Source organism: Koromonas soli (assembly GCF_059726265.1).
On sequence record NZ_AP040872.1, the window covers coordinates 1,321,200 to 1,378,870 of the forward strand.

At 57.1% G+C, this 57,671-nt stretch carries 50 protein-coding genes and 1 other RNA gene (2 of these 51 cut by a window edge); 19 read left to right on the forward strand and 32 right to left on the reverse strand.

Annotated features, from left to right (window positions below; all coding sequences use genetic code 11):
• Together AC6IY8_RS05730 and AC6IY8_RS05735 are read left to right on the forward strand one after the other, a co-directional pair.
• Positions 1-19, forward strand: partial view of a hypothetical protein gene (locus tag AC6IY8_RS05730; RefSeq protein WP_497777764.1) — the end only. 521 nt of this gene lie to the left of the window's left edge; 19 of the gene's 540 nt are visible here — the last part of the coding sequence; the start codon falls outside the window, past its left edge; it ends in the stop codon at positions 17-19.
• 25 nt (positions 20-44) lie between these two features.
• The gene (locus AC6IY8_RS05735; protein ID WP_497777765.1) at positions 45-608 is read left to right on the forward strand and encodes a tetratricopeptide repeat protein; all 564 of its coding nucleotides are present in this window, start codon (positions 45-47) and stop codon (positions 606-608) included.
• 4 nt (positions 609-612) lie between these two features.
• On the opposite strand, the gene AC6IY8_RS05740 is transcribed toward AC6IY8_RS05735, so the two are convergent.
• Positions 613-1,236: a hypothetical protein gene (locus tag AC6IY8_RS05740; protein ID WP_497777767.1), complete on the reverse strand. Its 624-nt coding sequence runs from the start codon at positions 1,234-1,236 to the stop codon at positions 613-615.
• A gap of 71 nt (positions 1,237-1,307) precedes the next feature.
• Between AC6IY8_RS05740 and AC6IY8_RS05745 the strand changes: the two genes are divergently transcribed.
• Complete coding sequence (locus AC6IY8_RS05745) at positions 1,308-1,841, forward strand: DUF1569 domain-containing protein (RefSeq protein WP_497777768.1); 534 nt, start codon at positions 1,308-1,310, stop codon at positions 1,839-1,841.
• Here the strand turns inward: AC6IY8_RS05745 and AC6IY8_RS05750 are convergent.
• The 4 genes from AC6IY8_RS05750 to AC6IY8_RS05765 all read right to left on the reverse strand — a co-directional run bounded on the left by AC6IY8_RS05750 (position 1,831) and on the right by AC6IY8_RS05765 (position 5,310).
• A complete protein-coding gene (locus tag AC6IY8_RS05750; RefSeq protein ID WP_497777769.1) occupies positions 1,831-2,475 on the reverse strand; it encodes a hypothetical protein in 645 nt (214 codons plus the stop codon). The genes AC6IY8_RS05745 and AC6IY8_RS05750 overlap by 11 nt on opposite strands.
• A 102-nt stretch (positions 2,476-2,577) precedes the next feature.
• Positions 2,578-3,510, reverse strand: a complete 933-nt coding sequence (locus AC6IY8_RS05755; protein WP_497777770.1) for a prepilin peptidase — start codon at positions 3,508-3,510, stop codon at positions 2,578-2,580.
• 101 nt (positions 3,511-3,611) lie between these two features.
• Complete coding sequence (locus AC6IY8_RS05760; RefSeq protein WP_497777771.1) at positions 3,612-4,064, reverse strand: hypothetical protein; 453 nt, start codon at positions 4,062-4,064, stop codon at positions 3,612-3,614.
• 88 nt (positions 4,065-4,152) lie between these two features.
• Positions 4,153-5,310, reverse strand: a complete 1,158-nt coding sequence (locus AC6IY8_RS05765) for a BON domain-containing protein (protein ID WP_497777772.1) — start codon at positions 5,308-5,310, stop codon at positions 4,153-4,155.
• Between the two features lie 226 nt (positions 5,311-5,536).
• Between AC6IY8_RS05765 and AC6IY8_RS05770 the strand changes: the two genes are divergently transcribed.
• Positions 5,537-6,346 carry an ABC transporter ATP-binding protein gene (locus tag AC6IY8_RS05770; protein WP_497777773.1) on the forward strand — a complete coding sequence of 270 codons (810 nt, stop codon included), beginning with the start codon at positions 5,537-5,539 and terminating at the stop codon, positions 6,344-6,346.
• 2 nt (positions 6,347-6,348) lie between these two features.
• Here the strand turns inward: AC6IY8_RS05770 and AC6IY8_RS05775 are convergent, their stop codons facing one another.
• The 7 genes from AC6IY8_RS05775 to AC6IY8_RS05805 are packed head-to-tail and all read right to left on the reverse strand — an operon-like array spanning position 6,349 to position 12,721.
• Positions 6,349-6,990 carry a riboflavin synthase gene (locus AC6IY8_RS05775; protein WP_497777774.1) on the reverse strand — a complete coding sequence of 214 codons (642 nt, stop codon included), beginning with the start codon at positions 6,988-6,990 and terminating at the stop codon, positions 6,349-6,351.
• 13 nt (positions 6,991-7,003) lie between these two features.
• Positions 7,004-8,197 (reverse strand): bifunctional diaminohydroxyphosphoribosylaminopyrimidine deaminase/5-amino-6-(5-phosphoribosylamino)uracil reductase RibD, encoded by a 1,194-nt coding sequence (gene ribD / locus AC6IY8_RS05780; protein WP_497777775.1) that lies wholly within the window; start codon positions 8,195-8,197, stop codon positions 7,004-7,006.
• A 3-nt stretch (positions 8,198-8,200) separates the two neighbouring features.
• Positions 8,201-9,163 (reverse strand): signal recognition particle-docking protein FtsY, encoded by a 963-nt coding sequence (gene ftsY, locus AC6IY8_RS05785; protein ID WP_497777776.1) that lies wholly within the window; start codon positions 9,161-9,163, stop codon positions 8,201-8,203.
• Positions 9,164-9,207: 44 nt separating this feature from the next.
• Positions 9,208-10,239 carry an NAD(P)H-dependent glycerol-3-phosphate dehydrogenase gene (locus tag AC6IY8_RS05790; protein ID WP_497777777.1) on the reverse strand — a complete coding sequence of 344 codons (1,032 nt, stop codon included), beginning with the start codon at positions 10,237-10,239 and terminating at the stop codon, positions 9,208-9,210.
• 5 nt (positions 10,240-10,244) lie between these two features.
• Positions 10,245-10,880 carry a glycerol-3-phosphate 1-O-acyltransferase PlsY gene (gene plsY, locus AC6IY8_RS05795; RefSeq protein WP_497777778.1) on the reverse strand — a complete coding sequence of 212 codons (636 nt, stop codon included), beginning with the start codon at positions 10,878-10,880 and terminating at the stop codon, positions 10,245-10,247.
• 21 nt (positions 10,881-10,901) lie between these two features.
• The gene (thpR, locus tag AC6IY8_RS05800; RefSeq protein ID WP_497777779.1) at positions 10,902-11,474 is read right to left on the reverse strand and encodes an RNA 2',3'-cyclic phosphodiesterase; all 573 of its coding nucleotides are present in this window, start codon (positions 11,472-11,474) and stop codon (positions 10,902-10,904) included.
• 2 nt (positions 11,475-11,476) lie between these two features.
• On the reverse strand, positions 11,477-12,721 hold the full coding sequence (locus tag AC6IY8_RS05805) for a competence/damage-inducible protein A (RefSeq protein ID WP_497777780.1): 1,245 nt from the start codon (positions 12,719-12,721) through the stop codon (positions 11,477-11,479).
• A gap of 338 nt (positions 12,722-13,059) precedes the next feature.
• Between AC6IY8_RS05805 and AC6IY8_RS05810 the strand changes: the two genes are divergently transcribed.
• Genes AC6IY8_RS05810 through cydB form a run of 3 tightly spaced genes read left to right on the forward strand, consistent with a single transcriptional unit; the run spans position 13,060 to position 16,059 of the window.
• Positions 13,060-13,623, forward strand: a complete 564-nt coding sequence (locus AC6IY8_RS05810) for an RrF2 family transcriptional regulator (RefSeq protein ID WP_497777781.1) — start codon at positions 13,060-13,062, stop codon at positions 13,621-13,623.
• A gap of 11 nt (positions 13,624-13,634) precedes the next feature.
• Complete coding sequence (locus AC6IY8_RS05815; RefSeq protein ID WP_497777782.1) at positions 13,635-15,011, forward strand: cytochrome ubiquinol oxidase subunit I; 1,377 nt, start codon at positions 13,635-13,637, stop codon at positions 15,009-15,011.
• Position 15,012: 1 nt separating this feature from the next.
• Positions 15,013-16,059: a cytochrome d ubiquinol oxidase subunit II gene (cydB, locus tag AC6IY8_RS05820; RefSeq protein ID WP_497777784.1), complete on the forward strand. Its 1,047-nt coding sequence runs from the start codon at positions 15,013-15,015 to the stop codon at positions 16,057-16,059.
• A gap of 54 nt (positions 16,060-16,113) precedes the next feature.
• On the opposite strand, the gene AC6IY8_RS05825 is transcribed toward cydB, so the two are convergent.
• Positions 16,114-16,527 carry a response regulator gene (locus AC6IY8_RS05825; RefSeq protein WP_497777786.1) on the reverse strand — a complete coding sequence of 138 codons (414 nt, stop codon included), beginning with the start codon at positions 16,525-16,527 and terminating at the stop codon, positions 16,114-16,116.
• 66 nt (positions 16,528-16,593) lie between these two features.
• Positions 16,594-17,310, reverse strand: coding sequence for an SDR family oxidoreductase (locus AC6IY8_RS05830; protein WP_497777787.1), 717 nt, complete (start codon positions 17,308-17,310; stop codon positions 16,594-16,596).
• A 299-nt stretch (positions 17,311-17,609) separates the two neighbouring features.
• Here AC6IY8_RS05830 and AC6IY8_RS05835 point away from each other — a divergent pair, with 299 nt between their 5' ends.
• On the forward strand, positions 17,610-18,914 hold the full coding sequence (locus AC6IY8_RS05835; protein ID WP_497777788.1) for a hypothetical protein: 1,305 nt from the start codon (positions 17,610-17,612) through the stop codon (positions 18,912-18,914).
• A gap of 127 nt (positions 18,915-19,041) precedes the next feature.
• Here the strand turns inward: AC6IY8_RS05835 and AC6IY8_RS05840 are convergent, their stop codons facing one another.
• The 8 genes from AC6IY8_RS05840 to AC6IY8_RS05875 form a co-directional block, all read right to left on the reverse strand.
• Entirely contained in the window at positions 19,042-19,320 is a 279-nt protein-coding gene (locus tag AC6IY8_RS05840; protein WP_497777789.1) for a helix-turn-helix domain-containing protein, read from the reverse strand.
• A gap of 92 nt (positions 19,321-19,412) precedes the next feature.
• Positions 19,413-19,967 (reverse strand): CvpA family protein, encoded by a 555-nt coding sequence (locus AC6IY8_RS05845; RefSeq protein ID WP_497777791.1) that lies wholly within the window; start codon positions 19,965-19,967, stop codon positions 19,413-19,415.
• Positions 19,968-19,970: 3 nt separating this feature from the next.
• The gene (locus AC6IY8_RS05850) at positions 19,971-20,885 is read right to left on the reverse strand and encodes a phosphoribosylaminoimidazolesuccinocarboxamide synthase (protein ID WP_497777792.1); all 915 of its coding nucleotides are present in this window, start codon (positions 20,883-20,885) and stop codon (positions 19,971-19,973) included.
• 300 nt (positions 20,886-21,185) lie between these two features.
• Complete coding sequence (smc, locus tag AC6IY8_RS05855) at positions 21,186-25,151, reverse strand: chromosome segregation protein SMC (protein WP_497777793.1); 3,966 nt, start codon at positions 25,149-25,151, stop codon at positions 21,186-21,188.
• Between the two features lie 562 nt (positions 25,152-25,713).
• Positions 25,714-27,087: a dipeptidase gene (locus AC6IY8_RS05860; protein ID WP_497777794.1), complete on the reverse strand. Its 1,374-nt coding sequence runs from the start codon at positions 27,085-27,087 to the stop codon at positions 25,714-25,716.
• A gap of 102 nt (positions 27,088-27,189) precedes the next feature.
• A complete protein-coding gene (gene thiO, locus AC6IY8_RS05865; RefSeq protein WP_497777795.1) occupies positions 27,190-28,287 on the reverse strand; it encodes a glycine oxidase ThiO in 1,098 nt (365 codons plus the stop codon).
• Positions 28,288-28,336: 49 nt separating this feature from the next.
• Positions 28,337-29,050: a sortase gene (locus AC6IY8_RS05870; protein WP_497777796.1), complete on the reverse strand. Its 714-nt coding sequence runs from the start codon at positions 29,048-29,050 to the stop codon at positions 28,337-28,339.
• Positions 29,051-29,159: 109 nt separating this feature from the next.
• Positions 29,160-29,786, reverse strand: coding sequence for a hypothetical protein (locus AC6IY8_RS05875; protein ID WP_497777798.1), 627 nt, complete (start codon positions 29,784-29,786; stop codon positions 29,160-29,162).
• A 340-nt stretch (positions 29,787-30,126) separates the two neighbouring features.
• Here AC6IY8_RS05875 and AC6IY8_RS05880 point away from each other — a divergent pair, with 340 nt between their 5' ends.
• Complete coding sequence (locus tag AC6IY8_RS05880; RefSeq protein WP_497777799.1) at positions 30,127-30,936, forward strand: hypothetical protein; 810 nt, start codon at positions 30,127-30,129, stop codon at positions 30,934-30,936.
• Between the two features lie 57 nt (positions 30,937-30,993).
• The gene (locus AC6IY8_RS05885) at positions 30,994-31,512 is read left to right on the forward strand and encodes a DUF421 domain-containing protein (RefSeq protein ID WP_497777801.1); all 519 of its coding nucleotides are present in this window, start codon (positions 30,994-30,996) and stop codon (positions 31,510-31,512) included.
• A gap of 217 nt (positions 31,513-31,729) precedes the next feature.
• Here AC6IY8_RS05885 and AC6IY8_RS05890 read toward each other — a convergent pair whose 3' ends face one another.
• Positions 31,730-33,355: a hybrid sensor histidine kinase/response regulator gene (locus AC6IY8_RS05890; protein WP_497777802.1), complete on the reverse strand. Its 1,626-nt coding sequence runs from the start codon at positions 33,353-33,355 to the stop codon at positions 31,730-31,732.
• A gap of 148 nt (positions 33,356-33,503) precedes the next feature.
• On the opposite strand from AC6IY8_RS05890, the gene AC6IY8_RS05895 reads away from it, so the two are divergent.
• Positions 33,504-33,740 carry a hypothetical protein gene (locus tag AC6IY8_RS05895; RefSeq protein WP_497777803.1) on the forward strand — a complete coding sequence of 79 codons (237 nt, stop codon included), beginning with the start codon at positions 33,504-33,506 and terminating at the stop codon, positions 33,738-33,740.
• A 163-nt stretch (positions 33,741-33,903) separates the two neighbouring features.
• Here AC6IY8_RS05895 and AC6IY8_RS05900 read toward each other — a convergent pair whose 3' ends face one another.
• On the reverse strand, positions 33,904-36,117 hold the full coding sequence (locus tag AC6IY8_RS05900) for a transglutaminase TgpA family protein (protein WP_497777804.1): 2,214 nt from the start codon (positions 36,115-36,117) through the stop codon (positions 33,904-33,906).
• A gap of 99 nt (positions 36,118-36,216) precedes the next feature.
• Here AC6IY8_RS05900 and ffs point away from each other — a divergent pair.
• Positions 36,217-36,314: signal recognition particle sRNA small type (ffs, locus tag AC6IY8_RS05905), an RNA gene on the forward strand.
• 448 nt (positions 36,315-36,762) lie between these two features.
• On the opposite strand, the gene AC6IY8_RS05910 is transcribed toward ffs, so the two are convergent.
• Positions 36,763-38,064, reverse strand: a complete 1,302-nt coding sequence (locus AC6IY8_RS05910) for an acetyl-CoA hydrolase/transferase family protein (protein ID WP_497777805.1) — start codon at positions 38,062-38,064, stop codon at positions 36,763-36,765.
• 245 nt (positions 38,065-38,309) lie between these two features.
• On the opposite strand from AC6IY8_RS05910, the gene AC6IY8_RS05915 reads away from it, so the two are divergent.
• Both AC6IY8_RS05915 and AC6IY8_RS05920 read left to right on the forward strand, forming a co-directional pair.
• The gene (locus AC6IY8_RS05915) at positions 38,310-39,311 is read left to right on the forward strand and encodes a beta-ketoacyl-ACP synthase III (RefSeq protein WP_497777806.1); all 1,002 of its coding nucleotides are present in this window, start codon (positions 38,310-38,312) and stop codon (positions 39,309-39,311) included.
• Positions 39,312-39,491: 180 nt separating this feature from the next.
• A complete protein-coding gene (locus tag AC6IY8_RS05920) occupies positions 39,492-40,769 on the forward strand; it encodes a hypothetical protein (RefSeq protein ID WP_497777807.1) in 1,278 nt (425 codons plus the stop codon).
• Here AC6IY8_RS05920 and AC6IY8_RS05925 read toward each other — a convergent pair.
• The 4 genes from AC6IY8_RS05925 to larC all read right to left on the reverse strand — a co-directional run bounded on the left by AC6IY8_RS05925 (position 40,760) and on the right by larC (position 47,425).
• Complete coding sequence (locus AC6IY8_RS05925) at positions 40,760-41,566, reverse strand: TatD family hydrolase (protein WP_497777808.1); 807 nt, start codon at positions 41,564-41,566, stop codon at positions 40,760-40,762. The genes AC6IY8_RS05920 and AC6IY8_RS05925 overlap by 10 nt on opposite strands.
• A 200-nt stretch (positions 41,567-41,766) precedes the next feature.
• Positions 41,767-43,770, reverse strand: a complete 2,004-nt coding sequence (locus AC6IY8_RS05930) for a glycosyltransferase family 39 protein (protein ID WP_497777809.1) — start codon at positions 43,768-43,770, stop codon at positions 41,767-41,769.
• A 207-nt stretch (positions 43,771-43,977) separates the two neighbouring features.
• Positions 43,978-46,017, reverse strand: a complete 2,040-nt coding sequence (metG, locus tag AC6IY8_RS05935; protein ID WP_497777810.1) for a methionine--tRNA ligase — start codon at positions 46,015-46,017, stop codon at positions 43,978-43,980.
• A 13-nt stretch (positions 46,018-46,030) separates the two neighbouring features.
• Positions 46,031-47,425, reverse strand: coding sequence for a nickel pincer cofactor biosynthesis protein LarC (larC, locus tag AC6IY8_RS05940; protein ID WP_497777812.1), 1,395 nt, complete (start codon positions 47,423-47,425; stop codon positions 46,031-46,033).
• A 356-nt stretch (positions 47,426-47,781) separates the two neighbouring features.
• Between larC and AC6IY8_RS05945 the strand changes: the two genes are divergently transcribed.
• Both AC6IY8_RS05945 and AC6IY8_RS05950 read left to right on the forward strand, forming a co-directional pair.
• A complete protein-coding gene (locus AC6IY8_RS05945) occupies positions 47,782-49,302 on the forward strand; it encodes a two-component system sensor histidine kinase NtrB (RefSeq protein WP_497777813.1) in 1,521 nt (506 codons plus the stop codon).
• Positions 49,303-49,435: 133 nt separating this feature from the next.
• Entirely contained in the window at positions 49,436-51,541 is a 2,106-nt protein-coding gene (locus AC6IY8_RS05950; protein WP_497777814.1) for an arginine--tRNA ligase, read from the forward strand.
• A 227-nt stretch (positions 51,542-51,768) separates the two neighbouring features.
• Here AC6IY8_RS05950 and AC6IY8_RS05955 read toward each other — a convergent pair whose 3' ends face one another.
• Positions 51,769-53,268 carry a leucyl aminopeptidase gene (locus AC6IY8_RS05955; RefSeq protein ID WP_497777816.1) on the reverse strand — a complete coding sequence of 500 codons (1,500 nt, stop codon included), beginning with the start codon at positions 53,266-53,268 and terminating at the stop codon, positions 51,769-51,771.
• 141 nt (positions 53,269-53,409) lie between these two features.
• Entirely contained in the window at positions 53,410-53,937 is a 528-nt protein-coding gene (smpB, locus tag AC6IY8_RS05960) for an SsrA-binding protein SmpB (RefSeq protein ID WP_497777817.1), read from the reverse strand.
• A gap of 218 nt (positions 53,938-54,155) precedes the next feature.
• Here smpB and AC6IY8_RS05965 point away from each other — a divergent pair, with 218 nt between their 5' ends.
• The 3 genes from AC6IY8_RS05965 to AC6IY8_RS05975 are packed head-to-tail and all read left to right on the forward strand — an operon-like array spanning position 54,156 to position 57,415.
• A complete protein-coding gene (locus AC6IY8_RS05965; protein WP_497777818.1) occupies positions 54,156-56,528 on the forward strand; it encodes a secretin GspD/PilQ domain-containing protein in 2,373 nt (790 codons plus the stop codon).
• 8 nt (positions 56,529-56,536) lie between these two features.
• Complete coding sequence (locus AC6IY8_RS05970; protein WP_497777819.1) at positions 56,537-56,989, forward strand: type II secretion system protein; 453 nt, start codon at positions 56,537-56,539, stop codon at positions 56,987-56,989.
• A gap of 15 nt (positions 56,990-57,004) precedes the next feature.
• Positions 57,005-57,415 (forward strand): prepilin-type N-terminal cleavage/methylation domain-containing protein, encoded by a 411-nt coding sequence (locus AC6IY8_RS05975; RefSeq protein ID WP_497777820.1) that lies wholly within the window; start codon positions 57,005-57,007, stop codon positions 57,413-57,415.
• 144 nt (positions 57,416-57,559) lie between these two features.
• On the opposite strand, the gene AC6IY8_RS05980 is transcribed toward AC6IY8_RS05975, so the two are convergent.
• Positions 57,560-57,671: the 3' end of an NADH:flavin oxidoreductase/NADH oxidase gene (locus AC6IY8_RS05980; protein ID WP_497777821.1), read on the reverse strand. The gene runs 956 nt beyond the window's last position; 112 of the gene's 1,068 nt are visible here — the last part of the coding sequence; its start codon lies off the right edge, out of view; it ends in the stop codon at positions 57,560-57,562.

The following is a 57,671-nucleotide window of genomic DNA, read 5'->3' on the forward strand; positions in this document are numbered from 1 at the left end:
TAAATCCGCAAGATCCTGATTCTTTACCGCCGTACAATTGACGTATGAGAACTGGAACTATACTGGTGCTGGCTTTGGCCGGGGCGATGGTGTGCGCCGGAACAGCCGTGTCGCAGCAGGGAGCGCCGGGGCAACTTGATGGCCCAATGACGGAGAATCCGCAGTACAAGCAGAAAACCAAGCCGCAGAAGCTTCCGGAAAACAAAACTCCTCCCCGCAGTGACGATGAAAGCAGCAGCGAACAGACGCGAGTCGATCTTTCACCACCAAAGGAAGACACGCTAGCTCATCCCGGCAGCGGAAATGGCACCGACGACGTAATGGAAATGCACGAGTGGAACCCTATGCGTGCGATGAAGGACGTCGAGGTTGGAGATTATTATTTCAAGTCTGCGAACTATAAGGCTGCCCTGAGCCGATACCGTGATGCGTTGAAATTCAAGCCCCACGACGCGGTCGCCACCTTCAAGCTGGCGCAGACTCTGGAGAAGGTGAGGCAGTACGAGGAAGCGAAAGTTCGCTACGCCGAATACCTGGCGATTCTCAAGGACGGCCCAAGCGCCGGAGAAGCTAAGAAGGCGCTTGAGCGACTCAAAAACCAGCAGTGAGGTCTTATTTCTCTACTCGCACGAACTGGCCGCTAGTCGCATCCACTGCGACGTTCAACTTGGCTTCGTACGCACTCGATCCGTAAACCACGTGCCAGAGCAGTTCGTTTTTCTGAGCATCAAAGTCCAGGGTGTAAAACACGGGAAGGTTGGGATCGGCAGCCGTTAGCTTCTCTCCGCCGTGCTTCTGCGCAACTTTGAAAGCCTCATCCGAATCGATCTTTAGAAACTGCGTGTCGAAGATGTGACTCGTCGTGTTAGCGGGATTGTACGTGTCGTCGGAACCATGGGAAACGCCGCGTTCGGGGGCGTCCGGCCCAGCGAGTCCACTCCAACTGAAAGTCTTGCTCAATTTCTTCGAGGGAGAAGCAAAATCAGCGCGCCACAGCCCACTTTTACCTTCCATGGCCGGCGATCCCTTTGTATAGCGTGACTCCATGCGATAAGGTTTTACGTCTCCAGCTACGGCATGTGCAGCGACATAGAGCTTCTGGAAGGCCTCGCGTCCGGTCAGGAACTCAGCAGGGGCTTCGGTCTTATGAGCTTTGGGCGGAGCACTGTTACAGGCACTGAGCGCGAGGGTGGCGGTGAGCAAAGTACTCCAAAAAAAGGTAAGCTTTCTATTCATTATGGAAGCAGTTCCTGTCAGTTATGAGGAATTGAGCACACCTAATTGATTCGACACCGGGTGATTGTGGAATGGATGCATGGCTGTCACGATTGCGAGCGGAAATCGAGGAAAATACCTCGGGTTTGAGCGAACCTGATTGGTGCCGTGCTCCGGAAGGACGCTGGAACAGCGCGCAAATACTGGAACACTTGGGGCGCAGTTACGGCACGACGGCGAAGATGCTTGAGCTTTCAATGCAGACGAATGGGCCTGCGCAAGTTCGGGCAGCGAGCATGAGGGAAGTCTTCGCTCGAACGATCGTGGTGCGAATTGGTTTCATGCCGCCTGGCAGGAAGTCACCCGCCATAGTTCTGCCCACTGGCGAACCCGGCCCGGTCGCTCTGAGGAGAGCGCTCACCAATTTGGAAAGGATGGACGTTGCGATTTCGGCTGCGGAGAAACAGTGGGGAAGTGATGGCCCGATCGCGATGCATCCGGTTCTCGGCCCCTTAACTGCATTGCAATGGCGAAAATTTCACTACCTGCACGGGCATCATCACATCAAGCAGGTGCGCGCGCGTGCGGGCAGGAAAATCGCCCATGGAGCCGCAGTTAATCAGTAGCGTGCGGAACTCCTGCGTGGCGCGCCTCTTCCTTTGTGTCTTCCAGGTCCTGTGTCAGCTTAGTGATCAGATTGCGTTGTTCTTCGATCTGCTCACTGAACGCGCGCTGTTCCTCTTCGTAACGAACGGCGCTTTGCGATGCACCCGAGGTCCTTTGATACTGGTAGGAATTATCGAGTTGCTGGTTCTGAAGCTTTGAAAGCTGAGCGTGCGCGGTATCGATCTGTTTACGAATGTCTGCGAGTTTGCTCAAGTACTGCTGATTGATTTCTTCGCTGTGCTTCTGACGTTCAGCCTCTTCTTTATCGAGCTTCGATTCCGCTTCGCCTGTCGGTTTCGATTTTCCGCCCGCATCCGCAGTGCCTGGCGCGGCAGTGTTCTCTTTTCCGGTTTCAGTTGCGGCCTTTGCTTTTTCCGATGGCTGATTCTCCGCCCCTGAGTCGGTTGGTTCAGAAGTCGCTTTTGCCGGCTGCTGATTCGTCGCGATGTCTTCGTTCGTGATGACCCGGGGATGACTTGCGTTTCGCGAGCGTTCAGCGCGGGAGGCACGCGCCACGTCGCCCAGAGACTGGCCAAACGCTATTGAGGAAGCAAACATCAGCAGAGCACCAATACATAGCCAATGACGTCTCATACCAATTCCACCTTTGAACGTTGTGCTCTGTATTGTAGCTCCTGCCGCAGACGTCTCGCAGAAGCTTCTGGTCCCTGCTAATTACGGAAGTTCACAACCAGATCATCCATTCATGGAGAACAATGAAAGGTAGCCTCGAATTAGCTGATGGCCGTAGAACCACGCGAGAATCGACATTGTGCAGAGAAACACTCCGAATGGAATCTCAACACAGCGCATTGCGGTCTGCGCCGCCTCCCACGCGCGCGAGGTAGCGCGATCTCCTAGTAGGGAGCGGTATCGGGAAAGCCGTTTGCGGAAGACTGTCAGGAGTACAAAAATCCCATAAAGCCCACCGAGCAGTGACGCCGTGCACATTACAAACAGCGTCAGTATAGGGCCGAGAAATGCGCCTGCCATTGCCATCAGTTTGACATCGCCAAAACCGATTCCCTCGACATTCCGCAGCTTGAGGTAGAGCCACCCAATCGTGTAAAGGACACCAGCACCGATTGCAGCGCCGATGAGTGCATTCAGCAGTGATCGCAATCCGATCTGGAAATCGAACCCGGAGCTGCTATGAAATGGCGCAGGGAAGAGGTAAAACGCCGGACCTGGTACCAGAGAAAAGAAGCTGAAGATAATGGCGATGGCGAAGCCGGGCAGGGTCATTGCGTCCGGCAGAAGGTGAGTCTCGGCATCGGTAAAGGTCAATCCCAGAAAAAGAAAGCAGAGCACACAGCCCTTTAGAGCTGTAATTGAGAAACCGGCCTGAATGAATGTGAGCAGAAACAGCAGGCCGCAAATCAGCTCGACAATGGCATAGCGGGGAGTGATACGCACATGACACTTGCGGCAGCGCCCGCCGAGTATCAACCAACTTACGACGGGGATGTTGTCGTACGCGGCGATGGGAGTTTGGCAACGTGGGCACGCTGATCGTGGCGAGACTACGGACAGGCCGCGTGGGAGTCTATAGATACAAACATTAAGGAAGCTGCCGAATATCAGGCCGAACAGCAGGAATCCGGCTCCCAGGATCCAATCAGGATTCACGCATAAGTCTCGCTTATCAGGTTTAAGCTTGATTATATGGGAGCAGGCTGGGAACTCGGGAGTTACGAAAGAGGGGCGCGTTCCAACCAAACAGGGTCGACTCAAGCAGCGCGAAGCATTCCGGGACGAACGATGCTGCCAGGAAATATTCCTGCATTGGTCGGGACGGGTGGAAACTCGCCGATCCAGTTCAGTTTCGATCGGTTGACGAGCCGAAGCTGCGGGTGTCCGTCACCGTCACGGATCAGGTAGCCCGAGCACTCATCTTTGCGCCGACGCCTCCAGTCGGTGAGGGCTGTTATGGTCTCCGGGCCCAGTTCTTCGCCGGGGAGCAGCAGCAATATCCAGTTGTGAAAAGCGTCCATTGCGTACGCACCAAGGGTCACTCCCGGAATCTGCGTCTTTCCGCGAGCTCGGTATCGCCAGCAGAGGCGCTGAACATCAGGATCGCCGTTGTGAATGACTAGGACGTCCGAGGCGATCCGAGCTGTGCGGAGTGTGGCCGCCAGGTGCTCCGTTTCGAATGCCGGGATGAACACGGTGAACTTAGGCATTGCCAATGAGAAGAGGCGTTGCGGGCCGCAGTTGTACTGAAAAGACAAAGCCCCACTCGTGGCAGAGTGGGGCAGGGTAGATGCAGTGCTATTCCACGCGTGGACGCCCTGCGTTTCGGTCGTTGTGGCCCGATGGTTGCACGGTTACCGGCTGAGCAAGGTGGAATGTCAGCAATGACTCGGGCCCGAGCTTGATTTGCGCAGCTTTGATTGCGGCTTGGGTTACGCCACCGGCACCGGCACCAACCGCTGCACCGATTCCGGCTCCCTTACCGCCTCCGGCAATTGCTCCGATGATCGCGCCGAGTGCGGCTCCGCCACCAACTTTCTCTGCCGTACCCTTGCCACGTCCATCAGTCTGCTTAGACCACTGATTCGAATGAATGGCGTACGTGCGTCCGTTGTAGGCGATCTTTGTGAGCTCAAGTGTCAGCAGTCCCGATCCCTTAAAGCGTCCTGCCGCGTGAACTTCAACAACGTGCCCGAACACATCGGCATCGGACGGAATCACTGTCTTTCCATCGACCTGTACAGGCGAGTTCAACGTCGCACGGAACGTGTCCCCGGGGTTCGACGTTTCGGAGTCCAGCGAATCGATCATACGAATCGCCAGCGCTGTTCCGTCCGGGATTGTGATTTTTGCCGGGGGTGGCGGAGGAACCGGAGCCGCGGGTTGCGGAGGCGGTACGTTCTGGGAATACTGCGGCTGACTATATTGGGCACCATTAGACTGATTCGCCTGTTGCTGCGCCATCATATCGGCCGGTGACCCATAGCCACTCTGTGCCGCTGTTTGGCTGTTATTGCGCTGTCCAACTGCGCTAGGCTTGCGAGCATTCACTCCGCGAGTGGAGGTCGCCGGTTGCGTCGCGGGCGGTTGGCTTGGCGCCGGTTGCGGATTGTTGTCCGCCACCGTCGGCGGTGCTTGCGGAGCCATGTTGTCGGCCGCCTGCACGGAAAGATTGTTGACCACGGTGCGCACGCCATTCACGTTGGCCGCGTCATTGGCGGCTGCGGTGCGCTCGGCCTCGCTGGCGACGGCACCCGAGAGAGTCACTACTCCATTGGCGGCCTGCACGGATATCTGCTTATTCCGAACTGCCTGGTCGGTGCTGATCTTACTTTGAATATCGCTCGCCACCTGGGCGTCGGTGCGCGTTTGAGCCTTGTTGCAGGCGGCAGTGAACAGCAGCCCTACAGCAAGAACGGTAGGAACAAGTAAAGTTCGAATTGAATTCGTCCTCATTCTCAAGTCCTCCTGACTTCCGAGGCTTCCATGAAAGTTGGATGCGATGGGCACGGCGAAGTAGCATAACCTAACTGAATCCCAACGGTTACAAATAATACCAACACGATTCTGGTCAAGAAGTAGCGGGCGAACGAAAGTTATACATTCCGGATCAACATTCGCAATCGAGAACAAGGCGCTGAAGCGGTGAAAAGAATGAGCATCCGGGTTACACTCGGGAAGTATGGCCGAGACCGAATCTGAACGCCCCTACATACTTTTTGACAACGTCAGCAAAGCATTTGGCGAAAAGGTGGTCTTGCGCGACGTGAGTTTCGACGTCAAGGCTGGCGAGACAGTGTGCATCCTGGGTCGAAGCGGTGTGGGAAAGTCTGTCTCTTTGCACCACATCATGGGATTTCTGAAGCCAGACAGCGGCCGTGTCTGGGTTGCAAATGAAGATATTACGGACTATCCCGAAAAAGAACTGGAGCGCATTCGCAAGAAGGTCACCATGGTATTTCAAAATGGTGCCTTGTTCGACTCGTTAACCGTTGGCGAAAATGTTGCGTTTCCATTACGCGAGCGCGGTGATCTGGATGAATCGCAGATTTATCAGATCGTGGACGGTCTGCTCGAAATGGTGAATGTCGGCGAGTATCGCGACCAGCTGCCATCAGGGCTCTCGACGGGCATGAAGCGCTCCGTGGCAATCGCCCGCGCACTGGCGGCACAGCCGGAAGCGATCCTTTACGACGAGCCGACCACGATGGTCGATCCTCTCACGGCTCACTTACTCGGCAGCTTGATTAAGAAATTGAAGTTTCAGCTAAAGCTTACGAGCATCGTCGTAACTCATGACATGGCACTGGCAAACAAAATTGCCGAGCGCATTGTATTTCTGCATGAGGGGCGAGTGATCTTCTTCGGCACGCCAGCCGAGATGGCGCAATCAAAACTGGAAATTGTTCGTGAGTTTCTGGAGCTGGATACGCTCGATCTCGACTACTGGCGGAGCCAGAACGGTCCCGTGGCCCCGCCTCCATCTCATTAACCTCAGAAGCCCTTCGCGACCAGTGTGCCTGTGTCCAGTCCCGTCTTCCGCTCTCGGGCAGTCCACTTCTCAAGGTATTTTGCGACGATATCGGTTTCGATATTCACCGGGTCTCCCTGCTTTAAAGTGGCGAGGTTTGTACACTCGATGGTGTGAGGAATAATGGCTGCCGAGCAGCGGAGTCCATCCAGCTTTGCCACTGTCAGGCTGATGCCCTCGATAGCAATTGACCCTTTGAACACAAGGTACTTCTCGAGTTCAGCCGTCACCTGCACGTGCAGCCAGAATCCATCCGAGTCAGGGATGCGCTCAAGAGCTTCCAACTGGCCCACGCCATCAACATGCCCTTGCACAATGTGTCCGCCAAGACGACCATGTGCGGCAAGCGGCAATTCAAGATTGACGATTGCTCCGGGCTTAATTCGCGAGAAGGACGTGCGCACCCACGTTTCGGGGGCAAGATCCGCTGCGAAGGATATCGGAGTGATGTCGAGCGCCGTGAGGCAGACACCGCTTACGGCGCAGCTGTCTCCCGTGTGCAGCTCTTTTGTGACGTTCTTCGCCTCGATGACAATTCGGCGATTCTCACCGTGCTGATCGATCCTCGAGATGCGTCCTACTTCTTCGACAATTCCAGTGAACATGAATCAGCTCCTGTCAGCCCTGCGGCCGGAGTGGTTGATATGGATCGCGCAGGTAAGCCTCTACTGCGAAGTCTTCTCCGAAGCGCTCTATCTTGATGTTGTTCGAGCGAAGGTCGCAACCTGCCGGCAAGCCTGTTTGTCCCGAGAGCCAGGGCACTGCGCCTACCGGACCAAAGATGCGGGGCGTATAGAAAAGCATTAGCTTGTCCACGAGTCGCGCTCGGAGGCATGCCCAATTTACGGCGGCGCCGCCCTCAACGAGAAGACTCGAGATCTGCTCGGTGCCGAGCATGGTAAATACACGATGCAGATCGGGGCGTCCTTCGTGCGGGGCTTGGTCGCTTGCAGGATCGAGTGTCTCAATCTCTACTTGCTGCACTCGCACGCCCCTCCCTTCAAGTGCGCGGCGTTTGTTTTCCTCCGCAAAGGAGCAGAACACAACGACATCGTCCTGCGCTGTCTCGACTACGCGCGATGTCAAGGGAAGCCGCAACCGTGAATCGAGAATCACACGCAAGAGCGGACGACGACGAGGGAGACCGCTTCGATCCGTCAGCAAGGGGTCATCGGCAATCACCGTCCCCACGCCGACAAGGATCGCGTCGGAGGCATGACGCATCTCGTGCACGCGACGGCGCGAAGCCTCGCCTGTGATGTATGTCGGGTTGTTCGAAGCTCCCACGAGGTGCAATCCGGATTCACGAGGGCCAGCGATTTTTCCGTCGAGCGACATCGCGGCCTTCAACGTCACGAAGGGAAGTCCAGTGCGAATGTATTGCGTGAAGCTTTCATTCAGGCGCTTTGCTTCCGCTTCGAGGATTCCAACCTCAACTTCGATACCAGCATCGCGCAGCTTGGCAAAGCCCTTGCCAGCCACGAGCGGATTCGGATCCTCCATGCAGCAGACCACTCGCGCGACGCCCGCAGCGATAACCGCATCGGCGCAGGGTCCCGTGCGCCCGACGTGCGAACAAGGCTCCAGGTTTAGGTACAGAGTGTTTCCACGGGCGAGCGGCCCGGCTTCTTCAATGGCCAATACCTCGGCATGCTTGCGCTCTGCGTAAATGTGAGTGCCGCTGCCGACTATGCGCCCTCGCTCGTCGACGATGACAGCTCCGACCATGGGATTCGGCGAGGCAAGGCCAAGCCCCCACTGGGCCAATTTCAAAGCCTGCTTTAGGAATAGTTCGTCTGCCGAGATCGCCATTGCTTACGAGAATAGCGAATCGACAAAGTCGACTGCGTTGAAGGGAATCAGGTCTGATTGTTTTTCGCCCACGCCGACATAGCGCACGGGAAGATTCATCTCACGGGAGATGGCGACCACCACGCCGCCCTTTGCTGTTCCGTCAAGCTTGGTGAGCACGATGCCGGTAACGCCCGCCGCTTCCGTAAAGACTTTCGCCTGCTGCAGTCCATTCTGGCCAGTCGTAGCATCCATCACCAGTAGCGTTTCATGCGGAGCGCCCGGTAGCACGCGTTGCGCGGTGCGATACATCTTCTCGAGTTCGGCCATCAGATTTAGCTTGTTGTGCAAGCGACCCGCGGTGTCCACAATAACGTAATCAATCTTGCGCGCCTTGGCGGCCTGTAGCGCGTCGAACAGCACCGCCGAGGGATCGCCTCCCGGACGCGTCTTGATCACCTCTGTTCCTGTACGCTCGCCCCATATCTCCAACTGCTCTATGGCAGCGGCTCGGAACGTATCAGCCGCCGCGAGTAAGACCGTTTTTCCCTGCGCGCGCAGGGAGTTCGCAAGCTTGCCAATGGTTGTAGTTTTCCCGACGCCATTGACTCCTACAACGAGAATGACCTCCGGCGGATCGGCGACTACCTTGGGCTTGCTTTCGGCTGCCGTATTCAGAATCGAGAGCAGTTCCTCCTTCAGCACGCGCTTTAATTCGGCTGCATCGCCAATCTGCTTGCGATTGACCTTCTCACGCATCGCCGTGAGGACTTCGGTGGTTGTAGTTGAGCCAAGGTCGGCTGAAATCAGCGTCGCCTCAAGATCGTCGAGCGTGTCCGCATCGATTTCCTTGCCGAAGCTGATGACATCATCGATGCGCTCGGAGAGATTGTCGCGCGTGCGGGTGACCGCCTGCTTCATGCGCTCAAAGAGCGATGATTTCTTTTCCTCGGGCTCTTGTAGGCTTCCAAATAGCGTCTGAATCATTACGTTCTCAATTATATCGGGCCGTGCAAGACATCCATTTCGCCCTACACCGGGTAAAGCGCGCGCTCCTGCGTCAGGGGACGGTTCATGAGATCGCGAATCGCGTCGCTCGGGTCTTTGCCGTTCTGCAGAATCTCATTCATCTGCTGGATGATGGGCATCTCGACCCCTACGGTGGAAGCCAATCCGACTGCAGCGCGCGTAGTCAGCACGCCCTCTGCAACCATTCCGTGCATTCCAGCGATGATCTCTTCCAGCTTGCGCCCGCGTCCTAACTCAACACCCACGCTGCGGTTGCGCGAAAGTCCGCCAGTACAGGTGAGCACGAGGTCACCCAGTCCCGAGAGTCCAGCCATGGTCTCCGCGCGTCCGCCGCAAGCGACTGTGAGGCGGGTCATTTCTGCCAATCCACGCGTGATGAGCCCGGCCATTGTGTTGTGGCCATATCCGATTCCATCAACCACGCCAGCCGCGATCGCGATTACATTCTTCACCGCTCCGCCGAGTTCCAGTCCGACGACGTCATCATTGCGATAAAGGCGGAACTTCGGATCGCTGAAAGCTTCCTGCACCTGCGCCGTCAGTTCGCTGTCGGAGGATGCAACTGTTAGCGTCGTGGGATCGCCCATCGCAACTTCCCGGGCAAACGTGGGACCGCTGAGCGCACAGAGGCGCGGCTGGAAGCCATCCTCGCCTGCGGCGAGCACATCGGTAATCACCTCGGTCATCCGCAGCAGGGTATCGTTCTCAATCCCTTTTGTCGCGGAGACAAGCAACATGTCATCGCGCAGGAATGGCTTCATCTGTTGCCACAGGCGCCGCACGTGATGCGAAGGCATTACGCTCAGCACAATGTCCGCTCCGGAGATCGCCTGCTCCAACTTCTGGGTGGCGTCGATCGTCTCGGGCATCGGACATCCGCTCAGGAACAGTTCATTCACATGCTTTGTGCGGATAGACTCGACGACTTCGTTCTCATATGCCCAAAGCGTCACCCGGTGAGCGCCGCCCCTTGCGAGTGCAATCGAGAGAGCTGTGCCCCAGGCACCGGCACCAATTACAGCGATTTTTGCCATTGAGACTATGCCTTTCTTGCGCCGAACCGGCTTTCTGTGCCGGCCAGGAGTCTTCCAATGTTCTGATGATGGCGAACAATTACGAGCAATGCCACGGCCGCGCACATCGCGAGGGCTGGAGCAGGGAACTGATCACCTTCAAGCCACCACAATGCTACGGGAAACGCTGCTGCGGCCAGAATAGAGCCAAGTGACACGTATCGCGTGAATATCACAATTGCGAGAAAGAGGATCACCGCTATCAGAACGGCCTTCGGCGCAATCGCCAGGAAAACGCCCAACCCAGTGGCTACTCCCTTGCCGCCCTTGAACCCGAGCCATACGGGGAACATGTGTCCGATCACCGCTACGAGCGCGGAAAACGTTGCCAGCGTGTGCAGTTGTGCAGGACTAGACGTGTGGGCAACGGGCAAGGTCAGCACCAGGAATACCGGCAACCAACCTTTAAGCGCGTCCAGCGCAAGGGTCGCGATCGCAAGACCCTTGCCGCCAGTGCGGGCCACATTGGTCGCGCCTATATTGCCGCTGCCAATCGATCGTACATCGATGCCTTGGAAGACTCGCACCAGTATGTAGCCGAAGGGAATAGAGCCAAGTAGATACGAAAAGATGGCTACGGCGATCAGAGTTGAAGAGTTCATCTCACATCCAAAACAAGTCGCTCATCCGTCCAGCGCAAAGCGCGCGAGCTTGCGGTAGCTTGCGCCGGCAGGCGACAACTTGCTCTCATACAAAAAGAATTCGCGCGCCGTCATTGTACCGAACTCTGGCGCGCGACTCGATGACACAATTTTGGGGATCTGTGCAAATACTTCGGACGAACGCTCTCCAGCTATGGGACGGGGCCGTCCCGACCCGCTCCGCGCCAGCGTCAAATGCGGAGAAAACTCACGCTCACCGGCAAATCCAAGCGGCTCCAATGATTCGTTCACTGCTCGAGCCAATCCGGCGATTTGGGTAGCATGAATCCCGGCCCAGAAAACTCGGGGTGCTTGCGAGTTCGGGAAGAAGCCCACGTTCGCCAGACGAACTTCGAACTGTTCCGCCCGAACACCACGAAGTCGATCAATGACCGGGGGCGCCGCGGGCACCTCGCCAAGAAACTTCAGCGTGATGTGATAATTGCTGCTCTTCACGAAGCGCACTGCTGGTAAGCGTGGCTGCAGCGTGCGGACATAGTCGTCCAGCTTCTGTTGGATCTCATCGTCGATGTCCAATGCAACAAACAGGCGCATAGCTATCGAAGCTTACGACGTAGCAGGTCTAGCGACAACTGGGTGGCATACCAGCGGATGCGTTCGCGATCCCCAGGGAACCTGCGCTCGACAACCTCGGTGTGTTTGCCATCGGCCAGGGCGATGTAAACCAATCCCACTGGTTTCTCGGGAGTACCGCCCGTCGGCCCGGCAATGCCGGTGATTCCGATTCCGATGGTGGTTTGGCATCGGTGCCGAATACCCTCCGCCAGTGCTGCGGCAACAGAGCGGCTGACCGCGCCATCGCTCGCAAGCAGAAGCGGTGGAACATCGCAAAACTCACGTTTTAGCTGGTCGGAGTACACTAAGGCTCCGCCAATGAAGTAGCGTGAGGAACCGCTGATCCGTGTAAGCCTCTCTGCCAGCAGTCCACCCGTGCAGCTTTCAGCTACGGACACAGTGGCTCCCCGCATTTGCAGGAAGTACCCTACAATCTGTTCAAGCGACTCGCCACCGGAAGAGAAAACTTCGTCGGCAAATTCATCCTCGAGCAACGATGCAAGCTTCTCGACCTTCTCTTCAGCTTCTTCCGTCGTAGCGGCGCGTGCCGTCAGGTGGAATTGCACTTCTCCAGCTTTTGCCAGAATCGTCGTTGCGATGTCAGGGAACTGCTTGTAAATCTTCGCAGCGCGCTGGTCAGCGGAGGATTCAGCCACCATGGCGATTTTCAATTCACAAGTGGCCAGGTGCTCTTCCGGCAGCACGAGCCTTAGCCTCTCAAAACAGTGGTCGTTGAACATGCCTTCGAGTTCAAACGGAGGGCCTGGAAGCAGGATGATGATTCGCCTTTGTCCTTCGTACGCCGTGTCGATCCACTGACCGGGAGCGCTGCCACGCGGATTCTTCAGCAGCTCGGCCCCTTGAATGTAGTCCGCCTGTTTGACGTTGTTTTCGGCAATGCGCATACGCAAGCTTGCGGCGCGAGCGTAAAGGGCGGCAACCATCTCGTGGTCGCGACGAAGTTCCACGCCGAGCGCTTCGGCAACGCACTCCCGCGTGAGGTCGTCCTCGGTGGGACCAAGCCCGCCGGAGAAGATCACGATTTGAGCGCGGGACAGCGCGGTTCGGCTTGCGTTCAGGAGATGTTCTGGACGATCGCCAACAATGGTTTTGAAGGTGACTTCTACTCCAAGCTCATTGAGGCGCTTGGTCAGGAACAACGAATTCGTGTCCTGGCGAAACGGGGTCAGGAGCTCGGAGCCAACGGCTACGATCTCAGCATTCACGTTTAACAGTGTAAACCGAAGAATCCACTGCGCATGAGATTACTCGAGGCGCACGTTTGGTCGGGTGGAATTAGCCATGTTTCGCGCCTCAGTGCGCGTCTTCTCTGCCAGCTCTTATGGGGCGGGTCGCAAGCATACCGCGCAGCCCAAGTACCGAATGGGAACTGCCGCATATTGCCCTGGGTACGGGTTTGAAAGTCCTCAGATCTCTGCGAAACAGAGGAACGAAGGGCTGTGCCCCGTCCGGCGTGTGACGGATGTCACACGCAAAAGAGAAGCGCGTCACCGAAAAAGCGAGCTGCAGCCCCTATTTTTAAAGCGGACAGAAAAGGTCCACTTTGTCGTACTCATTTATGCAACTTACCCGTGCCGCCGATTATGCCGTTCGCGTGATGATTCACCTGGTCAGCCAGCCAGAGGGCGCAGTCGTCTCCAAGAAATTACTTGCCCAAGCGGCTGACGCTCCGGAGAGCTTCCTTTCGAAGATTCTCCAGGCGCTCGCTCGTGCAGGACTGATTCAGACTCGGCGTGGTGTTGAAGGCGGATTCTCGCTTTCTGCGCGTGGTGCCGAGGCTTCCATGCTCGACGTTGTTGAATGCATCGACGGACCAATCGCCTTGAATATTTGCTTGACGTCTGGTGTTTCGTGCCGTCGTCAAACCGAGTGCGCGGCTCACGGGGTTTGGGTTCGCGCGCAAGAGGCCATGCTCTCGGTCTTGAAGCAAGCAAGAATCTCCGACATGAGCTCTGCCGGGGCAGAGTGCAACACCCGTGCCAATCTCACGCAGGTGACAGAAGGTGGGCCTGAGCTGTCGCCTCAGACAAAAACCAAACTTCGCACGCAATTGGCTTCGCTCGGAGCCGCGCGTACATCAACCCAGAACCAAATTACAGAAAATTAGTGGGGTGGACTATGGACTCCGCCGTATTGATACATCGACTACATTTCGCATTCACGGTTACATTCCATTACCTCTTTCCTCAGTTGACGATGGGACTGGCTCCGCTCGTCGTGGTGCTCAAGACCATCGGGCTGTGGAAGAACGATGAGCGGTACAACAAAGCAGCACGCTTCTGGGCCAAGATCTTCGGCATCAGCTTCGTCTTCGGCGTCGTCACTGGAATCCCAATGGAATTTCAGTTCGGGACGAACTGGTCGCACTTCTCGAAGTTCGCCGGCGGCGTGATTGGACAAACGCTGGCCATGGAAGGTACGTTTGCGTTCTTTCTGGAGTCTGCATTCCTGGGTCTCTTCCTCTTCGGAGAAAAACGCCTCAGCAAGGTGGCTCACTGGTGCACGGCCATGGCGGTATTTCTTGGCTCGTGGCTTTCCGGCTACTTCATCGTGGCGACCGATGCCTGGATGCAGCATCCAGTGGCATACCGTTCGACTGATGATGGAGCCGTGACGCTGACTAGCTTCTGGGGATTGGTTTTGAATCCTTGGGCTATCTGGCAATACGCGCATAACATGGCGGGAGCCGCTGTGACCGGTGCGTTTGTAATGGCCGCAGTAGGCGCTTATTACATCCTCAGCCTCAAGCATATCGAGCAGGGCAGAATCTTCCTTCGGGTGGGCGTTGTCGGTGGAATTATCTCCTCACTCCTTGTGATCGGTCCCACAGGCGATGGTCAGGGACGCAATCTGGCGACATACCAGCCAGCTTCGCTTGCTGCAATGGAAGCGCACTTCGATACCAAGACAGCTGATCTCGTCATCCTCGGCCAGCCCAATGTAGACAAGAAGACGATTGACAATCCTCTGGTCGTCCCCAAGGCGCTGAGCTTTCTTGTGAGCCGCGATTGGAACGCTAAGGTGCGCGGTCTGAGCGCGTTTCCGGAATCTGAGTGGCCCACAAGTATTCCGCTGTTGTACTACGCCTATCACATCATGGTTGGTCTCGGAACGATCTTCATGGCCATCATGGCGCTTTCGGGCATTCAGTTGTGGCGCAAAAAACTGCACGAAACCAAGTGGCTGCTCTGGGTGGTCATGCTCAGTTTCCCGCTGCCTTTTGTGGCCAATACGGCCGGCTGGATGACGGCTGAGATTGGTCGCCAGCCATACCTGGTTTACGGCTTGATGCGTACGATCGATGGCTTCTCGAAGTCCGTTTCGGCCTCGAATGTCTGGTTCACTCTGCTCGGATTCCTCGGGATGTACACGTTGCTGGCGATTCTGTTCCTCTTCCTTGTGCAGAGGGAAATCGCTCATGGGCCGGAGCATGTTGAGGCCGTTGAACCCGCTCGCGTTCTGGGCGGAGAAGCCGCTATCGCGGGGAGGAACTAACATGGGATTTCTCTGGTTTGCAATTATCTCCGTCATGCTCGCCTGCTATGTGATCCTGGACGGCTTTGACATCGGCGCCGGTGCTCTCCACCTGTTTCTCGGCCGGACCGACGAAGAGCGCAGGAAGATCATGCGTTCCATTGGCCCGGTATGGGATGGCAACGAAGTTTGGTTGCTGGCGACTGGCGGCGTCCTGTACTTTGTGTTTCCGCAGCTCTACGCCTCAAGCTTCAGTGGATTCTATCTTCCGTTGATGATGGTTTTGTGGCTGCTGATGATGCGTGCTATCGGTCTTGAGTTCCGTGCCCACATCAATGACAGCATCTGGGCCAGCTTCTTCGACGCTGTCTTCTCCATCGGAAGCTTGCTGCTGGCAATCTTCTACGGCGCGGCGTTGGGCAACGTGGTACGTGGCCTGCCCCTCGGTGCAGATCACTATTTCTTCCTGCCGTTGTGGACCAACTGGCGCGCTGGTTCCAACCCCGGCGTCCTGGACTGGTACACCGTGCTCTCAGGAGTTGTTGCCCTGGTGGCGCTTTGCGTTCACGGTGCCAACTACATCGTGGTCAAGACAGACGGTGTCCTGAACGAGCGAGCCCGCAAGACGTCCCTCGTGCTCACTCCGGTATTGATTGTTCTCACGCTGCTTAGTCTGTTCGCAACGCTTTCAATCCATCCAAACCTCGTTGCCAACTACAACGCACTGCCCATCGGCTACGCGATTCCGGTACTTGTTTTCGCCAGCCTGGTTGCGGTCATCGTATTTCAGAAGCGTCGTCAGGAGGTCGCCGCATTCGTTTCCGGCGCGCTGTACCTCGCTTTCATGCTGGTTGGAGCCGTGTACGCTCTGTACCCGGTCATCCTTCCCGGCATTGATCCGCAGTACAGCCTTACGATTCAGAATTCGATTACCGCCAGCTATGCTCTGCAGATTGGGCTTCGTTGGTGGCTCTTCGGTATCGTCATCGCGATTGGATACTTCGTGTTCCTGTATCGGATGTTTCGCGGAAAAGTGGTGGTGGAACCTCACACAGGGTACGGAGATTGAGAGCTGAATCTCCCACTACAAAGGCCGCCTTCCAATAGGCGGCCTTTCCTTTAGTTACAGGGAATGCCTTCGCTTTGGATCCTCCTCAGTGTTCTGTTTTTCCAGCACCTTGCGAATCTCCGTTACAAGTTGGGCCGGAGGCAACCCTTTCACAAGACAGAGGTCGGCGTTGGATGTTACTTCTTCCGGAAGGCTGAGGTATGCCGATAGGATAATGATTGGCTTATTCGGATCGATCTTGCGGAGAGCTCGAGCCACCTCTCCTCCGTGCATTACGGGCATCATGTAGTCGAGCAGGACGGCATCGACGTCGTTTGCGAGGAAGAGCTCAATCGCAGTTGGTCCGTCGCCTCCGGTGATCACGGAGAACCCTGCCAATTCGAGCAACTTAGCCCTGACCATCAATCCAATTGGCTCGTCATCTACACATAGGATCGTTTGGCGTTGCAATATTGCTTTCTGTTCCACGGTGATTGTTCCAGCGGGTATTCGATTAGCTTGGGGTGAAACTCTATTACCAACCCCAATTTCTTGTTATGGTTTCTGCGTTGGACGAAGAATTATCTCGCTAACGAAAGATTCCGGCCGCTGAGATACCAGCATTGCTACCGCATGTGCCACGTCAGCAGGGGTTAGCATCTTCTCCATATCTCGCCCTTTATGCTCGGAGAAGTCAGTATTTACCGAACCAGGAGATACTACGCTGACCCGGATATTGAATAAGCGCAATTCCTCCGCCAACGAATAGCTCAGTCCATTTAGCCCCCACTTGCTCGCCGAGTAGATCGCACCATTCGGGAGCGGATTTCGTCCAGCAATCGATGAGATATTGATGATGTGGCCTCGTCCTAGTTTCACCATTCCGGGAGCAAAAGCCTTGACCGTATAGAACACCGCCCGAAGATTGGTGTTCATGATGCGACTCCAATCTTCTTCCGTACAGTCCAGCAGCTTTCTGTTGGTCAGGCCGACTCCGGCGCAATTCACAAGAACTTCCGGGGTGCCGAGCTGGGCCTCGATTCCGTGTGCGACTCGTTCCACGTCCGCATGCCTCTCAAGGTCGCACACTTCTTGGAGGCAACGGCCTCCCGTGGCGGTGATCTGATCGGCAACAGTTTTCAGAGCTCGCTTGTCGCGACCCAGTATGACTGTCGTAAAACCCAGTTCTGCGAGTCTTATCGCAATGCCTGCTCCGATGCCGCGGCTGCCACCTGTTACCACTGCGGTTTGGGATTGGTCTGAGTCCGTCATTTCGAAGTTCCTCTTGCTGATTTCTGATATCGAAAACTAGTATTTTGAATGGCGTTTGTAGCGGTGCGTTCAGAAAGGCTGCTGTTCGCATCCAAGGTGCTCGCGGGCGGAACCTTATGCTGTTAGGATGCTTGCCTTAACTGCCTATGCGTCCCTATAATCGCGTTCTCAGCGCAATGCATGAGTACGCTGACGCGAATACCGCCTTCTGTTGTATCCGGCAGCGGCCATTTGTACATCTTACGGAGCGGCTGTCGTTGTTTGTCGCAGATTCCGCATAGTTCTTAAGGAGCAAGAGAATGAAGAAGTCCCTTATTGTGTTGTTGCTTGCTGCCGCCACCGTGGCAGCGCAAGCGCAGGCCGCCCCTGCGGGACAGCAGCAACCTGCGCCGGGAGCACCCGCTTCAGGAGAGCAGCAGAAGAAAGTCATTCAAGACCCTAACGAGTACAACGCATATGTAGCCGCGGTCAACTCTACGGATCCGGCACAGAAGGCTCAGCTCATGGAGAGCTACCTCCAGACCTATCCAAATTCCGTGATGAAGGAAGACGGACTGGAACTTCTCCTCAAGACCTACCAGCAGATGAACAATGCTCCTCAGATCAAGGCGGCTGCGCAGCGCTTGCTCCAGGTGAATCCTAACAATCTGACGGCTCTCGCGCTGCTGAGCTATCTGGATCGTGCCCAGGCTCAGGCCGGCGGCCCTGATGCCGCAACTGCCCTGCAGGAAGCCGGACAACTTGGCAGCCGCGGGTTGCAGGCTCTCCAGAGTGCAAACAAGCCTGAAGGCTACACCGACGATCAGTGGAACCAGATGAAGACCTCATTCCGTGTGATCTTCCTCGGATCGGTCGGACATGCTGCTCTGCAGGCCAAGGATTATCCCACGGCGCAGCAGAACCTGAAGGAAGTCGTTGTCGCGCAGCCCACCGATGTCAACAGCATCTATCTTCTGGCTTTGTCCTATCTCTCCCCGAAACCGCCAGTGGTCGATGGACTGTTCTGGATTTCACGCGCCGCTGCACTTTCTAATAATCCGCAGCTCCTCTCCTACGCCAAGAACCAGTACATCCGGTATCACGGCGGAGATGCTGGATTTGACTCGCTGCTGAATACCGCGAAGACCGAGGCAATGATTCCCGCTGGCTTTACGGTTGCTCCGGCACCGTCGCCTGCCGATCAGGCCGCCGACATGCTGAAGAAGAGCGCTCCGGAAAAGCTCTCATTTGCCGAGTGGCAGTTCATTCTGACCAGCGGCAATCAGCAGGCGAGTGAGCAGGTGTGGACTGCCATCAAGGGCAAGCCAGTGCAACTTGTTGCGGTGGTGATCGGCGGCGGACGTGACTCGCTGAAGCTGGCCGGTAGCCAGGATGACATCGAGGCCAAGAAGGCTGACATCACTCTTACACTGAAGGAACCGCTGCCAACCACTCGTGTCCCCAAAGCTGGTACGCAGGTCGTGGTGCAGGGAGTTCCCAGCCAGTACACGGCGCAGGGAGATACTTTCGACCTGACCTTTACCGATGGCCAGGTGCTGAAGGGATTGCCTGAGGCCGGCAGCACAGCGAAAAAGCCCGCAGCAGGCGCGCGCAAGACTCGCTAGGAAGCACGCTTCGAAAACAGAGGACGGCGATCATTCGCCGTCCTTTTTGCTTGCTCCTCGAAAATCCCTACCCAAAATGTTCGAGCCGCTCCAAAGAGCGGCCCGTTGTACTTGGATATGATGGCTATTAACGCGCTACCTTCTTCTCCATCGCGACTGGGCGCTCGCTCTTGGGCGGACGCCTTGCACCTGCGCGTACGGCACGAACGTCGAGCTCGAGCTCGGCTATGGTGCGGCTCAGAGTATTGCGATGCATCCCAAGCTGTCGAGCCGCCTTGCATTGGTTCCCATTGTTTTGCTCCAGCACTGTGAGAATGAACCGCTTTCTAAACTCACGCACCGCCTCTGAATAGAGGATGCCGCTCTGGTACATCTGCGATATAAGAGCCTCAAGTTGGTCCTTCACCGAGGGCCTCTCTTTCCTAATATCTATGAATATAAATTTGCTTCAGGACTGGCCTTGCCAGCCGGGTACTGATACTTCAATGAATTGGGCCGTTACAACACGTCGGCCTTGTGGTGCTCTGCATCGCCAGAGTTTTCACGTTTTTGATCCAGCGTCTTCAGACCATCACGAAACTTGTGTTTAAAGTCACCAGGACCGGCATAAATTGCCGCACGCCCCGCGACCAGAAAATATTGCGCAAAACTGGATTTTGCCAGTGCGGTTGAGGAGGGCAGAAAGCTTGCCATTACCATCACCAGCACCATAACCACCAGCGCACCGCGCACAAACCCAAACACTCCACCAAGCAGTCGGTCAAACCAGCGAAGACCCACGCTCTGGGTGGCCCATCGCGCTATTCGCCCCGCCACTCCGGCCAGAATGACGATGGCGACGAATATCAACAGAAATCCCGCGCCACTTGCAACCACGTCATTCTTGACGTAAGGCGCGATGTATTTCGCCGCCACGGGGTATTCCCAGGCGGCGATCAGATATCCAAAGACCGTGCCGACCAACGAAAACAGTTCAAACACGAACCCCTGCGCTGCGGCATGGACTGCCGATAGCACCAGGATTCCAGCGATCAGCCAATCCAAGCCGTTCATCGTTTAGCCTCGGGGCAGATCTTTGCCCGTCAGACGACGATAGGCCTCCACGTACTTTTCACTGGTGTTCTTCTGTACTTGTTCGGGCAGAGCCGGCGCTGGCGGTTTCTTTTCCCAGCGGATCTCCTCCAGGTAGTCGCGCACATACTGCTTGTCATAACTCAGTTGCGCCTTACCTGGAGCATAGCTGTCAGCAGGCCAGAAACGTGACGAATCGGGGGTCAGAACTTCGTCAGCCAGAATGATTCCATTCGCCGTGTGACCGAATTCAAACTTCGTATCCGCGATAATGATGCCCTTTGTCGCGGCGTAGTCGGCTGCCTTCTTGTAGATCGAGAGGCTCAGCGTGCGTAGCGTCTCGCTATCGGCAGAGCCGACGTGCTTCACCATTTCGTCAAACGAAATATTTTCGTCGTGCCCGCTTGCGGCTTTCGTTGCAGGAGTGAAGATGGGCTCCGGTAATTTATCGCTTTCACGAAGTCCCTTCGGCAGTTGTATCCCGCATACGGCACCTGTCTGCTGATATTCTTTCCAGCCCGAGCCCACGAGATATCCGCGGACTACACACTCCACCGGATACATATCAGCTCGCACCACCAGCATCGATCTTCCGCGCAACTCGCGCTCGTACTTCTTTAGCGGTTCCGGATATTGATCGACGTCGGCCGTTACCAGGTGGTTGGGAACAAGGTCCTTCAGGAAATCAAACCAGAACAACGAGAGCTGTGTCAGTACTCGCCCTTTCTCAGGGATTCCCGAGGCAAGGACATAATCAAACGCAGAGATCCGGTCCGTGGCGACGAAGAGCAGACGCTCGTTATCGACACGATACACGTCGCGAACCTTTCCGCTGGCATGAAGTTCAAGGTCAGGGAAGTCGGTCCGAAGAAGGATATTGTCGGTAGATTTAGTAGTCACTGTCGTTTCGAACGATTCGAGAAACGATTCTAAACAGTGGGCCGATTTTGTCAATGTAGCTTTTCGGTCGCTGATTTCTGAAGGAGTTAGCTGACACGACCGGCGGAAGGAATCTTCGCAACGTCAGTAAACACGCGGGCGTCAGCGTGCATCGCCGTTAGGCGTTGTCGTCGAAATTTGTTACGAATGCTGAACCACATTCTCACGCTTTGACGCAACCGCATCGGCTAAACATGCAATAGCTCGACATCACGGGTAGGGAGAGTGTGAGCGGACTGGCGCTCATCAGTCCGAAAGAACCTATGCCGTTGCGGCTTGTGGTTGCTCCTGCTCAGCTCCGAAACGCACGCTGACAATCCGCGAAACGCCGGGTTCCTGCATTGTTACACCGTACATAACGGGAGCCATGCTCATCGTCTTCTTGTGGTGAGTGATGATGATGAACTGCGTTTCCAGGCTCATCTCACGCACCAGTTCGCCGAAGCGCGTCACGTTCGCTTCATCGAGTGGTGCATCTACTTCGTCGAGGATGCAGAACGGTGCCGGCGCGAATTGGAAGATGCCAACCAGCAGTGACAATGCCGTTAATGCCTTTTCCCCGCCCGAGAGCAGCAGCACATTCTGCAGTTTCTTGCCCGGAGGTGAAGCAACGATATCGATTCCGCTTTCCGCGCTGTTCTCCTCGTCCGTCAGCTTCATCCATGCCTCTCCGCCACCGAATAGCTTCTTAAAGGTTCGGGTGAAGTTTGCATTGATGATCGCAAAGGCTTCGTTGAACTTGCCGCGCGAGATCTCCTCGATTTCCTTGATCGTGTTGTGCGTGTTCTCGATCGAATCGAGCAAGTCCTTACGCTGGGTCTCGAGGAACTCGTGGCGCTGTGCGGTTTCCGTGTACTCTTCCAGCGCCATCATGTTCACCGGGCCCATGCCTTCGAGGCGAGTACGCATGTCGCGATAGCATGCTTCGGTGGCCACCAGCTCGTCACCACTCTGATGCACCAACGACTGGTCGGTCAGGAGTTCTTCGCGAGTCTGGCTTAGTTCCTGCACGCAGGTTTCAACCAGATGCTCAATATCGCTGCCGGTCTTTGCGGCTTGTGCGCTCAGTTCGCCACGGCGATCGCGCACTTGGTCGAGTTCTTCGCGAGCGGACTTCAACTCCAACTCGATCTCAGCGAGGCGCGCGCGAACCTGCTCGCTCTCGGTCGCCAGTTCCTTCTCTCTCGTTTCGGCCTGTTCGCGTTCGCTTTGCCACTCGATCAGTTTCGATGCAAGCAGTTCGTTTTCCTGCTCGCGCTGAGCTTTCTCCGCGGCTGCGCCCTCCAGTTGAGACTGCAGGGAGTTGACGCGCTGATTCACTTCCGCAACCATCGACTGAATTCGCGCCAGCGATGCGGCGGAGGCACGACGGCGTTCTTCCAGTCCTGCGACGCGTGCCATGACTTCACTCGCCGATTGGGCTGCTGCATCACGGGCCATGCGTAACTCAGCTACGTGCTCTTGTGCGGCACTCATCTGTGCCTCAAGCTGGAGTCGCTTTTCTTCCTGTTGCTCCAGCTCATGGCGACGCTCGTCGATGAACGCCTCACGGCTCTGGCGTTCGCCGCCGAGGCGCTGCAGTTCGCGCTCATATCCCGTGATGCGATCGCGCACCCGCGCCATCTCGTTTTCGAGTTGACGCAGGCTGTGTCCGCTGGTCATCACCTTCTGTTCGGAATCTCTGCGCTCGGTCTCAAGTTGATCGAGCAGCAATGTGAGCGACTGAATCTCACTGCCCAGCAGTGCGACCTTTTGTTCCTGCGCCGCGAGCGAGCGTCCGAGGGCTTCGATCTGATGCTGCACCTCGCGCAGTTCGCGCTTCATTTGCAGCGGACCTTCCGCCAGCTTCTTGCCGCCCGTGACGGTCACGTTGTGAAAACATTCGCCAGTCAACGAGAGATAGAACGCGTCTGGATTTTCAAGTGCGAGCGCACGTCCGGTCTCTGCATCAGGGACAATGTAGCCATTGCCGAGCTTGGGCAAGATCACTTCCAGGGAGCTGCCAAAGTTCTCCGGCACGCGGATACAATCTTTTAGCGGAATCACGCGGTCCTCGCGCAAATGCCTCCGCATGTTCTCATCGAACACGAAGCTGAACTTCGCTTGCGAATCGTCGGGATGCACAAGGAATGTCGCGCGCCCCTCAACATCGCTGCGCAGAAGGTTCAATCCTTCGTTGGCCACATTCCACGATTTCACCACGATGAAGTTCAATTCATCTCGCAGGAATTCGTCCACCACGCCTTCGTACTTGTCTTCGACGTCAATGAAGTCTGCAAGAACGCCAACTGGAGTGCTGTCGCCCTTAAGTTGACCCGAGCGCAGCAGCTTGCGCACCGACTCCGTGGAGAAGCCGTGTTCCTTGATCACCGCTTCGAGCGATGCGCGTCGGCCCTGCAGCTTTGCCGACTCCGAACGCATCGCATCCAACTGCTTCTTTGCTTCCACCTCAGCGGCACGCTTCTCGGAAATCTGCGTACGAGTTTCAGTCAGCCGTGCAGCAATTGCCTTCGAGCGTTCCGTCGCTGACTCAAACTCCAGGCTTATCTGCCCGCGCTGTCCGCCGAAGGATTCAACCTGCTGATTGGCGGAATTCAATTCCTGTTGGAGCCGTTCGGTTTCACGCTGCAGAGCAGCGATGCGTTCTTCTGCTTGCGTAATCCGATTACGTACAGCAGACGCTGCATTGATGGCGTCAAACATCTGACGGCGCTGCTGTTCCTGACTGCGTTCCACTTCCATCAGGCGCTGCGCGGCTTGTTGCGACTCCGCTTGGCGCTGATTGCGCTCCTGCTGCGCATTGGCAACATCGGCCGCCGCGCTCTCGAGCACCTGCTGATTCGCGGAAAGTTCATCTTCCAGTCGCTGCAGTTGAACGCTCGCACTGCTCGCTTCCGCTTCGGCAGCAGCAGCTCTCGCGGTGAGTTCAGCGCAGCGCTCCTCGTTATTGCGACGGCGTGCTGTCGCGCGCTCAATTTCGAGGCCCACCTGGTTCAACCGCTCGCGCATTTGCTTCGCTTCGGAGTCGACAGCATATCCATGCTGCGTGCGCTCTGCGAACTCAGCATCCATCGTCTGGACGGCTTCGCTGCGGGAGTGCAGCTCTTCTGTGAGCTGGTTCAGTTCCGCTTCGAGTTTCTTCGCCTGTGCCTCGAGTTCGGTGAAGCGGCTGGCGAGGACGATGCGCAGTTGACCACGCATCTCATCACGCAACTTGGCATAGCGTTCAGCTTTTGCAGCCTGGCGCTTCAGCGAATTCATCTGGCGCGTCACTTCGTCGAAAATATCGTTGATGCGGGCAAGGTTCTGCTTCGCATCCGCGAGGCGCGCTTCAGCCAGCCGCTTACGTGTTTTGAATTTAGTGATGCCAGCGGCTTCTTCGATAATGTTGCGGCGATCCGTCGGCTTCGAGCTGAGAATTTGCCCGATGCGACCCTGCTCAATCAGCGCGTAGGACTCTGGCCCAAGGCCCGTTCCCATGAAGATGTCCTGAATATCGCGCAGGCGGCACAGCTTGCCGTTGAGCAGGTATTCGCTCTCGCCGCTGCGGAACAGGCGACGCGTTACAGCAATTTCGCCCTTCTTGAATGTCGTCTTGAACTTGCGGCGTCGAATCTTCAACACTACTTGCGTGCCGCCGGCAGCACTAGCTTGACTACCTTGGTCCCCGGAAGCCGTAGCCTCCGGAGACACAGAGGAAGCTCCGTCGTCTGCGGAAGACGACAGAGAAGACTCCTGGCTGTCTGCGGGTGCAGCGCCAGGAGTGGCGGCGGAAAGATCGTTGACGGATGCGCCTGCTGCCGGAATTTCGATTTCATCCGTTTGGCCGGGACGCACCTCGTCGGTGTATTCCTCCACATCGCGCTCGCGTTGCGCGCGCAGCGAAGCCTCATCCCAGTCCTCGGGCATTTCATCCTGAATATCAATTACGGGCGCGTCGATTTTGCCTTCGTACACCTGCGGATCGACCAGGTGCAGGGTCACTTCAGCCATGCCTGTGGGCTTGCGTTCGCGCGTGCCGGCAAAGATCACGTCCGTCATGTGCGCGCCGCGAAGGCTCTTTGCGCTCTGCTCGCCAAGTACCCAGCTGATAGCGTCGGAAATGTTTGATTTGCCGCAGCCGTTGGGGCCGACGATGGCTGCAATGCCGTCACCAGGGAACCTCAATTCGGTGCGGTCGCAAAAGGACTTGAAGCCCAGGATCTGAAGCTTTTTCAGTTTCAGCAACTGTGTACTCCTTGCGCCCGGATCTCGCCTCCGGGTCTTGTTCTCGCGCTCGCCGCCTGGCCTAAATGCTGCCTCCGCAAATCGGCGGTCTGCTGGTGTAGTAGGGACGGCTTCGGCTGGAAACTGCCCCGTGTGCCCTTGTTGCGATCCGGAGGAACTGAGACCCATTCCGGAGCCGTTCTGGGCACTGCGCGAGTGGTGGCTGGTAACTCGGTGTCCCGAACCCTCCGGGCTTTTCAGCGGGGAGGTCCGCCTCGCAAGTTGATGCCACTCTACCGAGCGCCCAATGGGGGAGTCAAGAGACAAAACCCCATTTGTTGTGTACGCCTGTGTAAAAACCCCATATGTGCACCTGGATTGCAGCAACATACGCCAGCACTGCACAATTACATGTGCAGAACGGGATTCGCACAGAACACGTCGCACAACAAAAGTGTGTGGGAAATAGGACCGCGGGAGAACTACCGAGCCCCTCCAGCTTAAGTGGAGGGGGGAGACAACGCAAGAAGCTGGAAATTCAAAAGCCCGGATTTCACCGGGCTCGTCGAGTGAACTACCTAGATTATTGTTCGCCTAAGATGGAGAGGAAGCGAACGATAGATTCAATCCCTTTGTAGAAGTTGGGAATGTGGAACTTCTCATTCGGTGCATGAATGTTGTCATCGGGCAAGCCGAGTCCCATCATCACCGACGGAATTTTCAGATCGTTACGGAATTGTCCGACGATAGGAATGGAACCGCCCGAACGCGTGTACACCGTATCTTTCTGGAAGACTTCATGTAATGCCTTGTTCGCGGCCTTGATGTAGTCGTTGTCCGTGCTGACCACAACGGCCTTGCCTTTTGAGTGCACCTTGATGTTTAGCTGAATGCCTTTGGGCTTGATTGAGTTCACGTACTTCGTGAACTTCTCCAGTATGTCGTCGGGATTCTGATTCGGCACCATGCGCATGGAGATCTTGGCCGAAGCCTTAGCCGGGATCACTGTTTTCGCGCCTGTTCCCGTGAAGCCGCCAGGCATGCCGTGAACTTCAAGAGTCGGGCGCGCCCAAGTGCGATAGAGAACCGAGTAATCCTTCTCGCCTGTCAACTCGGCGGAACCAACTTCTGTTTTGCGATAGTGCTCCTCATCGAAGGGCAGCGATTTCCATGCTTTCAATTCGTCATCGGTCGGTGCGACCCAGTCATCGTAGAAGCCGGGAATCAGAATGCGACCGTTTTCATCCTTCAACTTGCTGATGATCTCGCACAACGCAAACAGCGGATTGGGAGCAGCGCCTCCATACACTCCCGAGTGCAGGTCTGTGGCGGCACCTCGCGCTTCGATCTCCGTGTAAAGCATTCCGCGCAGTCCTACGCATAGTGTAGGCAGGTTGTGCGCAAACAACTCCGTGTCGCAAATCAGCGCGACATCTGATTTCAGCCGGTCGCCATGCTCGTGCACAAACTTCTCAATCGCTTCGCCGCCGACTTCTTCCTCGCCTTCAAACAGCACTCGCACATTTACCGGCAGCTTGCCGCTTGCCGCAAATAGCGATTCGAGAGCTTTGATCTGCATCCAAAGCTGACCTTTATCATCCACCGCTCCGCGTGCATAGAGATTTTCGTTACGCTCAGTCGGCTCAAACGGAGGCGAAACCCATTCATCCAGCGGTTCAGCGGGCTGCACATCGTAATGAGCGTAGAGCAACACCGTCGGCTTGCCTGCGGCGTGAAGCCAATCGCCATACACGAGCGGATGTCCAGCGGTCTCGATCACCTCCACATTCTCAACCCCGATGCGCTTCAACTCTGCCGCAACAAATTGGGCGGCCTTGTCGATATCACTCCGATGCTCCGGAAGAGTGCTGATGCTGGGAATGCGAAGGAGGTCTTTCAACTCTTCGAGAAAGCGCTTTTCGTTTTCCTTGGCGAATGAGATCGCAGGCGATGCCATGATAGGGAAGTCCTTTCTAAGAACGTCAATCGAACTGGAGAGTATAGCATCGCACTCCCGTGCGACTTGGACCGACAATCATGCGAAACGCGATAAGCGAAATCACTGGAACCGCAATGGCGAAAATCGCTCCAGCGGCACTGGCGAAGTTCCTGTCAGAATCACTGATGTAATTACTTCAGCCGTCACCGGTGTGAGCAGAATTCCATCGCGATAATGTCCCGTTGCGGCGAAGTAACCAGGCAGGGCGGTGGGACCGAGCAAAGGCAAATTGTCGGGAGTTCCGGGGCGCAATCCGGTCCACGCTTCCGCGATCTTCGCTTCAGCAAACTCGGGTATAAGTCGTGCAGCGGCGGTTTGCAATCGTTTTACGCGATATGCATTGAGCGACTTATCAAAACCCGCCGGCTCTACTGTGCTACCTACAACATAGCGTCCGTTGCTTCGCGGAATGATGTAACACCATCGTGAGCGAAGCACATGTCGCAGCACGCGGCGTTCCTCGCGTTCAGTCGAATTCAAGGCCAGCTCTTCGGGAAATGCAAGTGCAACCATGTGCCCCTTAACGGGAGACGTAGGTAGCTTGACTCCGGGTGCTGCAATCTGCGAAGCCCATGCGCCAGCGCAGTTCACAACGATAGCTGCGGAGTACTTGTCTTTATCCGTACGCACTTCATCAACTCGTTGGTTTTGCGCTTCGATTTGCTGGACACTTTCACCCGTGACCATCTCCACTCCACGCTTCTGTACTGCGCAACGCAGCGCCGCTACTACATCGCGAGGATCCACAGCTCGTTCGTCCATGGAGTATGCGGGATCAGGAGGAAGGCTCAACTTGGGCTCGAGTGCCAGAGTCTGCTCTGGTGTTAGCTTGCGGATGCCTTCCTGCTCGGGAATCGGATGTTCTTCGAATGCGATGACGCCGTCGTTGCGTAAGTCGATCGTGAGTCCTGATTCGGACTCCAATTCACTTACAAACTGTGGGTAGAGTTTAGCGCTGCGATGAGCAAGCTCCAGCAATTCCGCTGGAAGCACGGGGTCGAGATCAGCAATCATTCCGCCACCCGCGTGCGAAGCTTCTTGGCCCGGCTCGCGCCGTTCGAGCACAAGTACCTTCAGCGATTTGCGGGATAACTCCCATGCGAGCGAGAGACCAATGATCCCTGCGCCAATTACGATGGCATCGTAAGATTTCAGCACAGCTACATTGTAATAAGAAGACGGCCGGTGTGCGACCCGAGGATAGAGGCTATGGTTCGTGCGTCCTGGGTTTTACTGCAGTCTGCCGGATACGAGTGCGCGCCCGATCAGGTTTCGTAATTTCAATATGCGGCAGAGGTGCGGCTGGCGATGTGTTCAGCAGTTTGCTCACAATCACCAGGCGTTGTGGAGCAGGTCCAGCGTAGTACGCAGGGTCGCATGTGATCAGCGTCAAACGGTTGTCGCTGGTTGGCCCCGCGACGGAGACATCCGCAGGCCGGACTAGTTTTGACTCATCCACTGCGTACACGAACGTTTGCCCATCGCGCTCAATCAAGATGTGATCGCCCGGCTTCAGCTCTGCAATTCGGCGAAAGAACATCTCGCGATGCGCACTTATGACTACGTTCCCTGCGTCGCCTGGAAGCGCTGTTCCGGTCATATGTCCCGGGCCAAGCATCAACGAGATCGGGCCGGTACCCTCTACGATGACTGCGGAGAAATCAATCGCAGGTATCGTCAATCGGGAAAGGCTGTTATCGCGCCGAGATGTAGCCGCGCGGTACGACGATCTTCGATCAGGTCTAGATTGCTGTTCTTTCCAGAGTGTTTGAAGATGACGCTGCTCCAGCACCATGACGCCATATTGGACGCCTACATACCCCAGAATCGCCACACCAGAGAACAGAAGCAACGGCGCAAGATACTCGCGTACAGCCGCGATTCGCGAACGGTGAGTCGGTGATGGAGGATGCAGGGACAATGGATACTCGCAGGGGTTCGATTCTATGCCAAACCCCTACGACGATTAGATGTTGCGAAAAAAGGCAGAAACCCTGGTCGGAATTGGAATGTGTCGCCGATTGCGAGTTCTACCGCGAGCGCATGGTGTGCGCAGCGCCACCGATCAGCAATCCGAACCCGATGATGGAAAGAAGCGGCAAGGGGCTTCCAGCGAGCGGGAGGTTCGTGTCTCCATCCAGGCGCAACTCGGGAGGAATCGGAGCCATTGGGGCGTTGCCGGCAACAGACTGCGTTGCATGCTGATTCGCTCCGCGTGGAGTACCGGTGCGTGCAGGAGCATTGTTATTGTTCGCAGGAACTTTGAACTGCACTGTTGCGGTTCCACCCTGGACAGGGGAGTTATTCGCATCAACCAGAGTTACTCGCAAACTGTGAACACCCGGCAGGAGTTCGGGAAACGTGTAGCTGTTCGACGTTGTGTTGACCGGATCAGAAGCGTCCAGTTGAATGATGAAATTCGGCTGATCATTCAGCGCAGGTCGAACAAGTTCGAAACGCAAATCCACGAAATTGGACGAAAGCGTCTCTCCAGCAACGGGAGTGAGTATTCTGATCGATGGCTGAGGCTGCGGATTTGCAAGCTCCGGCGTGGCTGCTTGGTTTGTAGCCGGAGCTGGATTTGCTGATCGGTCCTGAGCGATGCCTAGAACCGTAGCCACGAGCGCCAGCGATAGTAACAGTTGAAACCTTCTCATGTACTCTCCCCGAGTATGTATGCGGTGCGTCAGTTGCTGCATTCAACTCCACAAAAAAGGTGCGCCGCTGCCTTTCTTGCTGCCAAGCCCTCCGAGTGTTTCGGAGTTCCATTTTGGTTACTCTCGCCCTGAGAGGCCCTGCGACTTGAAACAATTTGGATCCGTAAAGCAATTCTTCTTTTCCATGTTGATGCAATGCAGACGCCAAACTGTTCAGTTCTGACCAGCTTTTCTGGAATGTTTTTTGTCTTAGTTCAAAACTCACGTGTTAAGGTTTCGCGTTGACACTGGGCAGGTGCGCTGGAACAATCAATGCAAGCACAAATCCAGGAGCACTCAAATGTCCGAAGCCGTCGAGATCAGGAACGTGGAAAAACAAACGAGCGCAGTTCCCCTGATTGCTGGCGCCGTGGTGGTTGTCCTTCTTTTTGCATTCGCTCTTTACCTGATCGTTGATCTTCGAGGACGCGTGAAGACCCTTGAGGCAAGCGCGGAGCGCCAGACGGCAGAGACAAAGGTGATCGAAGACAAGCTGCACCTGACGAATAAGAACATTGAAGCGGGCATTGAGGCACTAGGTTCAAAGGTCGGAATGACGCAGGAGCAGCTCGCAGCGAAAACTGCCGAGTTGAAGGCGCAACAGGAGCGTTCAGCCGCGAAACTCGCAGCCGCACAGCAGGCCACCAGTCGTGAAGTTGAGGACGTAAACTCCGCAGTATCAGGGGTAAAGAGCGATCTGGGAGGCGCGAAAAACGAGATCGCAGCAACGCGCACGGATCTCGCAGCAACGAAGGCAAAGCTCGAAACGGCGATCGGCGATCTGAACATACATAGCGGGTTGATTGCGAGAAACCGGAATGATTTAGAGTTCCTGAAACACAAGGGCGACCGCAACTACTTTGAATTTACGCTCCGCAAGAAACAGCGCGTTCCGCTCTCCACCGTGAGCCTGGAATTGAAGAAGGCCGATCCGAAGAAGTCTCGCTTTACCCTCTATGTTTATGCGGATGATCACACGTTCGAGAAGAAAGACCGTACACTCGGCGAGCCGCTGCAGTTCTACACTGGACGAGATCGTCAACTCTATGAAATCGTGATCTTCACGGTGAGCAAAGACCAGATATCTGGATATTTGGCGACTCCGAAATAGAAGAATTGTGTGGCGGAAAGCCCGGCAGAGCCGGGCTTTTGCTATATAGGGAGAACTATGCTGACGACATGGATGACGGCTCTACAGATCGTGGCGCGCACGGGCGCCGTGTACATTCTGGTGCTTGTAGGAGTGCGTCTTACGGGCAAACGCGAAGTCGGACAGATGACTCCATTCGACTTGACGCTGCTGTTGTTGTTGAGTAATTCCGTGCAGAATGCGATGACGGGCCCTGATACTTCGCTGGCCGGAGGAGCCGTGGCCGCGTGTGTTTTGCTGGGGTTGAACTATGTGGTGGCGGAGTTGAGCGGCTTAAATCGCGGGTTCCGAAGGATTGTTCAGGGATCGCCATCGCTGCTGATTCATGATGGAAAGTTGATTCCAGAGAACATGAAGCGAGAGCGTCTGACAGTGGATGAAGTAATGCGATCATTGCGTGAACACGGCATTGGGAGCATTGGGGAAGTGGCGGTTGGCGTTTTGGAAGTGGACGGCTCGCTGAGCTTTTTGAAGATGGATGAAGTGCCAGCCGGTGTGAAGGCGCGCCATCGGACGCGGTTCCTTAAGCGCGACTGAGGAAAACTTTGTGACGAATCTACACTGTCCGGGTAAAAAGGACACGGTTGCTGGAACGTAAGCACTTACGAGGGATGCGTTAACCCGGGGGTAAATCCCATAATCGCGCCGACCAGCATTAACTGATCGGTAACCCTCCTTCCTGTTACCGAGTGAGTTACTCCCCTTAGTTCGTTTTGCAGTTCATCTCCCCCTTTCGGACAAGAATTCACCTCGCCTACACCGATGAGAGTAGCTGCTCGATGGTGTCGATCAGCAGAGATGCTGGGAATGGTTTCTGGAGATAGGCGATCTGGCTGCTATCGAGGTGCTGAAGCAGGTTCGCCTGTTCACTGTAACCGGAGATGAGAATCACCGGAAGTGTTGGTTTGAGCTGACGAAGGCGGCGTGTGAGTTCGATGCCGTCCATGCGCGGCATGACGATGTCGGTGATGACGAGATCATGGGGTTCGCGCGCGAAGGCAGTCATGGCGTCTTCTCCGTTGGAGAAGGAGTCGACGGCAAAGTTCGACTGTTTCAGTATCTCGGTGAGGTATGCGTTGACGGAGGTTTCGTCTTCGGCGAGAAGGAGACGGCGGCAACGAAGTAAGGGCGTTTTGCTGTGGGCAAGGGCGGGTCGCGGCGTGGCGAAGGGAAGATAGATGCGGAACGTGGCTCCCTCTCCGGGGCGAGAGTCGCATTCGATGCGACCGTTGCTTTGCGAGATGATGCCGTGAACGGTCGAGAGGCCGAGGCCGGATGCTTCCGCCGATTCATGGGTTGAGAAGAACGGTTCGAAAATGCGCTCAAGGGTTTGCTCATCCATGCCAACGCCTGTGTCGGTGAGGGTGAGGAGTGCGGAGGGTGCGTCTATCAGGCCGTTGGTTCGGGCGGAAGCAGCAGTTGAAATCTTGAGTTGCCCGCCATTGGGCATTGCGGCGCGGCCGTTGGATGCGAGTTGCGTGAGTACAATGGTCAGTTGATCTGGATCCATCAAGACGGGCAGTAGTTGCTCGTTGAGTTCAAGGGCAATGCTAATACCGGGGCCGAGGACGCGGGAGATGACAGGGAGAGCCTTGCGAACGCAGTCATTGATGTGAATGGGGCGCGGACGAAGGACTTGGTTGCGACTGAAGGCCAGCAGATGACGCGTGATGTCGGCGGCGCGTGCTGACTGCTGCATGATGTCATCGAGCGCGAGCGCTGTTTCCGGCGAGAGCTGGCTTTGGAGGGTCATTTCGCAGGAAAGCGTGATGGCCTGCATGATGTTGTTGAAGTCATGAGCGACGCCGCCCGCGAGTCGACCGACGGCTTCCATGCGCTGCGAATGGCTGATCTGGGCCGCCAGGTCGCGCTGCTGAGTAATGTCAACTAGATATCCCTGTGTGTATTGCTGCTGAGTTTCGGGACGCGTGCGCAAGTATCCGGAATAGGAGACACGCACGATCTCGCCATTCCTCTTGCGAAAGTTCGTTTCGAAATTGCTGACACGGTCGATGGCGCGCAACTCTTCTAGGAGCCGGTTGCGATCACCGGGATCGACGTAAAGATCTGGAACGGAGATGGACATCAGCTCTTCTCGGCTGTAGCCAAGTGTGGAGAGAACGACGGGGTTGACCTGCTCGATCCGATTGGTCGCAAGATTCGTCTGCACAATGCCGTAAGGACAATGCTCGACGAGCGAGCGATAGAAGGCTTCAGAACAGACGAAGTCGGAAGATGAGCGTTCGAGCACATACATGAGACTCAGGCGGCGATTGCGAGAGCGCACTGGCACAGAATGAAGCTCGACAGGAAACTCGCGTCCATCGCGAGTGCGATGGGCGGCGCTCGACGTTGGGGCGCAGAGTTCGCGGATAGTCATCGAGTGAAACTCGCGGCTTGTGTATCGGTAGCGATCGATGGCTGATTGATTTGCGGCGCGAATACGACCGGTATCGGAGTTGTAAAGAAACGTTGGCAGGGGATTGCGGTGGAACAAAAGTTGGCGGAGAGATCTGCTTGCAGGGCCCATGTGGTTCACCTTTGCCGTGTTGCTGGCTGATGGAGAAGACGGTGAATCGGTTGGTGGACTGAAAGGGAATTTGGGGAACCGGTGCGGTAGGTGGAAGAAAGAGGGAAGAGTGCAGAAAAGGGATGCGGGGGCTTTGCTCGTGGTGGAGGTGGGGCCTTCGCCTTCGGCGAAGGATGAGAAGCCAAAGGCAAGGGTAGAGGCAAAAGCAAAGGAAAGGTCAACTACCTCATCCTAAACTCGCAAGCGCGTTTAGGATGAGGCACCCGGTTCATGCTGGGTGACCTGGGTCGGTGGCGAAGATTGGAAGGCCTGCTGGGATCCTTCGCCTTCGGCTCAGGAGGACACCTCAAGAAGCACGGGCAAGGACTATTCGCGAAAAGCGGCATGGTGAACAGCGATTAGCGGCGGGTCAGGGCTTGGGTGACTTGGTCGTAGAGGGCGGGGAGGTTGGCGGCGGCAGAGGGTGAATCGCCGTAGCGGGCGTGTTCGAAGGCCGTGGTGAAGCGCAGGACAGAGTCGCGGAGGCTAGGATCGGGGATGGACGCTGCGAACTCAGAAGGAGTTTGAGCAGCGGTGCGAGTGTAGCCTCGGCGGGCCAAGTGGTGAGTCATGCGGACGTATAGCAGAGATGCGGCGGAACTCGGATTCTTGCGCGACTTGAGACGACGCAGGAAGCGAGCGAGATTGCGCGCTGCAAGGAGAGAGGGAAGCACTAGACCCAAGGCGAGTAGGATCAGTCCCGGGCGCAAGAGGCTGCGAGGATCCTGAGTGGCCTGGTTGTGAAGCCTGCGCGCTGCCTGGAGCATGCGGTGGTATTGGCGGGCGTACCAGTGGCGTACGTTGTCCATGAAGCGTTGCGCGTGATGCACGCTCGCGATGGAGAGGGACTGCTGGTGCGCGGCGTCGTAGTTGACGACCCATTCGCGCCAGAATTCTCCGGCGGCGTCGAAGTAGAGCTGGAGACGCGTCCAGAAGGTTGCGGCGGGAGGGATGGCACCGCCGGGCGTGGGATCGAAGGTCATCCATCCGGCCCCGGGGATGTAGGCTTCGACCCATGAGTGAGCTTCACTGGCGCGAATGATGTAAGTGGAGTTGAGCTGGTTGAACTGCGCTCCGCGGAATCCTGTGACGACGCGGGACGGTATGCCGATGGTGCGGAGCATGACTGCCATGGAGGATGCGAAGTACTCGCAATGTCCGCGGCGACGTCGGAACAAAAAATCGGCGAGGGGATCGGCGGGAGGCGTCGAGGGCAGTTGAAGCGTGTATCCGAATTGCGTGGTGAGGTAGGTTTCTATCGCCTGAGCGCGGCGGTAGGGCGTAGGCTCCAAATCCGTCAGTTTGTGGGCGAGCTCGGGGATGCGGGGATCGAGCTTTGGCGGTAGCTGGTAGTAGCGGCCGGAGATTGACGCCGGCATGAGCGCAGAGGGGACGTCGAGTTTGTCGGGCGATGGAACGGAGACGTCGGATACCCCCTGATAAACGCCAGGAGTGCGCTCGCTGTCGAAGCTGCGGAAAGCTTGGTCTTCGTCAACGATGATCTGGTGGAAGGTTCCGATGAGAGCCTGCGCGATGGGAATGGTGAAGACGACATTGGTGCCCACAGGTTCCATGAGAACGCGGTAGCGAATCATGTCGGGATGTGCACCGCGAGCGACACGCAACTCTTCGCGGCGGGAGAGCTGGGCTGTGCGGGTGGAGAGTTGCGTGCCGGGCGAGATCACATCAGGACCGCCGTGAGGGTTGGTCCAGCGCTTGCCGTCGAAATTGGTGAGGACAGTGCCGCGAAGACGGATCTGATGGGTGCCTGTGGTGTCTCCGTCGATGCGGAGGTGGGCGACGATGGAAGAGGACTGCTGGATGTGTCCGATTTCTCCGAGATTTACGGAGTCAGAAAAGCCGGTGGAGATGGCGTCGTTTTGCGCGTAACGCGAGAGATAGCCTCCGCTGATGCGGGGCATGGCGAAGAAGACAAACGTCGAGACAGCAAGCATTGCCACAACGATCACGGCAGTGGTTCGCACGAGTGAGGCGGAGAGCCGCTGGATGGGCGATACGGTGCGACGGCGGGTGCGCAGTCCAGGGAAGGCAAGAGCCGCGGAGTTGGAAGCGGCCACGGCGGAGCGGCGCATTTCCATGACCATGAACGAGAACACGGCAAGCACGACGAAAAGCCCAAACGAGGCGAGGAATGCCGAGTCAATGGTGAGGATGGCCGCCGACAACACCATGAGAAATGACAGCAGGGCGAGATAGACGTAATCGCGGTCACGCTCGATGGCGAAGAGCTTGACGCACATGCCGAAGAGAACGAGGTGGACGGTGGGGGAAAGGAAGTCGTGCGAGATGAGCAGGAAGTCTATGAAATAGACAAGGAAGTAGATGACTGCAAGCCAAGAGGTGATCTGGCGCGGAATGACGATGCGGCGATTGAGGACTAGCAGAGTTGCGCGAACGAGAAGCGCGCCTGTGACGAAGATGACGCCAAAGAGATCGAGCTTTCCGGTGGAGGCCAGGGCGGCGAATCCCGTGACCACGAGCAGGAAGATAGAGGCTTGAAACAGGCGCTCAATCTCGGGTGGCGCGGGGCGGGATGGGAGAGCCGTAGACATCCGACCTCAGTATAGATGCGGGCGAAGAGCACAGGCGAGTTTTCCTCAACGGCAGGGATGAAGCGAGCAAGGCAACGTGGTAGTATCGAGTCTGGTCGGACATCGGTCTTACGCGATGAAACCCCGCCAACCCCGCCAGGTCCGGAAGGAAGCAACGGTAACGGGTCGTTTCGTGCGCAGTGAGTCGCCGGTGTCCGGCTTTATCTTCTCCCCCAAGAAAACTCATTTTGCAACTTGTTCCGTTTTAGTAATCGGAAGGTGTTGTACTATGCCTTTCCTGCCGAAAACTCGCGTGAGCTGCGAGATGCTTGGTGTGAGGATGATGATTATGCGCGCAAAAGCACTTCCACTTAAGTCCAAGGGTAGCGAAATCGGTACAGAGCGTTCAGCCCTGCGAGGATTGAAAGTGGCAATCCCGTTTTCGTTTGCAGCGTGGGTGGCGCTGGGATTAGCAATCTGGAAATTATCGCGGTAGGTTTTCTGCAATAGCCACGGCTCAAGTCAGACTTAAGAAGCAGAAAAAACCGGAGTGGATGGCATTTCTGCCTCTCCGATCCGGGTCACCGAGCATTCGCCTGGACGGTTGGCGAGTGTTGGTGGTTAAAGTCGATTCACAGTTCTGAACTTCTCTCCTAATTCTCCCTCTTATCTACTGGCGGCGCTGGCAAGGGCACGGTTGCCCGCCAGGGCTTCGCGGAAAGCCGGATGCGCAATGGCAATCAGGGCCTCTGCGCGCTGCTCCAGGGTCTTTCCGCGCAGGTCGGCGATGCCGTGTTCGGTGACAATGTACTGCACGTCATTGCGCGAGGTGGAGACCGCAGCGCCGGGATCGAGCTCGCGGCAGATGCGTGAGATGGTGCCTCCGGCGGCCGTGGAGGGCAGGGCAATGATGGACTTGCCGCCCTTGGAACGGCTGGCGCCACGAACGAAATCAACCTGGCCTCCGATGCCGCTGTATTGCACGTTGCCGATCATCTCTGCGTTAACTTGTCCGAAGAGATCGACCTGCAAGGCGGAGTTGATGGAGATCATGTTGTCGTGCTGGCCGATGATGTGGGGATCATTGGTGTAGTCAACGGGGTGCACTTCGACGGTGGGATTGTTGTGCACGAAGTTGTAAAGCTTGCGGGTGCCGACGAGGAAAGTGACGATGAACTTGCCGGGGTTGAGCGTCTTCCTGGTGTTGGTGATCACGCCTGCTTCGACGAGAGCGACGACACCGTCGGAAAACATTTCGGAGTGAATGCCAAGTTCTTTTTTGTCGATGAGCGACATGAGGCAGGCTTCGGGAATGCCTCCGATGCCGAGCTGGAGGGTTGCGCCGTCGGGGACGAGCGAGGCTACGTGCTGGCCGATGAGGCGTTCGATCTCTCCAAACTCGGGTGCGGGGATTTCCTTGATGTCGGAGTCGTGCTCGACGATGTAGTCGAGTGAGTCGATGTGGATCTTTACGCCTCCGGTGTGAGGAAGACGGGTGTTCATCTCGGCGATGACGATTTTGGCGGACTCGGCCGCAGCCTGTGTGTAGTCGCCGGAGAGACCGTAACTGCAATAGCCTTCCTCGTCAGGCGGTGTGACCTGGATGAGGGCGACGTCCACGGGGAGGATGCCCTGCTTGAACAGGCGGGGGACCTCAGAAAAGAAACACGGCGTGAAGGTGGCGCGGGATTCCTGAACGGCTTTGCGATTGGGCGCGCCGAGGAAGGGACCGTTGAAGTGAAAACTGGCTTGCATGTCCGGATGATTGAAAGCTCCGGGACCGGCGGCGACCATGTGGAAGATCTCAACATTGCGTAGCTCGGGCGCACGGGATATGAGCGTCCGAACCAGCAAGGGCGGCTCACTGCAAGCATGACCGAGGACGACGCGGTTTCCGGATTGGACCGCCTGAAGTGCACACTCGGCGGAAACGAGTTTATCGCTGTAGGTGGTACGCCAATTTTTCAAGTTCGACCCCTCTTGGTGCGGGAAGTTGTGAACGCCGCGATGGCGATGCTTGCCGAAATCGCCGGGTGCTGCGGAATGTTGGCGAAACAATACTGGATGAATTGGAGCTTCAGATGTGACCGGAATCACGTCATCGCGTGAGTAGTTCGGGGAAGGACGGAAGAGTTGGTGATGAGGTGAGCGGTTTACATTCCTCTCGCGGTGGGCGACAATTGGCACATTACGAATACCGGAGAAATTGGGAGTTGAATACGAAGAGACGGGCCAAAATCACGGCTTTAGGCGCCTATGTGCCTCCGCGCGTGCTCGGAAATGACGAGCTGGAAAGATTGGTGGCGACCTCGAACGAGTGGATCCTTGAGCGTACGGGAATCCGCGAGCGTCACATTGTAGATCCCGGTACGGCGGCAAGTGACCTGGCAGTTGGAGCGGCGAAAGACCTTGCGCAGCGGCACAATGTTGACCTAAGCACGGTGGAGGCGATCATCGTAGGCACGGTGACGCCCGATATGATGTATCCCTCGACGGCTTGCCTGGTGCAGAAGAAATTGCAGATTCCGCAGGCATGGGGATTCGATCTGTCGGCGGGCTGCTCCGGATTTGTGTATTCACTGACGGTTGGAACGAAGCTGGTCGAAAGCGGCGCGCACAAGAAGGTTCTGGTAATTGGCGCGGACGTGAACTCGTCGATGATCGACTATACGGACAGGGCGACGTGCATCCTGTTTGGCGATGGCGCGGGAGCGGTGTTGCTGGAACCGGCTGAAGACGGCGAAGACCTTGGCTTCTATGAATTCTTTCATCAGATCGAAGGATACGGCGGGGACTACCTGTATATGCCGGGTGGAGGAAGTCTGAATCCTTCGTCGCATAAAACGGTGGACGACAAGATGCACTACGTTCATCAGGATGGGCAGCAAGTGTTCAAGTACGCCGTGAAGAAAATGGCGGAGTGCACGGAGCGCGTGCTGGAAAAGTGCGGGCTGACGGGCGCGGACGTGGACTGCTTTATTTCGCACCAAGCCAATAAGCGGATTATCACGGCGACGGCGGACAGGCTGAAGATGCCTCGCGAGAAGGTGATCATCAACATCGAGGATTTCGGCAATACAACGGCGGGAACGATTCCGCTGGCTATGAAGACGGCCGTTGACAGTGGGCGACTGAAGAAGGGCGACACGCTGCTGATCGCCTCGGTGGGAGCTGGATTTACGAGCGGCGCTTCGCTGATGAAATGGGCGTTCTAGGAAATCATAGATAGTTACAGGAATGCCCTCTGCGGAGGGCATTTTTGATTTTGGAGCGGGAGCTCTACGGAAAGTTAGAAAGTTTCTCTTTAAGCACGGAACATATTCAGGATGGACGGGTTTTAGAGAACATCCACGGTTGTGGCTGGGCAGCCACGTCCGTTTCTAAGAGGTAACGAGATGAGGCTCTCCTGGATTTTGCCCGCAGTGCTCGTGGGTGCCGTGACCGCGAGCGTAGCAGTTCCGCAACAGCAATATCCATCCTATCCGAGTTCGTCCGCGCAGAGCCCTCCGCAATCGCAGGCGCAGGTTCCCCCTAGCTATCCCGCGCAGGATCCGCTGTACCCTCCGTCACAGTCGCAGAGCCCGACTGACGCGCAGAACTATCCGCCACAGGTGGGGAACTATCCTCCGGAATCAGGACAGCAGAGCTATCCTGACAATTCGCAATACCCGAACTACCCGCCTTCGCAGGATCAGGGGTATCCGCCGTCGCAGAATAATGGATACCCGACACCGCAGGCACCCGCTCAGGCAGAGCAATATCCCACGGCGCAACAGTACCCACCGCAGGAGGGATATCCGTCTTCACAGCAGTACCCGGGAGAGCAGTATCCGCAGGCAGGGCAATATCCGCCAGCGCAGTATCCGTCGTCGGGGCAGTATCCGACAGATCAGCAGTATCCATCGGCACAGCAGTATCCGCCACCGCAGCAATATCCATCCACGTCGCAATATCCGCCAGCGCAGTACCCGCAGCAGTATCCGTCAGCTGGGCAATATCCGCAGTCGGAACCGTATCCTCCGGCGCAGACTCCGTATCCACAGCAGCAGGATCCATATCCGCAATCGGAATCACAGTATCCGGCGTATCCGCCACAGGGAGGTTATCCGCCTCCGGCACAGTCGTATCCGCCGCCAGTTCAGCATGAATGGGTGCCGCAGGGAATTGAGGACCTGGGGCGGTATGCATCGGGGAGAACGGCGTTTACATTGGATCACTCCATGCTGGTCATGGCGTCGAAGATGGACCGTGATAATTACGACCTGATGCACGTGATTGCTGGCGTGAGTGGTGTCTCGGTGCACAACTTCCGCTTCCCGGGGAGGATTGTGTGTGATCCGAGGCTGATGGCGTTTATCTCGAACCAGTATCGCGAGGCGGGCTGGCAGCACCTGGTAAGCAAGCATCGCAGGGAGTACGGCGGGTTTGGTACGGACCTTTGGTTAAGGCTGGATCATGGGACGATCACAGACGTCGCCGTGCTGTTCGTGGGCGAGCGCCAGTTGAACTTTGTGACAGTCGCGGGCTCGATTTCGCCGATCGATCTGCTGCACCTGAGCGGGCATTTCGGGATTCCACGCATGGATGGCGGAGTTGCGGTTCCAGTGCCATATGACAAACATGATCGCGACTGGGATAAGCACCGCCATGAAAGCGGGTATCACTACCATTGAGACTGATCGAGTTTAAAGAAGCGCAGAAAGTTCTGAAGAGCGAGCTCGCCAGCGTCGTTTGCATTCAGACCACGTAACTCCGCGAAATGGCGGGTGGTCTCGACGACGTAGGCGGGCTCGTTTCGTTTGCCGCGATGGGGAATGGGCGCGAGGTAAGGGCAATCGGTCTCGAGGAAGAAGCGGTCGAGCGGCACCATGGCCGCGGCATCGCGGATGTTCTGCGCCTTGGGATAGCTGATGTTTCCGGCGAACGACAGCATGAAGCCAAGATCGAGCGAGGCCTGAGCCTGGGAGAGGTTCCCGGTAAAGCAGTGCATGACGCCGCCGAGTCCGGTGGCAGCCCATTGCTCGCGAAGGATGGAGAGCAGGTCGTCCCAGGCATTATCGCTGTTGGCGCTGGGCCGGCAGTGAATGAGGATCGGGAGCTTTACGGCAGCAGCTAGCTCGAGCTGTTGGCGGAACACCTTTTGCTGAACGTCACGAGGCGAGTAGTCGTACCAGTAGTCAAGTCCGATTTCGCCGATGGCGATGACCTTTGCGTGATGGGCGAGACGCTCCATGGTGGAGAGGTGCTCGGGGGTGAGCAGACGGGCTTCGTGTGGATGGACGCCGAGTGAGGCGTAGATCCACGGGTACTTTTCGGCAAAAGGAATGGCGTAGGCAATGGCGTCGGGACCTTCTCCGTTTCCAACGGCGAGAAGAGCGCGGATACCGGAGTCGTAGGCGCGCTGGATGGTGGCTTCGCGGTCGGTGGCAAACTGGGAGCCGTCGAGGTGGGCGTGGGAGTCGAGGTACATATGAGGATGATACTTCAGTGGAAGTGAAGTTGAGGCGTAGGGGGTCCTTCGCCTGCGGCTCAGGATGACACAAAAAACATAAGACCAAGAGCAAAGGCGAGCAACGGCAGGAGCAAAACACCCACCTCTGCCAGAGACTGGCAGAGGTGGGGCACCATGCAAAGGTGGCACCAAACGGTTTAGGGCAGCACGAGCGTCGATCAGATTCGATGGAGCTTTTGTTCGAGGGTGGAGATCCAGCCGGCTTGGAAGTCGGGTTCGATGGTTTTCGCGAGGCGGAGAGCAGTTTGGTATTCGGTGCGGGCTTCGGTATCGCGGTGGAGAGCTGAGAGGACGTCGCCGAGGGTGGCGTGCGGAGTTACGGCGTTGGGGGCGAGGCGAACGGCTTCCTGTGCTTCGCGGAGAGCTTGGTCGAATCTCCTCTCAGACATAAGTGAGCCGACTTTCTGCGTGTGGACGAGAGCGGCGGCAAGGGGGAGTTCGAAGTGGCCGTCGTAAACGAAGACGGCGTGGTTGATGACCGTTTTAGGCTGTCGCTGGATGAAGTCATGGTAGGGATTGAGCGTGGGGCCGGGGCCGAACTCGAATCCGGAGAGGTTCCCAGCACTGATGAGGACAGGGCCGTCGATTGCGGGTGGAACTTCGATTTGCTGATTGAGCCAGAAGGTGTTGGCCGTGGGAAGAGGCTTGCAAGGAATTCCGTAGTAGCTGGGATCGACGACTCCGGCAGCGAAATAGACAAACCAGCAGTCCTTGATGCGGTTGTTGACGAGATATTGGCTGGTGGATTTGAGCTGCTGTCCCCAGTCGGCGTTGGAATCGCTTAAGAGGCGGTAGGTTTGCGAGGGGCCTCCCCAGAGTTCGTTTGCGTAGGGGATGTAGTTGGGATAGACGCGCAAGGAAGAAGTGACGTGCAGGAGGACCAAGACTCCGACGGCGTAGGCCCATGCCTTGTGTTGGCGAACGAGGGCGCAGGCGGCTGCGGCGGCGAGCACGATGAGAAATGGATACATCGGAAGGATGTGGCGCATGCCGATGTTCATTCCGGAACTCATCGCGACGAGCAGATAGATGGTGGGTGGAACGGCGAGGAAGAGTACTTCGCGCGAGATGCGCAGTTTACGAAGGCCGACGGCGGCGAAGGTCAGGATGAAAAGGCCGAGGAGTCCAATGGTCGTCTTGATGAGGATGACGATGGGGAAGTAGTACCAGACACCGTGGGGATAGGCGTTGCCAAGAAGATATGTCTGGTAAAAGTCGGACATGAAGCGCACGTCCACGAGACCGTACAGGTACGATTCGGGAAAGAGGTGCCAGCGAGCGATGAAGGACAGGATTGAGACTTCACGGGCGCGGGAGAGAATGGGAACGTAGCTGGCGAAGGTGGGGTTGAGATGCAATCCTGCGGGACGTGCGGAGTAGCGGAATCCGTAGGTAGCCCAGAGGACGACGATGGCAATTGCGCTCATGACGGCCAGTGCGGATGCGAGGCGCGCGGCCGTTGGGCGGAGCTTGTGATCTTGTCGCGCGCGGAGAAGCTCGAAAAGCAGAAGGATGAGCACCATCGGGAGCAGGAGGATGGCGCTGTGCTTGGTGGCGAGAGCAAGTCCGGCGATGAGGCCTGTGAAGATGAGGCGGGGTATCGTGGGCTGCTTCACATATCGATATAAGGCGTAGATGGTTGCGAAGAGCGTGCACGAGAGTGCGGTGTCGGTGGCGACCATGGCTCCGAAGGCGAGGAAGTTGGGATCGAAGGCGAGGAGTAGAAGCGCGAGGAAGGCAGCGGCAAGGCCGAACATTTCGTTGGCGGCAATGAACGCGACGATGAGCAGAGAGATGGCGAATATGGATGCCGCGGTTCGGGTGCGGAGGAGAATGGCATCGGCGTCATTCTTGAAGAGGAAGTCCTTGCCGCCGAGAAATGCTTCCTGCTTGAAGTTGTGGTTCTGGAGTTCGGGTACGTGCAAGGGCATGCGCAGGATGGGCAGGGTTGCTACGAGTTTGAGAAGCGGCGGATGCTCGGGGTTGAGTCCGAAATCAGCATGCTTCCATGACATGTATCCAGCGTAGATGTGATCGTCTTCGTCCCAGGTGATGGATTGCTGGGCGGTGGAGGTGAGCAGTTGAATGGCGAACAGTGCGATGAGGAGTGCAGCGCCGGAGAATATGAGTATGTTGCGGCGAGTGAAATATGTAGTCAGCATTCTCTTTGTGCAAGAAATGGGAATTAGAAATTCAAAGTGACGATACTACATAGGGAGGTGATTTCTGCTGAGGTTCGGGGAAAGATCGGACATTCCTCAGGGGGTTGCGAACCAAGACGAGAGTATTAACGGATAAACCAGGGGGCTTAACGTGAGGATTGGTCCGGTCTGCGGGTTGGCGCAGACCGGATTTCATTTGCAGAACATCTACTTGAGGCGCGCACCGTTGGGGGTTTCGGGCGGAACGCTGACGAGGGCGGGGAGACCGTCTTCGCCAAGAGAGGCGGCGACGATCATGCCCTGAGACTCAATGCCACGAAGCTTGCGCGGAGCTAGGTTGGCGACGATGACGACCTTGCGTCCGGGCAGGTCTTCGGGGGCGTACACCTTGGCGATTCCGGCGACGATCTGGCGGACTTCGGTGCCGATATCAACGGTGAGGCGAAGGAGCTTGTCGGCCTTCTCAACCTTTTCTGCGGTGAGGACGGTGCCGACGCGGAGCTCGACCTTCATGAAGTCTTCGATACCGATAAAGCTGTTGGCCGGAGCAGGCGCAGGCGCGGCAGCGGGCGCCACGGTGGCAGGAGCAGCCTGGGGAACAGGGGCCGGAGCCGCAGTTGCAGGCGCCGCAGTGTTGGCTGTGGCGCTCTTACGTTCTTCTTCCATTTGTTGCATCCTTTCGATCGCGCTCTTGTCGGCGCGTGGGAAAACGGGTTCGATCTTGCCGAGGCGGGTGCCTACGTTTAGTTGACCCCACTTCACTTTGCCGAGATCGGTCTTGGCAATGTCGGCGAGCCCGAGCTGGGTGAAGATCTTGGCAGTGGACTCGGGGATGATGGGGTGAGCCAGGGCGGTAATGATGCGCAGTGCTTCGGCAGAGGTGTAGAGAATGGTCGCAAGGCGCGTGCGCGAGTCGCGATCTTCTTTTTCGGCGATGGCCCAGGGCTGCGATTCCACAATGTACTTATCGACGGCGCTGAGGAGCGACCAGAGCGTCTCTAGCGTGCGAGAGAACTGGAAAGCATCGAAGAGGCGGTTGTACTCGGCGATGGTTTCTTCGGCGAGCTTGCTGATGGCGGCTTCGGCGGGCGTGTGTCCGATGGTGGCGCTGGGGTAGGGAATTTCGCCTCCGAAATAGCGGCTGATCATGGACAAGGTACGGCTGGCGAGGTTCCCAAGGCCGTTGGCGAGATCGCTGTTGAAGCGCTGGACGAGGGCATCGAAGGAGAACGAGCCGTCCTGGCCGAAAACGATTTCGCGGAAGAGGAAATAGCGAAGAGCATCGGCACCGAGGACATCGAGGATGGTCTCGCTGCGCACGATGTTGCCTCGCGACTTCGACATCTTGCTCTCTTCAAAGAGAAGCCAGCCGTGAGCGACGATCTGCTTGGGCAGTGGGAGCTCGGCGGCGAGCAGGAACGCTGGCCAATAGACGCAGTGGAAACGCACGATCTCCTTGCCGATCATGTGAACGTCGGCAGGCCAATAATGCTGGTAACGCTGCTGGTCAGCAGCATCGGGCGAGCCGAAGCCGACGGCGGTGGCGTAGTTGCAGAGTGCATCGAGCCAGACGTAGATGACGTGCGAAGGATCGTCGGGAACCGGGATGCCCCAGGTAAATGTGGTGCGCGAGATGGAAAGGTCGCGCAGGCCGCTCTTGACGAAGGCGACGACTTCGTTGCGGCGCGTTTCGGGGTAGATGAGGTTCGGGTGCTCTTCGTAGAGCTTGAGTAGAGGTTCCTGCATGGCGGAGAGCTTGAAGAAGTAGTTCTCCTCCTGCACGGTTTCGGTGATGCGTCCGCAGACGGGGCAGGGCGTGCCGGGGGTGTTGTCGTCGGCGTAGAGCTCGTCGAAAACGCAGTACTGGCCGGTGTAGGAGCCCTTGTAGATGTATCCGCGATCCTTGAGCAGCTTGAACATGGCCTGCACGCCGCGCTTGTGTTCGGCGCTGGTGGTGCGAATGAACTTGTCGTAGCTGATGTTCATGCGGTCCCAGAGGCCGCGGAACTCGCCGCTGACTTCATCGGTGAGCTGCTGGGGCGTGACCCCGGCAGCGGCGGCGGAGCGCTCGATTTTCTGGCCGTGCTCGTCGGTTCCGGTGAGGAACAGGGTGTCGTTGCCGAGCATGCGCTGGCGACGGGCTATGGCGTCGCAGACAACAGTCGTGTATGTGTGGCCGATATGGGGACGGGCATTCACGTAATAGATCGGCGTGGTTATGTAGAACTTCTTGCGTTGTTCGCTCATACGAATCTCTCGATCAGGACAAAATACTTTTAGGGGCATCGCCGGAAGGCGCGCTGCCGGTGTGAACGTGAGCTGCGCCGCTTTCGGAGGCGAGATAAAGACGCATGGCCTCCTGAAGCACGGTTTTGAGCGGCACTCCGGCTGCTTCGGCGATGGTGCGGCAATCTTCAAACTCGGGCGCGCAGTTTACGACTTCGCCTTCGAGGCGGCCCAGCTTGACGCGGATGGGGCCCCAGGCAGACTGCACGGTGACGTGCTCGCGGTCGAGTATCGAACGCCGCTCGGTGCGCATACGCACGCCCAACGTAGTGGTCTCGGTGAGCAGGATGCGAGTGAGGCGGTCGGCATCGGCGGGTGAGGCAAGGACGGTCATCAGAATGCCGGGACGGCCTTTCTTCATCTGCACAGGGATGCCGAATGCATCGAGCGCGCCAGCGGAAAGCAGCTTCTGCTGTACGTAAGAGAAAAGCTGCGGATTCATGTCGTCGATGTTCGCCTCAAGGACGGTGACGGTGTCGGCAGCCGTGTGGGCAAGGTGAGTTGCGGAGCCGGAACTCGCAATGGCGGCAGACTCTCCTACCAGGAGGCGGACGACGTTGGCGGTGTCGGGAAGTTCACGGCCTCCGGCACCGTATCCGGTGGAGGAGATGGTCATGGGCGGCAGCGGCTCATAACGAACGTCAAGGGCGCACAGGATGGCGGCGCCGGTGGGCGTGAGCAGCTCCTTCTGGATTCCGGAAGAGAAGACAGGCGCACCTTGCAGGAGCTCAGCCGTGGCGGGTGCGGGGACGGGAAGAACTCCATGAGCGCACTTGACGGTGCCTCCGCCAACGTTGAGGGCAGAGCAGTACCAGCGATCGACGGCAAGGGTCTCAATGGCGACCGCAGCGCAGAGAATGTCCACGATGGCGTCTTCGGAGCCTACCTCGTGGAAGTGGATGAGCTCGGGATGTTTGTTATGAATCTTCCCCTCGGCCTGAGCCAGGAGTTCGAAAGCGCGAACGGCAAAGGCTTTGGCTGCAGGGGCGACCGCGGCCTCGGCGATAACGGTGCGGATCTCCTTTAAACCTCGATGAATGTGCGGCTTAGAGTCGTGATCGTGTGGGTGATCATGATCGTGCGCATGCTGGTGCTCGTGCGGATGGGTATGAGGGTGCGAATGCTCGTGCTCGTGTGAATGTGAGTGATCGAGGTCGGCAGGTTGGTCGGGGCGACCATGGATCAGAACATCGATCTTGACGGCGGCAATGCCGCTGCGTTGAACGCGATGCGAGACGATATCGGTATCGAGTCCGAGATTTCGGGCGACCGCTTGCAGTTTCTCAAGTGGAACGCCGGCATCGACGGCTGCGCCGAGAAACATATCGCCACTGATTCCAGAGAAACAGTCAAGGTAGGCAATGCGCATTAGGAGTCCATTGGGCTTTTTGGCCCGAACTTCAAATATAGGAGGCGAGAGGGATTGGGTCAAACCCGCTGAAGAGGGGAGAACAGCATCACAGAATGGGGATAGAGAGTTCCTGATATTGCAATCGCAACTTGAGAGCAGGCCAGAGCTGAATAGGAGGCTGCCGTGGAAAGCTCAAATAGCATCACATCAGCTAATTAAATAGCGCTTCGTTGGAAGCGACGTAGTCTTGCGTTCAAGCTGCTCGGCTGCGGTACAAGGAAACACTTTGACGAGGCTGCCGGATAGAGTTCCCGCCGATGGTCACGGAGTCGTGAGAAGCGTTCCTTCAGAAATCGAAATACAGGTGGAGCGGCATGGTAGGAACTGAGCGCGAGAGGCGCACGGTATTACTGATAGATGATGAGCTTTCGGGCCTGCGTTTGCGAGAACTGGTGCTGCAAAGCGCTGGATTCAAGCCTCTGATTGCGACCAATGGCGACGACGCAATGGAGTTGTTCCGGTTACATGACGTCGATGTGGTGGTCACAGATCATTTGCTTGGACGGACGACAGCTGCCGGGATGGTGGCGGCAATGAAACGGCTGAAACCGCACGTTCCGGTGGTGTCATTGTCAGGAACTACGAATTTTGAGGAAGCGCTGACTTACGCAGATCACTTTATTGGAAAAGGCGAGGGGCCTGAAACATTGATACATACTCTGGACCAGCTTCTTGGACAAATACCGAAGAGCGGGAACGGGCACGACCCCGTTGCGGCAGAAACGGCAAAGGCTCTTCCGCCGGCGGCATTGCTGTCGGCCATCGTCGAAGATTCGTCGGATGCGATCCTGAGCAAGACTCTGGGGGGCATCATCACGAGCTGGAACCGTGCGGCGGAGCTGATGTATGGGTATATGCGCGAGGAAGTCGTCGGTAAGTCAGTGACACTCCTGCTGCCGCCGGACCGCCCGAATGAGATCAACCATATCCTGAGCAGGCTCAAACGCGGAGAGCGAATCTATCACTTCGAAACCGTGCGCGTCACCAAGGATGGACGCCATCTGGATGTTGCGCTGACGATCTCGCCGATCCGCGACGCAAAAGGACGACTGGTGGGCGCCTCAACGATTGCCAGGGACATCACGGACCAGAAGCGGGCGCAGGAGGCGTTGCAAAAAGCAGAGAAGCTGGCGCTGGCCGGACGCATGGCCGCAACCGTGGCGCACGAGATTAACAATCCGCTGGAAGCGATAGGGAACATTCTCTACCTGCTGCGCAATGTCGTGGAGCTGAGCCCAGAGGCGCGCAAGTATGTCGATATCGCGTATGAAGAGCTGAAGCGCGTCTCGGAGATTGCGAAGCTTACGCTGGGAATGCAACGCGGAGCGACGGACAGCAAAGAATCGGTACAGGTCACGAAGCTGCTGGATAACGTGCTTACACTGTATCAGGGCAGGACGAAGACGCTGGGGATTGATCTCACGAGGAAGTACAAGTTTGACGGTAACGTGATGGGCTCGCCGGGGGAGCTGCGGCAGGTGTTCTCAAACTTGATAGTGAACGCCATGGACGCGTTGCAGAGCAAGGGCGACAAGCTCTCGGTGAGCGTACGGTGCGCGCATCGCTGGGACACGGGAGAAGAAGGCATTCGGGTGAGCGTATGCGACAACGGGCCGGGAATCCCGCCGGAGCACAGGTCGCAATTGTTCCAGGCTTTCTACACGACAAAGGGCGAGCATGGGACAGGCATTGGGCTTTGGGTTTCGAGAGCGATTGTGCAGAAGCATGGCGGGCGCATGCGAATCCACAGTTCGACGTTGCCGGGGCGGTCGGGAACGTGCTTCTCGGTCTTTCTGCCATTTGGAAAACGGGCAACGATGCCGAAGGCCGCATGAATTGCGGCTTACATCGTAGCTGACGCGGTAGAGGATCCGGCTGGGCAGCACGGAAAGTTAGCATCCCTTACAATCAAGTTATAACTACTCTCCAAGGTAGCCTGTTGGCTGCCTTTGGCATGTAAGGAATGCTGTGTATCTCTCATTGCAGAACCGCCTGATTGCGCATGTTCGCGACTTCCTGAACCAGAAATACAACATTGTGCTGGCCAACATTGTGGTGGAGCAGCCGCCGAAGATCGAGTTTGGCGAATTTGCGCTGCCGGTCTCGTTTGAGCTGGCGAGGACGTTGCGCAAGGCTCCGAGGAAGATCGCCGAAGAAATCGTGGCGGAGATGCCGCTGCTGGAAGGCTTCGCGAAATTCGAGGTCGCTGGCGGAGGTTACATCAACGCACGGCTCGACCGAACTAGCGCGGCGGCACTGATGCTGGGCGGCGAGGATGAACCTGCTCCCGTGAACGGCGGAGGGAAGGCCGCGACGGAGCCAGTGGCAGCTGTTGCATCGGACGCAGCGGCTGCGGAGCCGCTGACGAAGACGGATACGGCTGCAGCTACGCTGGCGGCTCCAGAGCCGGGTGAGGCAATGGCAGCGGTGGCGACCGAGGCAGTTCGAGGCAAGGTGCTGGTGGAGCACACGTCGATCAATCCCAACAAGGCTGCGCATATCGGACACTTGCGGAACTCGATTCTGGGAGACACGCTGGTGCGGTTATTGCGCGCGGCGGGATACAAGGTCGATGTGCAGAACTACATCGACAACACAGGTGTGCAGGTAGCCGATGTTGTGGTTGGATTCCAGCACGTAGCGAAGATTTCGAAAGAGCAGATTGCGGAGTTGATCGCGAAGAACGACCGTTTTGATTACTACTGCTGGGACCTGTATGCGAAGGTTTCGGCGTGGTACGAGGAAGACAAAGCGCGGATGGAAGTGCGGCGAGAGACACTGCACGCCTTGGAAGTGGGCGGTAACGAGACGGCGGAAATCGCACAGACGATCTCGATGGCTGTGCTGAGACGGCATCTGGAGACGATGCAGCGACTCGACATTGAATACGATTTTCTGCCGCAGGAAAGCGACATACTGCATTTGCACTTCTGGGCGAGAGCGTTTGAGCTGTTGAAGGAAAAGAAAGTCATCTACTTCGAGGAGCGCGGCAAGAACAAAGGGTGCTGGGTGATGACGCGTCCCGGAGTAGTGAAGGCCGATTCGGAAAGCGACGGTCCGGACGAAGACGCGAAGGTGATTGTGCGCTCGAATGGCACGGTGGGGTATGTGGGCAAGGATATTGCGTACCACATGTGGAAGTTCGGGCTGCTGGGGCTGGATTTTGGGTATCGCAAGTTCTACCAATACAAAGACGGGCGCTCGGTGTGGATCTCGTGCGACCCGAAGGAGTCGGAGCCGGGAGCCCCGCATTTTGGGGGCGTGGACGCGATTTACAACGTGATCGACGCGCGGCAGAGCGATCCTCAGGAAACAGTGAAGCAGGCAATTCTGCTGATGGGGCACGAAGACGAGGCAACACGCTATACGCATTTCAGCTACGAGATGGTGGCGCTGACTCCGCGCTGCGCGATGGAGTTGGGATACACGGTTTCGGAAGAAGACCAGCAGCGCAGCTATATCGAGGTTTCGGGACGCAAGGGCTTTGGCGTGAAGGCGGACGATCTGCTGGACAAGTTGATCGAGGCAGCTAAGACCGAGGTGGATACGCGGCATCCGGAGCTGGATGACGCGGAGCGCGCGGAGATTGCGACTCAGATTGCAATCGGAGCGCTGCGCTACTTCATGCTCAAGTTCACGAAGCAGTCGGTGATTGCATTCGACTTCCGCGAGGCGCTGTCATTTGAGGGTGAGACTGGGCCGTATGTGCAGTATGCGGTGGTGAGGGCATCGAACATCTTCCGCAAGGGCGGCTTGGTGCCGGATGACGCGCTGAAGGCGAAGATTGCGCCGGGTGCGTTCGACGGGAATGACGACCTGTGGTCGCTGTGGCTCACGGCAGGGCAGACCTCGAAGATTATCGAGCAGTGCATTGCTTCGACAGAACCGGCAGCGCTGACGAAACATGCTTTCCAGTTGGCGCAGCAGTTCAACAACTTCTACCACAAGCATCACATCCTGACTGAGGAAGACGCGACGAGGAAGGAACTGCTGCTGGCGACTGCAGCGGTGGTGAGAAGAGAGCTGATTGCGACAATGGCGGTGATGGGAATTCCGGCTCCGGCGGTGATGTAGGCGGGGGTTGGTGGTGCCCGGTATTGGCTGCTATCGGAGTGGCTACCCAGAGTTGGAAAGTCGCCAACTCTGGGCCACCGTGCAGGGTCGATCGAAGGTTGGCGATATTTGAGCGATGCTGGGATCCTTCGCTTCGCTCAGGATGACACCCTCTACAGGACACCCTCTAAGAAGCGAGCAGGTTGCAGGGGTACGGTGGAAAGCCGTGCCCCTGTTTTCTGCAGAAACTACTTACTTGTGGGAGCGAAGTGGCGGGCGAAGTCCACGAGGGAGCGGACGGCGACACCGCTTGGGCCTTTCGGCATCCAGGATTTGTTCTCTTCGAGCCAAGCAGTGCCTGCGATGTCGAGGTGCAGCCAGGGCTTGTCTTCGACAAACTCTTTGAGGAACATCGCAGCAGTGATGGCTCCGCCGTAACGACCGCCGGTGTTCTTGATGTCTGCGATCTCGGAGCGGATGTGGTCGAAGTAATCCTGATCGACAGGGAGACGCCACATCTTTTCTCCGGCGCGAATGGTCGAATCGATGAAATCGTCGGCAAAATCGTCGTTGTTGGTGAAGATGCCGACATTGTGATATCCGAGGGCGACGACGACGGCTCCGGTAAGAGTGGCGGCGTCGATGAGGTGCGTGGCTCCGAGCTGGCGGGCGTAGCAAAGGCCGTCGGCGAGAACGAGGCGCCCCTCGGCGTCGGTGTTGATGACCTCAATGGACTTGCCGTTCATGGCGAACTGCACGTCTCCGGGCTTCTGCGCCTTACCGTCAGGCATGTTTTCGGTGGCGCAGAGGATGGCGATGACGCGCACGTTGGGCTTGAGCAAGGCGATGGCGCGCATGGCTCCGATCATGGTGGCGGCGCCGCACATGTCGTACTTCATCTTCTCCATGCCGTCGGAGGGCTTGATGCTGATGCCGCCGGTGTCGAAGGTGATCCCTTTGCCCACCAGTCCGAGAACGGGCGAGGCGGGCGCGTTGGCAGGCTCGTAACGCATGACGACCATGCGCGGCTCTTCTCCTGCACCCTGCGAGACGCTGAGGAAAGCACCCATCTTGAGTTCGCGGAGCTTGTCGGGGCCATAGACCTCGCAGGCGAGGCCGGTTTCAGCGCACATGGCCTTCGCACGGTCGGCGAGGATGGAGGGCGTCATCAGATTGCTAGGCTCGAGGGCGAGGCTGCGCGTGAGGTTCTGCGATTCGGCGAGGATGGTGCCTTCGGTGACGGCCCGCGCAGTGGCCTTTTCGTCGGCTGAGCCGGGGATGGCGAGCGTGACGTCGGTGAGCTGCTGATCTTTGCGGTCGCTGCGATAGGTGTCCACGTCAAAGTTTCCCGTGATGAGGCCCTCTGCAGCCGACTGGGCCGCAGCGGGGATCTCAACGAGTTCTGGAAGGACGAGCGCGAGAGACTTGATGTTCTTGGCCTTGGCGGCGCGGGCAGCGGTTCCGGCGAGCTTTCGAAGTTCGGTGGTGCAAAGCTTTTCGCGCTTGCCTCCGCCGACGAACAGAATGCGCTTGGCGGATACGCCGGTGGGGGCGAGCAGCCAGACGGTTTCCATGAACTTGCCAGTGATGTCGGAGGCGGAGATGAGCGGCGCGACGAGGGTCTGCAGTTTGGAATCGGTCGTCAGGAGTTCCGGTGCAGGAGTCTTATCGCCTTTGTCGGCAACGGCAAGGACAAGAAGTTCGGTTTGGATGGCGGAAGGAGCGGTAGAGGACAATACGATCTTCATTTGAACCTCTCTAACAGGATTCTTTTGAGACGCGAGCTTGTGTAATTCAATGAATGCCGATTCTCAGATTCGCCTGCTCCCACATTCGCCAAAAGATTGGATGTGAGCCACCATTCTGAATCTCGGCGATGTGGGCGCCGGTTATTGTTTTCGGCTGCGGGTGATGGCGTCGCGAGCTTCTTTGTCGGCGGTGCGGCGACGTTCGGTTTCGCGCTTATCCCAGAGTTGTTTGCCTTTGGCAACGGCGATCTCGACTTTGACACGGCCGTTCTTGAAATACATGCGTGTGGGGATGAGTGTCAGTCCCTTTTGCTGGATGCTGGCGTGCAGCTTGAGCAATTGGACGCGATGCACCAGAAGCTTGCGGGTGCGCAGAGAGTCGTGATTGAACTGGGCTCCGGGCGCATAGGGGCCGATGTGGGCGTTGAGGAGAAAAAGCTCTCCGTCCTTCACGAGCCCGTAGGAGTCCTTGAGATTGGCTTGACCGGCGCGGATGGATTTGACTTCGGTTCCGCGCAAGGCGATGCCAGCTTCGTAGCGTTCGAGAAGGAAGTAGTCATGTCCGGCGGCACGGTTGACGCAGGCATCGCGTTCGCCGCTGGCGACCGGATCGCGTTTGACATTCTTCGGCTTGTTGGGCTGCGTTAATTGCGTTTGATTGCGGGCCATGCTGGGATCCTGCTAATTGGAAGCAAATGTCTCAATTCGGAGCGCACTTGCGCTCGGTTGCGAATTCTGTATCCTAACACAGCGTGTTCGGAGAGCAGGGCGATTGCAATGTACTCCGATGCTATAATCGGCCCGGTGAAGAAAGAGTTTTGCCCGCTGACGCGGGCCACCTTCAGGGCGCTGCCCGCGGAGGGAAATCCCGTTCTTAAAGGATTGCGATGAAACGGTTCCAATGCGGTTGCCTGGTCCTGCTGGTAGCCATCATTTCTACGCTTCCTGCAGTTGCCGACAAGGCGAAATCGCTCTACTCCAAAGGACAGCAAGCCGAAGCACGGCAGCAGTACGAAGAGGCTTATCAGTATTTCAAGCAGGCCTACGACCTGCATCCGGAAGACGTGCAATTGCGCTCGTCGTACGAGCGCACGAAGTTTCTGGCGGCGGCGTCACACGTGCACAAAGGGCAGATGCTGCGCGACTCCGGCAAACTGGAAGAAGCGATGAAGGAATTCCAGTTGGCGATCTCGATCGACCCGTCGAGCGGCATCGCACAGCAGGAAATCAAGCGCACGCAGAGACTGATCGACAAGGCGCAACAACCTAACGCACCGACGTCGCGCGCTCCCCAGGAAGGGTTGAGCGATATGGCGTCAAACGTGGGGGGGCCGGTACAACTGGCCCCGATTTCGCAGACTCCACTGACGCTGAAGCTGGCTGAAGATTCAAAGACGGTCTATGAGACGATTGGCAAGCTGGCGGGCATCAATGTGCTGTTCGATCCGGATTATGTGTCGCGCCGAATTCGCGTCGATCTGACATCGGTTGCGCTGGATGAGGCACTGAAGGTCGTCGCGCTGCAATCGAGAACCTTCTGGCGTCCGGTGACGCCGAACACGATCTACGTGGCTCAGGATACGCAGCAGAAGCGCAATGACATTGAGCAGCAGGTGCTGCGCACGTTCTACCTGAACAACTTCTCGACCGTCGCTGAATTGCAGGACGTGGCGAACCTGATCCGCACGATCCTGCGCGTGGAACGCGTGCAGCAGTTTCCGTCGCAGAACATTATCGTGATGCGCGGAACTCCGGACCAAGTGGCGCTGGCCGAGCTGTTGATCAACAACCTGGACAAGGCGAAGTCCGAGGTAGTGGTTGACATTGTCGTAATGCAGGTCAGTAAGAACAAGCTGAAACAGCTTGGTATCCAGTATCCGTTCCAGGGTGGTACGACGAATCCGACGATCACGTTCCAGAGTCCTTCGGTTACAAGCGGAACAACGACGACGGGGACAACGACCACTACTGGTACGACGACGAGCACATCTAGTTCCGGCCTAACGTTGAATGATCTTTCTAGCCTTACGGCGCGGGATTTTGCGATATCGATTCCATCCTCAAGCGTCGCGTTCTTGATGACGGACAGCAACACGAAGGTGATTCAGCGTCCACAGATGAGGTCGGTGGATGGGCAGAAAGCCACGTTGAAGATTGGCCAACGCGTGCCGATTGCGGTGGGTACGTCGAGCTCCACGTTGACGGCGACGGCGCTGACGCAGACGCAGTTCCAATATCAGGACGTGGGCGTGAACATCGAGATGACGCCGCACATCCACAGCAACGGCGAAGTCAGCATGAAGCTGGCAATCGAAGTTTCGGCCATCGACAGCTACCAGAACATTGGCGGATTGACGGAGCCAGTAATTGGGCAGCGGAAGATTGACCATGAAATGCGCATGCGGGATGGCGAAGTAAACCTGATTGGCGGCATCTTGGAGCACGACGATGTGCAGAACATGAGCGGCCTACCGTGGGTTTCGCAGATCCCGATCCTGAAGTACCTGTTTGGACAGGGACAAAGGCAGAAAACCGACAACGAGACGGTATTTGCGTTGATGCCGCACGTGGTAAGACGGATCGATGTTGAGGACCTGAACATCAGGCCGGTGGATATCGGCACGCAGAACGTGGTCGAGGTGCACCGTACGTCGAAGGCTCCGGCAGTGGCGCCTCCTGCGCCGACTCCAGTGCCGAGCGGAACGCCGACCTCTGTCGTGACGCCAAGGCCGGGAGGAGAGACTCCGCAGGTGGCTGCCAGTGTTCCGATGGGGGCGAATGCTCCTGCGGCAGGATCAGCAATACCAGCGGCGGCCAATGTGGCTCTCTCAAGAGCGGCGAATGTAGGTCCGGTGCTCAGTCTCGACCCGCCGATTGTGAACCAGCCAGCGGGCGGGACGTTTGCGGTGAATGTGACGTTGAATGGCGGGCAAAATGTGTTTACCGTTCCGGTGCAAATCAGCTACGACCCGAAGGTGCTGCAGTTTGTGAACGTCTCAAATGCGGGAGCTTTGTCAAAGGACGGAGCTGCGGTGGCCCTGGTGCATCGAGACGATGCCGAAAAGGGAACATTACAGGTTTCGCTGATGAGGCCGCCGGGGTCGAATGGAATCACTCCGTCAGGGCCGCTGTTTACGCTGACATTTGTGGCGAAGGCAGCTGGGCAGGGAACGCTGACGGTAGGGAAGTCCACATTGCGAGATCCGAATATGGGCGCGATTGAAGCCAGCGGCTCGCAGGCAATCATCAACGTGCGGTAGGAGAAATAATGTTCAGTCGTCGGCAGCGCGGAATGACTTTGGTCGAATTGATCGTGGCAATTGCGATTATGTCGATCCTTGCGACGATGGTGCTGCCGATATCCCGCACGGTGGTGAAACGCGAGCGGGAAAAGGAATTGCGCGCGGCGTTGTGGCAAATGCGGGACGCGATTGATCGTTATAAAGACGCGGCCGACCGAGGAGCGTTCCAGGTGAAGCTGGGCAGCGAAGGGTATCCGCCGGATTTGGAAACGCTGGTGAAGGGCGTGGACGTGGGCGGGAAAACTGTGAAGTTCCTGCGCCACATCCCAATGGACCCGATGACGCACAGCACGGAATGGGGAATGCGCTCAATGCAGGACGATCCAACATCGGACTCATGGGGCGGGCAGTCGGTGTTTGATGTGTACACGAAATCGAGAGACACTGCCCTGGACGGCACGAAGTACTCGGACTGGTAAGGCGAGAGAATGCGAATGAAGATCAGGCAATCGAAACACGGGAGGACGGCGGGATTCACGCTGATCGAGTTGATCATCGTAATCGCGATCATCAGCATCCTGGCTTCGATTGCTGTGGGGAGTTACCAGCACTCGGTGTGGCGGGCACGCGAAGCAGTGCTGCGCAATGACCTGTTCACGTTGCGGAGCAGCATCGATCAATACACGCTGGACAAGCAGAAAGCGCCACAGTCACTGCAGGACCTGGTGCAGGCTGGGTATATCAAGTCGGTGCCGAAGGATCCAATGACGAACTCGACGGAAACATGGGTTCCGGTGCAGGAGGATTCGTTGATGGCTATCGACCAGACCGAGCCAGGTATTGTCGATGTGCATAGCGGAAGCAGCGCGAACTCAACGGAAGGAACAGCGTACAACACCTGGTAGGACGCTGACGTATCTCCAAGTTGTCCGCCAAAAGGCGGGCGCGAACCTAGGCAGCCGATTTGAAGCAACAGCGTAGAAATGGAAAAGAAAACCACGTCACCTCGAAGGTGACGTGGTTTTTTGTTTTGCGTTAAAGACGTGATCCTAGAAGCGGGCGCGCAGGTACTGGTTGGGCCATTGAGCATCCTGCTTGAGGACGTGTGCTGCGTGAAGCGGCCAGTAGGGATTGCGCAGGAGCTCGCGTGCAAGCAGTACG

Bases quoted from the DNA above. Each gene is read 5' to 3' on its own strand.
- AC6IY8_RS05970 (WP_497777819.1), top strand. From the start codon at position 56,537: ATGTTCAGTCGTCGGCAGCGCGGAATGACTTTGGTCGAATTGATCGTG.
- AC6IY8_RS05930 (WP_497777809.1), bottom strand. From the start codon at position 43,770: ATGCTGACTACATATTTCACTCGCCGCAACATACTCATATTCTCCGGC.
- AC6IY8_RS05750 (WP_497777769.1), bottom strand. From the start codon at position 2,475: ATGAGACGTCATTGGCTATGTATTGGTGCTCTGCTGATGTTTGCTTCC.
- AC6IY8_RS05790 (WP_497777777.1), bottom strand. From the start codon at position 10,239: ATGGCAAAAATCGCTGTAATTGGTGCCGGTGCCTGGGGCACAGCTCTC.
- AC6IY8_RS05830 (WP_497777787.1), bottom strand. From the start codon at position 17,310: ATGACGGACTCAGACCAATCCCAAACCGCAGTGGTAACAGGTGGCAGC.
- AC6IY8_RS05735 (WP_497777765.1), top strand. From the start codon at position 45: ATGAGAACTGGAACTATACTGGTGCTGGCTTTGGCCGGGGCGATGGTG.
- AC6IY8_RS05880 (WP_497777799.1), top strand. From the start codon at position 30,127: ATGTCCGAAGCCGTCGAGATCAGGAACGTGGAAAAACAAACGAGCGCA.
- AC6IY8_RS05775 (WP_497777774.1), bottom strand. From the start codon at position 6,990: ATGTTCACTGGAATTGTCGAAGAAGTAGGACGCATCTCGAGGATCGAT.
- AC6IY8_RS05925 (WP_497777808.1), bottom strand. From the start codon at position 41,566: ATGTACCTCGACTCCCACGCCCACCTCGACGGCTCCCAGTTTGCCACC.
- larC (WP_497777812.1), bottom strand. From the start codon at position 47,425: ATGCGCATTGCCTACCTTGACTGTTTCTCTGGAATCAGTGGCGATATG.
- AC6IY8_RS05845 (WP_497777791.1), bottom strand. From the start codon at position 19,967: ATGAACGGCTTGGATTGGCTGATCGCTGGAATCCTGGTGCTATCGGCA.
- AC6IY8_RS05835 (WP_497777788.1), top strand. From the start codon at position 17,610: ATGAAGAAGTCCCTTATTGTGTTGTTGCTTGCTGCCGCCACCGTGGCA.
- AC6IY8_RS05900 (WP_497777804.1), bottom strand. From the start codon at position 36,117: ATGTCTACGGCTCTCCCATCCCGCCCCGCGCCACCCGAGATTGAGCGC.
- AC6IY8_RS05875 (WP_497777798.1), bottom strand. From the start codon at position 29,786: ATGAGAAGGTTTCAACTGTTACTATCGCTGGCGCTCGTGGCTACGGTT.
- AC6IY8_RS05885 (WP_497777801.1), top strand. From the start codon at position 30,994: ATGCTGACGACATGGATGACGGCTCTACAGATCGTGGCGCGCACGGGC.
- plsY (WP_497777778.1), bottom strand. From the start codon at position 10,880: ATGAACTCTTCAACTCTGATCGCCGTAGCCATCTTTTCGTATCTACTT.
- thpR (WP_497777779.1), bottom strand. From the start codon at position 11,474: ATGCGCCTGTTTGTTGCATTGGACATCGACGATGAGATCCAACAGAAG.
- AC6IY8_RS05740 (WP_497777767.1), bottom strand. From the start codon at position 1,236: ATGAATAGAAAGCTTACCTTTTTTTGGAGTACTTTGCTCACCGCCACC.
- AC6IY8_RS05760 (WP_497777771.1), bottom strand. From the start codon at position 4,064: ATGCCTAAGTTCACCGTGTTCATCCCGGCATTCGAAACGGAGCACCTG.
- smpB (WP_497777817.1), bottom strand. From the start codon at position 53,937: ATGGCCCGCAATCAAACGCAATTAACGCAGCCCAACAAGCCGAAGAAT.
- AC6IY8_RS05765 (WP_497777772.1), bottom strand. From the start codon at position 5,310: ATGAGGACGAATTCAATTCGAACTTTACTTGTTCCTACCGTTCTTGCT.
- ftsY (WP_497777776.1), bottom strand. From the start codon at position 9,163: ATGATTCAGACGCTATTTGGAAGCCTACAAGAGCCCGAGGAAAAGAAA.
- cydB (WP_497777784.1), top strand. From the start codon at position 15,013: ATGGGATTTCTCTGGTTTGCAATTATCTCCGTCATGCTCGCCTGCTAT.
- AC6IY8_RS05895 (WP_497777803.1), top strand. From the start codon at position 33,504: ATGTGGTTCACCTTTGCCGTGTTGCTGGCTGATGGAGAAGACGGTGAA.
- AC6IY8_RS05920 (WP_497777807.1), top strand. From the start codon at position 39,492: ATGAGGCTCTCCTGGATTTTGCCCGCAGTGCTCGTGGGTGCCGTGACC.
- ribD (WP_497777775.1), bottom strand. From the start codon at position 8,197: ATGGCGATCTCGGCAGACGAACTATTCCTAAAGCAGGCTTTGAAATTG.
- metG (WP_497777810.1), bottom strand. From the start codon at position 46,017: ATGAGCGAACAACGCAAGAAGTTCTACATAACCACGCCGATCTATTAC.
- AC6IY8_RS05965 (WP_497777818.1), top strand. From the start codon at position 54,156: ATGAAACGGTTCCAATGCGGTTGCCTGGTCCTGCTGGTAGCCATCATT.
- AC6IY8_RS05955 (WP_497777816.1), bottom strand. From the start codon at position 53,268: ATGAAGATCGTATTGTCCTCTACCGCTCCTTCCGCCATCCAAACCGAA.
- AC6IY8_RS05745 (WP_497777768.1), top strand. From the start codon at position 1,308: ATGGATGCATGGCTGTCACGATTGCGAGCGGAAATCGAGGAAAATACC.
- AC6IY8_RS05975 (WP_497777820.1), top strand. From the start codon at position 57,005: ATGAAGATCAGGCAATCGAAACACGGGAGGACGGCGGGATTCACGCTG.
- AC6IY8_RS05860 (WP_497777794.1), bottom strand. From the start codon at position 27,087: ATGGCATCGCCTGCGATCTCATTCGCCAAGGAAAACGAAAAGCGCTTT.
- AC6IY8_RS05770 (WP_497777773.1), top strand. From the start codon at position 5,537: ATGGCCGAGACCGAATCTGAACGCCCCTACATACTTTTTGACAACGTC.
- AC6IY8_RS05945 (WP_497777813.1), top strand. From the start codon at position 47,782: ATGGTAGGAACTGAGCGCGAGAGGCGCACGGTATTACTGATAGATGAT.
- AC6IY8_RS05890 (WP_497777802.1), bottom strand. From the start codon at position 33,355: ATGACTATCCGCGAACTCTGCGCCCCAACGTCGAGCGCCGCCCATCGC.
- AC6IY8_RS05815 (WP_497777782.1), top strand. From the start codon at position 13,635: ATGGACTCCGCCGTATTGATACATCGACTACATTTCGCATTCACGGTT.